This is a genomic window from Rhodococcus sp. ARP2 (assembly GCF_001029585.1).
GTDB classification, from domain to species: Bacteria; Actinomycetota; Actinomycetes; order Mycobacteriales; family Mycobacteriaceae; genus Rhodococcus_F; species Rhodococcus_F erythropolis.
Map to the genome: position 1 here is coordinate 57,672 of NZ_LEKE01000046.1, position 56,463 is coordinate 114,134.

The following is a 56,463-nucleotide window of genomic DNA, read 5'->3' on the forward strand; positions in this document are numbered from 1 at the left end:
GATCGACGCGGCAATCGAGGTGTTGGCCCGAGAGGGTGCTCGAGGCTTGACTTTTCGAGCCGTCGACACCCAGGCAGCCGTGCCGAACGGGACAGCGTCGAACTACTTCTCCAATCGCGACGACCTACTCACGCAGGCCGGTGGCCGGATCTACGAGCGACTGATTCCGGACGACCTCGAGGGATTGATCGATCCCGTCAACGGCACCGATCGTGAGCGACTGGTGACGCTCATGCTCGACGTGGTCGAGCGGGTCACCTCGTTTGGAACGGGTTTCCTCGCGCTCATGGAGTTGCGACTGGAGGCGATACGTCGTCCGGACCTGCGAGCGGTCCTGACCGTCCGCATCCGAGAAGACTTCGATCTGAACGTAGCCAATCATCTGGCGTCGGGCGTGCCGGGTGATGCGATGACCGTTCGCCTGCTCTATTTGTCGTTGAACTGGCTCGTACTGGATCGACTGACATTGCCGAACCTGTTCGGGGAGGAAGATATTCGTACGATCGTCGAGGCCGCGGTGGATCGAGCGCTACCCCGCGAATCGTAGAAGGGTCAGTGCCGCTCGGCAGGTTTGCGGCGGAACGAGAAGTATCGATGACCGAAGAAACTCACCCCGGCAACGATCAACATGACAACCGCCTGGGCGGGAAGCGGCGGGGCATGCAGAATCGACACCGCGATCGTTCCGAGTATCAGATTCAGCACGAGGCCACCGGAATTGACGACGATGAACGCGCCCAGGTCGCGTGCCACATGTCCGCGGACGCGGAAAACCAACGTCCGATGCAGAACGAAAGCGATGAGCACGCTGATGGAGTACGCACCGATCACAGCCACTTGATACAGATCCTTGTTGTCGAGGATCAGTGACCAGATCACGAAGAGCCCGTATCCGATCGCCGTATTGGCCACTCCGACAATGGCAAACGCGATGGGTTGATGCTTGACCACCCGCAGCAGTGGGCCGGGGTTCTCGGGTGATGCGATGTCTTCGGTCATGAAGACTCGGTTTTCACGATGTTGATCCGGTCCTTGCGTCGTGTCCGCAGATACATCCACTCGAGCACGCCGAGGCCGAGGATTCCGGCGACCATCGAAGCGCCGCCGACCTTCCATCCCGGGGGTCGCCACGTGAGGACAAGTTCAACGTCCTTCGTCCCGGCTGGGATGTCCACGGTGACAAAGGACTTCGCGACGACGTCGATCGGGACAGGCTGACCGTCGAGGCTAGCTCGATACCCGGGCCAGCCGAGCCGTGCGAACACAACCTTGCCGCCGGTCTCCGAACTGACACGAAGGGTGCTCGACATGTTCGATTCCGCGGTCGAAACAGCTTCGACGCCACGGGTATCGGCGATGCGGCCGTTTCGTGTCGAGACGGGGCCGTCGACGCGTTCGAGCACGGAGATGTAGTTCTCGTGTCCGGGGTAGTCGACCCATGTCCACCCGTCGGGGGCCGGGTTCTTACGTGCGTCGGGGTAGAGGGCGTTCTGCAGTACGACGCGGTCCACCTTCATCAGGTCGACGATGGTGCGGCCGGTGGTGGGTTCGACGGTGAATGCCCGTCGGAAGGCGTCGGGGCAGACGCTCATGTCCCAGCGCATGCAGAGCAGATCACCGAAGTAGAAGTGCCCGTTGGGGGTGTAGCCGCTGGTGTAGGTCAGTTCGAGGTCTTTGGGGTAGTTGCCGAAAGCCAGGGAACCGTACGCTCCGTCGAGGGTTTTGTCCCCGGGTGCGATGAGTGCACGGTCGCCCAGTTGCAGTGTCGTGCCTTCGAAGTCGGGGAAGGCCTCTTTCATCTCCGAGCGGGATTCGGGCAGGTCCCAGCTCATTGGGGTTGGTTGCGCGGCCCGAACCTGGGCGTAGGCGATGGGGGAGACCGCGGCGATTGCCAACAGGCATGCGAGCGCGGTGCCCTTGGTGCGGCCCAGCCACACCATCGCAGCGCCGAGTGCGGCAACGACCAGGGCTGAGATCACATGCCATTTCGCGAGCCCGGGAGCTGCCGAGGCAGACCTGATCAAAAGCAGGCCCACGAGAATTCCCGCTGCAACGCAGCGTCCGCGCAACTTGTCGGTCGTGGCGGAACGCCCGAGCAGGATGCACACCAGAAGCAGGAGTCCGATGGCCACCATCGGAAGCACGCGCGCGGGCCACCGCAGTGGGCCGATTGTGCTCGGCCCGGCAGTCCACATGAGGACGGCGACCGTGAAGATCCCGACGGCGGTCAATTCGCGTGCCGCGGCGCGCGCCTTGCCCCAGTCGATGAATGCCAGAGCCGGAATGAGGAACCACGCGACGTAGACCATGGGCATGGTCTGGATGTATCCCCACCACGAGGAGAACGCGGGCATCGTGCTCGGCAGGCTCGCGTTCAGCGATTCCGACCAGGGAACGGCAAGGAATGCGTCGTTCTTGACTTCGGATGCACCGCGCCAGGTGACGTCGGCGGTGAGCAGGCTCGGCAGATACGTCGCGAGACCGGCGAGGGCGGCACAGGCAGACACCGCCAGAAGCCGCAGCGACGGCAGCCAACGCCGCTGATAGACAACTTCGCCGATCGCGACTGCGACGATCATCAAGCCGGATTCGACTGCGGGGAAAACATATTGGACCGACATCGCGAGATACAAGAACACGAAGGTCGGGATCGGACCGCTCTTGCCTCTGGCGTAGCGGATTGCCGAGGCCCACGCCTGAACCATCCAGGCAGTGCCGGTGAAGGCTGTCATCCAACTGGCCGAGTCGAAGAACAGGAGGAAACCGGTGAACGGAATCGAGACTCCGGCGACCGCAGCCCACGTGGGCTTCGAGCCGTACTCCAGGCAGATCCGATAGACGCCCAGCGCAAGGATGATCGCGAAGATCAATTTCACGATCGTCGCGTAAAGCGCCAGGTTGTCGAAGGACGGTGCGATCAGGTCGATCAGAAGTTGTGGCGGATTGAGAAGGCCCGCTTCCTCGATCGCGTAGTTGCCCGCCATCCAGTTCTCGGGGACGAGTACCGGTAGGTGTCCTTCTCGCAGGCTACGGCCGAGCATGACCCACAGCGGCGCGTACTGGGACTCGGTGTCGTCGGTGTAGAAGTGACGAGCGTTCGCGAGCACCACGGCCAGGTAGCCGGCGATGACACCGACCGCCGTGACGGCGCCCCACTTGTACACGTCTGCCCGGGCGAGAGTGCGAGTTTCCACCACGAGTTCCAGACCTTAACAGGGCAGGTGGGGCGCGCGGAGACGCGAGCGCATCACGCGCCGTCGGCATCCGAAGTCCGGACATCTCTGCGTGTTAAAGTTCGCGACGGTGTGGGCCCGATCGTGCCTGTCTCTCGGCGCCAGTCGAGCCCCCTGAAGGGAGTGGAAGCGAGTGCACTCGATTTCCGTCGTAGTGCCCGTTTATCAGGGCGAAAAGACGATCACGGCGCTCGTCGAGGAGTTGGACGGCCTGTGCGCACCGAGTTCGACGCCCGGTGGAGCGCAGTTCACCGTCGACGAGATCGTGCTGGTTCACGACAACGGTCCGGACCGTTCCGACGTCGTGTTACTCGAATTGGAGCGCCGTTTCGATCAGGTGCGTGTCGTGTGGCTCAGTCGCAACTACGGCCAGGACGCGGCGACTATCGCCGGTATGGCCGTTGCACGTGGCCAGTGGATCGTGACGATGGACGAAGACGGCCAGCACGACCCGGTGCACATCGGGGCTTTCCTCGACACCGCGCTGACGGAGCGATCCGATCTCGTGTATTCCAAACCCACGAACACCCGCCCGCATGGATTCTTGCGGAACCTGACCTCGCGCGGCGCAAAGATCGTCTTGGCGACGGTATTCGCGTTCCCTGATTCGACGAGATTCGAAAGTTACCGCCTGATCCGAGGTGACATCGGCCGACAGTTGGCCGGCGTCGCCGCCAACGGCGTGTATCTGGACGTCGCGCTGACGTGGGTCGTCGGCAATACCGCCACGGCGCCGGTGACACTTCGAGCGGAAGGCCGCGAGGAATCGGGGTACAACTATCGCCGTTTGTTCTCGTTGTTCTGGAAGATGGTGTTGTGTAGCGGAACCCGCGGTCTGCGGCTGGTGAGTCTGCTCGGGGTCACCCTGGCGTCGGCCGGTGTGATCATGGCTGCGGTGATCTTCGTCCAAGCCATGACCGGTGACAACAACGACCCGGAAGGATGGGCGTCGATCATCATGGCGCTGCTGGTCTGTTCGGGTGCGATCCTGTTCTCGCTCGGTCTCATCGCCGAATACCTTGGCGTGGCACTGCACGTCCTTGTCGGAAAGCCGCTGTATCTGACTGTCGATTCACCGCGGCCCGGAACCTCGATCGATCGGCGCAGTCGTGAGCACTGATCGCATCATCTTCTCCCGCCCCTATCGGGCATCGAACGAATTGTCGAATCTGGCAACGGTTCTGGAGTCCGATCACATTCACGGTGACGGACGTTTCACCAAGTCCGCGACTGCAGCGCTCAAGGCGATCACCGGATCCACGCATGCTCTGCTGACGACCTCGTGCACGCACGCACTCGAATTGGGTGCGCTGCTACTCGAATTGGGCCCAGGTGACGAGGTGATCGTCCCGAGCTTCGCGTTCAGTTCGGCGGCAACTGCCGTCGCGTTGCGCGGTGCCACTGTTGTTTTCGTCGACATCGATCCGAGTACCGGCAATATCGATCCCGACTGCGTCGCAGCGGCGATCACGCAACGCACGAAAGCTGTACTGGTCATGCATTACGGCGGAGTCGCCGCCGACATGGAACCTCTCCTCGACCTCGCGGAACTCCACGGCGTCGCGTTGATCGAAGACAACGCTCACGGGCTCGGCGGAAAGTGGCGCGGGCGGGCGCTCGGCACCATCGGAACTATCGGTACGCAGAGTTTTCACGACACCAAGAACGTTCACTGCGGTGAGGGTGGCGCGCTGTTGCTCTCCGACGATCAGTTGATGACCCGCGCCGAAATCATCCGTGAGAAGGGGACCGACCGTGCGCGTTTCCTGCGCGGCCAGGTCGACAAGTATTCGTGGCAGGACATCGGGTCGAGTTATCTGCCCAGTGAACTCAATGCCGCTGTCCTCGACGCACAACTCTCGGAGTTCGACGCGATTCAGGCGGCCAGGCATCGCGTCTGGGATGCCTACAGCGTGAGTCTGGGCGAGTGGGCGTCCGAGAACGGTGTCGTTCCCATGGCGGTTCCCGAAGATCGCGAGCACACCGCGCACCTGTTCTATCTCAAGATGCCTACCGAAGAGAGCCGCGACGGCTTGATTCGGCATCTTGCCGCCGACGGAATCGTGGCGCCGTTCCACTACATTCCGCTCGATACGAGTGCGGCCGGTGTGCGCTACGGACGAACACCGGAGCCGTGTGTGCGTAGCGCCGAGTTCTCCGCGTCGATCCTTCGACTGCCGCTGTGGCCCATGCTCACGTCCGAACAACAGGAACGGGTCATCGGTTCGGTCCTCGAGTACAAGCAGGCTTGAGGACGAACACGACCGCGTGGATCGAATCAGGGCCCGGAAGCTTCGGGCATCACCGAATCCGCGGTCGTGGATGCCGCCGCCCAGTCGTCGATGCTTCCGCTCGGGAAGAGAATCTGTGTGACGCCGGTGACCGTGTCACGTGCGTGCAGTGCACTTTCGTCGTCGACGGCGTCGGTGAACGAGGTGTCGGGATAGAAGCTGTCCTCGTCCGTGTACTGGACGTCTTCTCGCGAACCGATCGCGATGATGTATCGGTTGTCGTCACCGACGATGCCGGTGGACAGATGGATCCACTTGTCCTCGACACAGCACATCCAGCCTTGCTTGACTCCGATGACCGACTCGCCGAACAAGGCCTCGGGCAATCCGAACCTCTGGTCGTAGCCGTCGGTTCCTTCGGGAGTGGATTGCCGCAGGTACTCGACGAATTGCTCGACCCGCTCAGGTCCGAGCTGGTCGGAGTCGTCGAGGACGCCGTTGTAGAAAGTGACCAGGTCGTGCGTCGTGGTCTCGGTGTTCCACCACATTCCGTCCCACGGCGGCGTCGTCGCGGTCAGTGCGTAACGCTCGGCAACCCGGGTGATCACCTCCTGACCGCCGACCTCGTCCCACAGAAGGTTGGCTGCGGTGTCGTCGGAGGATTCGAGCATTGCCGCCATGAGGGTGCGATCGTCGTCCGTGATGGGCCGCTCGCCGCGAGCGTCCTGATGGAGTAGATCCTCGGCGATGAAAAGTTTTGCCACCGAGGCAGTTTCGATTTGCTGGTCGCCGGCAACATCGAGGTACTTGTCCGAGGATCGATCGAGGACGGCGATGGAGACGTCCGCACCACGCCCGAGCGCCGCCACCTGAGCTTGAGCCAGTCGGCCGTCGAGAGTCTCCGCGACCGGAACATTGGTGTCGGGGAAGGCGGGGGTCTGCATCGAATCATCCGGGTTCTGTCCACCGCTGCACGAAGCCGCAAAAGTAACTGCGGCCGCCATTGCGGCAATCCGGACGTACCGCGTACTCATCTGTTTCCCCCGGTAGCCCTGACACGGCACTGTTGCCGATCTTCTTGTCTCAGGATAGCGGTAGGGTCGGATCTCGTGATTCTCAAGACCGTGAACCAGCGCATTGCCGAGGAACTCGACGTCCGCGAAGGCCAGGTTGCAGCAGCAGTCGACCTTCTCGACGGCGGAGCCACGGTGCCCTTCATCGCCCGGTACCGCAAGGAAGTCACCGGCACGCTCGACGACGCCCAGTTGCGACTTCTGGACGAGCGGCTGCGGTATCTCCGCGAGCTCGACGACCGTCGTGACGCCGTGCTCACGGAGATCGACTCTCAGGGCAAACTCGACGATCAACTGCGCGGTCAGATCATGCTGGCCGAGACAAAAGCGCGGCTGGAGGACATCTACCTCCCCTTCAAACCGAAGCGGCGCACCAAGGCGCAGATCGCCCGCGAGGCCGGCCACGAGCCTGTCGCGGACGCTCTCATCGGAGATCCCACCACCGATCCCGCGCAGTATTCGGACGAGCAACTCGACGGTGCCCGGTCGATCCTCGTGGAGCGCTTCGCCGAGGACGCCGATCTGGTCGGTGAATTGCGCGAGCTTATGTGGAGTCGCGGCCAGGTCGTCTCATCGGTCCGCAAGGGCAAGGAAACCGATGGCTCGAAGTTTGCTGACTACTTCGAGTTCTCGGAACCGTTCTCCAAATTGCCCTCGCACCGCATCCTCGCCGTCCTGCGCGGAGAGAAGGAAGAAGTGCTGTCGCTCAACATGGCGGCCGACACCGAAGAACTCGCGCCGGGGGAGCGCACGGTCTACGAAGGCCGCATCGCGTCGCGGTTCGAGATCGCCGACCGTGGTCGGGCCGCCGACGGGTGGCTTCTCGACACCGTCAAGTGGGCGTGGAAGACGAAGTTCGCCGTCACGCTCGGTATCGACACTCGAATGCGTCTGCGGCAGTCGGCCGAAAAGGACGCCGTCGACGTCTTCGCCACCAACCTCAAGGATCTACTCCTCGCGGCCCCCGCCGGCGCCCGACCCACCATGGGACTCGACCCCGGATTTCGCACCGGAACTAAGGTTGCCATCGTCGACGGAACCGGCAAAGTTGTTGCATACGAGACGATTTACCCGCACCAGCCGCAGAACAAGTGGGACGCGGCGCTTGCGACGCTTGCGGGGCTGGTCGCCAAGCACGGCGTCGAACTGATCGCCATCGGCAACGGCACGGCCTCACGCGAGACCGACACGCTCGCTACCGAACTGATCAAGAAGACCGGCGCGCCCAACCTGACCAAGATCGTCGTCTCCGAGGCAGGCGCATCGGTGTACTCGGCTTCGGCCTACGCGTCGCAGGAACTTCCCGACCTCGACGTCTCGATTCGCGGTGCGGTGTCCATTGCGCGTCGCCTGCAGGATCCGTTGGCGGAGTTGGTCAAGATCGATCCCAAGTCCATCGGCGTCGGTCAGTACCAGCACGACATCACTGAATCGCTGCTCTCACGTTCCCTCGACGCCGTCGTCGAGGATGCCGTCAACTCGGTCGGCGTCGACGTCAACACCGCGTCCGTGCCGCTGCTCGCTCGGGTGTCCGGAATCGCAGGTTCCCTAGCGGAGAGCATCGTCGCCCATCGGGACCAGAACGGTCCGTTCAAGTCCCGCAAGGGACTCAAGGACGTCTCCCGACTGGGACCCAAGGCTTTCGAGCAGTGCGCAGGCTTCTTGCGGATCACCGACGGCGACGACCCGCTCGACGCGTCGAGCGTCCACCCGGAGGCATATCCGGTGGTTCGCAAGATCGTTGCCAGTGCCGGCGGGGACGTGCGCACCGTGATCGGAAACTCGCAGGCACTTCGATCGGTCAAGGCGTCCGACTACGTCGACGAGCGATTCGGTCTACCGACCGTCACCGACATCATCTCCGAGTTGGAGAAGCCGGGACGAGATCCACGACCCGAATTCAAGACCGCGACCTTTGCCGCAGGCATCGAGAAAGTCGCGCATCTCAAGCCCGGTATGACTCTCGAAGGTGTGGTCACCAACGTCGCAGCCTTCGGTGCCTTCGTCGACATCGGAGTTCATCAGGACGGTCTGGTTCACGTCTCGGCGATGTCACACAACTTCGTCAAGGACCCACGCGAGGTCGTCAAGTCAGGTGACGTCGTCAAGGTGAAGGTCCTCGAAGTGGACGAGGCACGCCAACGCATCGGGCTGACGCTTCGTCTCGACGACGAGGTGGGCGCACCCCGCAAGTCCGAAGGCCCGCGAGGTGGGCAACCACAGCGTCAGGGCCAGCCACAGGGTCAGCGTCAGGGGCAGCAACGAGGTAGTGGCGGACGTCAGGGTGGACGCGAGTCGCGTCCGGACAACGGCGCGCCTGCTGCCGGGTCGATGGCTGAGGCTCTGCGCAAGGCGGGCTTCGGCAAGTAATTCCGTCCGCCGGGTTTTCGGAGTCCGTATCGTCTCATTCGAGTCGGTTGGCGGTATCAATCGGAAGAATGATCGGATCTGAAATTCGGTGAAGGGAGGACAGTGATGCGGGAGTGGCTCGAGCGCGAGATCATCGCCCATGGCCGATTGCCATTGCTGTTCTTCCTGCTCGGATTCCTCTCTGCCTTCCTCTTCATCCGTCTCAGCGTCCGGATGATCCGTGCGCAGGTGAAATGGTGGCCGGGCAACATCGCGCCCGGAGGTCAGCACGTGCATCACGTCGTGTTCGGTGTGATCGCCATGATGATCTCCGGTGGTGCACTGATCGCGGTCTACGTCGATGGTTCGCAGACCACCGGTGCCGTCCTGGCGGCGATCTTCGGTATGGGTGCGGCGTTGGTGCTCGACGAGTTCGCACTGATCTTCTATCTGAAGGATGTGTACTGGTCCGAGCAAGGTCGGACCTCGGTGGATGCGGTTTTCGTCGCAATCGCCGTGACCGGTCTGGTGCTGTTGGGTTTCCGCCCGCTCGAACTTCTCGACGTCGCCGGGTTCCGTGAAGAACGGGATCCGTGGATCAAGTTGGTCTTCGTTTTTGTCGCGTTGATCAACTTCGCCTTGGCAGCCATCGTGATTCTCAAGGGGAAGATCTGGACGGGGCTCGTCGGCCTGTTCGTTTTCCCGTTGCTGGTAATCGGTGCGGTTCGCCTGAGCCGGCCGGGTGCGCCGTGGGCTCGCTGGCGGTACACGCGTAAGCCGAAACGGATGAACCGCGCGCTCGAGCGTGAGCGGAAGTGGCGGCGACCGGTCATCAGGGCCAAGATCTACGTCCAGGATCTGATTGCCGGATCGCCGAGCGTCGAGCATGCGATGACGGCGGCCGAGCAGGAATTGGACCACACCATTCACGCGGCTCCGCCGCCACCGATTTCCCCGCTGGTATCCGCGTCTGGCACAATGGACGGGTTGCCTGGACCAGGCAGCAGCACTTGATCTGGGCACGAACCAGACGAGCGCCGTTTCGGGAGACCGAAACGCGTGCCGCTCGGTTCCTCTGCTCCTGCGAAATACAAGGATGACATATGAACACCCTGGACTTCCTGGACAAAAAGTCGCTCCGCGACGACATCCCCGAGTTCCGTCCCGGCGACACGCTCAACGTGAACGTCAAGGTTATCGAAGGCTCCAAGGAGCGCGTGCAGGTCTTCAAGGGCGTCGTTATTCGTCGCCAGGGCGGCGGCGTTCGCGAGACCTTCACCGTCCGTAAGGTCTCCTTCGGCGTCGGCGTCGAGCGCACCTTCCCGGTTCACAGCCCCACGCTGGCCTCCATCGAGGTTCTGACCCGCGGTGACGTCCGTCGCGCCAAGCTGTACTACCTCCGTGAGCTTCGTGGCAAGAAGGCGAAGATCAAGGAAAAGCGCTGATCTTTCCGATGAGCCCGGCACCGCGTACGCGCGGTGTCGGGCTAATCTGGTTTCTGTGGCAGATTCTTCGAAGGAGCAGGCATTGTCGTCCGGACCCGAGAATCACGAGGGATCAAGCGGTTCCGCGGAACCGACCTCACATCGGCCGCAGAAGAAACAGCGATCGTTCCTGCGAGAACTCCCTGTTCTGATCGGCGTAGCGCTGGTACTCAGCATCGTCCTTCAGGCATTTGTCTTCAGAGTTTTTCTCATCCCATCCGAGTCGATGGAACCGACACTGCACGGCTGTGCAGGATGTACCGGTGACCGCATCGTGGTGGAGAAGATCGGATACCGCTTCGGCGATCCGGAACCCGGCGACGTCGTAGTCTTCAAGGGGCCCGATTCGTGGAACACGAAATATGTGTCCAATCGGTCCGACAATGTTGTCGTCCGCGGCATTCAAGAGGTCGGTTCGTGGGTCGGCCTCGTTCCGCCGGACGAGAACGACTTGGTCAAGCGAGTGATCGCCACCGGCGGCCAAACCGTCGAATGCTGCGACGATCAGGGCCGAGTCCTGGTCGACGGCAAACCACTCGACGAGCCGTACATCAAGATGGATTTCCCGTTCACTCCGGGAACGCAAACGTGTGACACCGAATTGAAGTCGGGCCGCTGCTTCGGACCGATCACCGTTCCCGAGGGCCACGTGTGGGTCATGGGTGACAACCGCAGCAATTCCGCCGACTCGCGCTACCACGTCGACGACGAGTTCCAGGGAACCGTCCCGATCGACAACATCATCGGTCAAGCTCGATTCATCGTTCTTCCCCCGTCGCGAATGGGCGGCATCGATGCGCCTGATATTCAGGGCAATTGAGTTGTCGTACCGCACACATGGATTCGCGTAGTTTCGAGTAGGCAGAGACAGTGAGTAGTTGGCCCCCTCGCGTTGTCATTCGCAGATCGGCAGGTCTGCGGACGATGGAGTCTGCGTTGGCGCGAACCGGACTCGGTCCGGTCGCCGGCGTCGACGAAGCCGGGCGCGGAGCGTGCGCTGGTCCACTCGTCATTGCCGCGTGTGTCCTGGCGCCGAAACCGCAAGCGCCACTGGCGCGGCTCGACGATTCGAAGAAGTTGACCGAACGCGCGCGCGAGGAGCTTTTCCCGGCCATCAAGCGTTTGGCGTTGGCGTGGAGTGTTATTTCGGTACCCGCTGCGGAAGTCGATCAGATCGGTATCCACGTTGCCAACATCGAGGGGATGCGACGAGCAGTTGCGGGCCTCGACCTCGAACCGGGCTATGTCCTCACCGACGGGTTCCGGGTTCCGGGTCTGACGGCTCCGTCGCTACCAGTTATCGGCGGTGACGGCGCCGCTGCATGCATCGCCGCGGCGAGCGTTCTCGCGAAGGTGACCCGAGATCGTGTGATGACCGAGATGGACAACACTCATCCCGGATACGGCTTCGCGATTCACAAGGGATACAGCACGCCACTGCACATGGACGCTCTCGACGAGCTGGGGCCGTGCCCCGAGCATCGCATGACGTACGCAAACGTGGTGGCTGCGGGAGTCCGGTTGGAACAACGCGCGGGCCGTACGGGATGATGGACGTTCAGACGAACTGGGAGGACTGGCTAAACCGATGAGTGCCGAGGATCTCGAGAAGTACGAAACCGAGATGGAGCTGTCGCTCTACCGTGAATACCGGGACATCGTCGGACAGTTCTCCTACGTCGTGGAGACCGAACGACGTTTCTACCTGGCCAACACGGTCGAGTTGCTGCCCCACAATTCAGACGGGGAGATCTACTTCGAGTTGCGGATGTCCGACGCCTGGGTGTGGGACATGTACCGCCCGGCGCGATTCGTGAAGTACGTACGCGTCGTGACGTTCAAGGACGTCAACATCGAAGAGCTGGACAAGCCGGATCTGCGCCTTCCTGACTGATCTTGACAACGAAGTGCCCCGCCGATATCGGCGGGGCACTTCGCATTTCGCGGAGTTGCGCGGGGTCAGTTGCCCTTGACATTCACGATCTGACGCAGCGTGTGTCGAATCTCGACCAAGTCCTTCGCGTCGTCCATCACGACGTCGATGTCCTTGTACGCGCCCGGGATCTCGTCGAGGAACGCCGCGGAACGCTTGTATTCGATGCCGACCATCGCCTTGTCGAGATCTTCGATGGTGAAGGTCTTGCGTGCCTGGTTACGTCCGTACACCCGACCCGCGCCGTGGGGGCTGGACTTGAACGACGGCACGTTTCCCTTCCCGACGACGACGTAACTCGCCGTCCCCATCGAACCGGGGATGAGCCCGGGCGTGCCCTCGTCTGCCTTGATCGCACCCTTACGGCTCAGCCACACACCCCGGCCCATATGGAACTCCTTCTGGGTGAAGTTGTGGTGGCAGTTGATCCGCTCGACTTCGTCGATGATCGCGGGCTTGCCGTCACCCATGAAGTGCGCGAAGTCCTTCACCACGCGGTCCATCATCTCTTCGCGGTTGAGCAGAGCGAAGTGCTGAGCCCAGTTGAGATCGGTGATGTACGAGTCGAATTCGGGCGTCTTCTCGACCAGGTAGGCCAGATCCGGATCGGGAAGGTTGATGTACCACCGCTCGCACAAGTCCTTGGCGATCTTGATGTGATGCTGTGCGAGCTTGTTTCCGATACCGCGACTGCCCGAGTGCAGGAACAGCCAGACGCCGTCGCTCTCGTCGAGCGTCACCTCGATGAAGTGGTTGCCAGAACCCAGCGTTCCGAGCTGAAACCTCCAGTTGTTCTTGAACTTGTCGTAGAAGGCCAGGCGATCGCCCGCCATTGCCTCGAGTTCTGCGATGCGGATTTGCGCCGTGTCGCTCAGCGTCTTGTTGTAGACACCCGCCGAGAGCGGAACGGAGCGTTCGATGCTGTGGCGAAGAACGCTCAGGTCGCGGCCTTGAAGATCGCGTGCACTGAACTGGGTTTTGACCGCGATCATTCCGCAGCCGATATCGACTCCGACGGCGGCGGGCATGATTGCGCCTTCCGTCGGAATGACCGAACCCACCGTCGCTCCCGCACCGAGGTGCGCATCCGGCATAAGTGCCAGATGTGGACGGACAAAAGGCATCTGGGACGTACGCAGCGCTTGCTCGCGAGTGTTCTCGTCGAGTATCGATGCCCAGTTCCATAGCCTCTTGGTGATCTTCTCCATCAGATTTCTCCCACATAGTTCACAGCCGAACCGATCGGTCCGGTGTGTCGTGCAGGAATGACCATGCGCTCCGTCAGTGGTTGTGTGCAACCTCTTTTCAGGTGCGCAGACCGTCTGCGAGTTCGTAGATTCGTCCGACGTACTTCTCCTGGAAGGCTTTTCGAGCAGCATCTGCTTGTTGCCGTGCGCCCATCCTGGCGTAGAGGTACTCGAGTTGAACCAAGCTCTCGCCGATGTCGACGCGTCGCTGGTCGAGAACCGTCAACTCGTCGACCAGCCGAGCCAGATCGAGTCGTGCAAGATCTAGCGCTGTCTCCGGTACCTCGTCCATGGTGATCCTCGATGTCCGTGAGTGCTTCCTGGGTTTGAGGCTAGCATCATTCGAACATATTTTCGATACCTGGAATTGTTGGTTACTTCGACAATGTGGCGGTCAGTTGGTCGATGGCGTACGGAATGCTCAGGACGGTATTGCCGGACATCGCCGCGCCGACGGGTGGATCTGCGGTGTATCGCACGACTATCGCATTTCCGTTTTTCACAGCGGGTAGCCGCTGGTAGAGAGTGTTGCCGGGGAGGGCCTTCTCTCCCTCCGGATCGGCCATCACGATCAAACGATCAACGGGTTCGAGGATGTCGTATCGCTCGTTCGGCAGCCAGTCGCCGAACTGGTCGCCGACGAATGCGTCGACCGTCGGGGGGAGGGTGAATCCGAGTGACGAGAGGAAGATGCCGCGTGGGTCGTGCGACGAGAACACGTATCCCTCGGGAGTGTCGAGGTTGACGATCGTTGCGGTTTGCCCGGAAAACTCCGGGTGTGCAGCGCGAGCGGTGGCAAACGCGTTTTCGGTATCCGCGATCAGTTGCTGAGCTTGTGGTTCTTTGCCGAGGGCGCGCCCGGCGGTGAGTGTCATGTCGGTCCACGGCGTTGTGTATGCGTCGTAGTCCTTGCTCTGCGCGACAGTCGGCGCAATCGAGGTCAGCTTCTTGTAGGTCTCCGTGTCGATGTCGGCGTACAGCGCTAGGATCAGATCTGGTGCGAGGGAGGCGATTTGCTCGAAGTTGAAGTCTCCGCCGCTGTTGATGTAGGTCGGAGTTTTCCCCTTCCAGTAGTCCTTCGTCCACGGCCAGCTTTCATCCATGCCGGACCCCCACCATTCGGCCATGCCGACGGGTTCGACTCCCAAGGCGAGCAGTGGTTCGTGATCGGTGTATCCGAGTGTCACTACCCGCCGCGGTTCGGCATCGATGGTCGTCGAACCCTGTGCGTGCTCGATCGTCACGGGGAATGCGTCGTTGCTCTGGGTCGCTGATGCGGTGTCGACGCCTTGCGAGGTTCCACAGGCGGTCGAGAACCCGATGATCGCGGCCGTCGTGAATAAGGCGGCGAGGATTCGGGTGCTACGTGAGGGCACGTGCATGCTCCTTCGAAGTGGTGGGCGAAGTGATCTGAGTTCCGCGTGAAGTGCTGAACTGGTCGCGTCAGCAATAAAGTGAGGCTAACCTTTGCGGGATCGTCGGTCCATCCTTCAGGATGGACTCGGATACGCCCAGAGAGACGCAAAATGTCCACTATCGAGTACTCGACTCGCCCAAAGTCCTTGCTAGCGCTGCCCGATAGTCGCGGACGGACATTCAAAGATTTTCAGGTCTACACCAACGTCGTCGACGGAGTGACTGCGTATGGAGCTCATCGACACCCCGAGCATCAGATCGCCTGGATGAGTGAAGGGACGATGCAGATCGCTGCCGGAGGCAATGTGTGGCACCTGCACAGCGAGCACTTGGTCTGGTTGCCGGGCACCGTTCTCCACGACATGACACTTCTGACGGAGGGGTGCATGATTGCGGCCTATGCGCGTCCGGATCTACGCCCTGCCGGGCCGCGGTGGACTCAGCCACTTGTTCTCGAAGTCGATGCTCTGTCCGCTCAATTGCTGCGCCATCTCGCCGACCGGACCATCGACGATGCTCGGCGGTTGATGAGTCAGGAGTTGCTCTACGACATTCTTGCTGCCGCGCCCGAACGGCACGACGTCCTCGCGGTTCCTCGCAATGCTGCGGCGAGTTCGGTTTCTGCCTGCATCCTTGCCGATCCGGCAGACTCACGGACGCTGGGGGAGTGGGCGGGCGAACTCGGGGTCAGTTCCAAGACCTTGATGCGAGCCTTTGTCGCCGATACCGGGATTACCTTCGGGCAGTGGAGAACTCGAGCACGCATGTACGCATCACTCGAGATGCTCGCGCGGGGTGAGGGTGTCAATGACGTTGCCCCGCAGGTTGGTTACCGCACCAGCAGTGGGTTCATCGCCGCATTTCGGGAAACCTTCGGTACGACGCCGGCCCGGTACGGCGGAAAGCTGATGCGGTGATTTGCCGAATTTACAACCGACGCCGCCCGCTCGGAGGCGACAGTAGATAGATTTTGCTCTCGACGAAAGGCGGAGGGTGACACCTCCCATTACTCAGACTGGCTTTGTGGTGGCTGCGAGTCGCCGTGTGCATTGGATTTTATTCAAAGGCTGCTCGTAGACGCTCGATCAATCGCCTATGAGCAGCCTTTCGATGGCGATTAGACGATATTCAGACATGTACTCATCGCGAGCGCTTCCCGACGATCTGCGCAACAGTAGAAGAGGTAACACACAATGCTGCGCCGGACAGGAGGAGAACCCAAAGACCCCACCCGATCGATGGAGAAACGGTGGTGCGAAGAATGGTTGCTTCTGCGTCTGACACGTTCATGGCGTCGATTATTCCGATCACGACCGTGACTGCACCTGCCGCTGGCGCGACCCACCGGTCGCCAAACTTGGCCTTTCCTCCTCTAGACAGAATGGTGAACAGCGCGATTGCTGCCGCCGCGCCGAGAACGAGTGTTAGGACGCCGTCGCCGTCGACACCGGACTTTGAGAAATTGAGAAATGTCACCCATGGACCGAGGCTTCCGACAATTATCCCGAAACATGCAAGTAGAGCTGCCACGATATTTGGCATGTAGTTGGAAGGGAGGGGAGAGTCGGCCTGTACGAATCCAACTGGCGGTACACCTGCGAATCGCCACTCTGTCTCGGGTCCGGGATGGGGTTCGTAAGGTTGATCCGATTCTGGCGCCGGTGCTTGGTGCTGAGCGAGCCAGTATTCGGGTGGCGGGGGCTCTTGGTTAGGTTGACCAAATGGCGAGTTGGGTGGCTGCGTCATTCGAGCACCAACTTTCTCCTGTGGAAGCTGCTCCGGTTATGGGTGAGTTGAATTGCAACTGTAATCTGTCGGACAAACTATACAAGTGAATGTTTCGTGGAGTTCTTAAGTTGTCGGTACGGGAAAATTCGCGCCAGTTGACTGTCGTTTCAAGGTCGCACATGCTCGCCAATAGGCTGTCTGTCTACCTCGAACGAATTGTGAATAGATCTGGCGAGCGGAGCAGTGGATCTACGACGGTGACCGCCTGGACGGTTCGCCTAGAATAGGACTAGTGTTCGTTCGTCGGGGATTTAACCAGTGGGTAGTTCGATTTTTATGGAGATTAGTACCAATCTGTGGAGTCGCGGCCTTGTCTCGTCGGGCGATCCAGACCGCAGTTCGATGTCGTAAGCCTCTACATTCAGTGTCGGAACGCCGGAAGTGATTGTTGATTTCAAGGGCGGAAGATACTTCCAGAACATCGAAATGGGCCGAGCTACCAGCATCTGCTGGTAGCTCGGCCGATTTACTAATCTGAACTGAGTCAGCTCATGTTGCCGAGCACATTGCCCAAGACACCGCTGATGACATTGGTCATCGACCCCTGCGGGTCGGTCAGGGAGCCGAATACCTGGCCTGATCCGGAGTTGAGTGAGCCGAAGCCCATGTCCTCGAGGCTTCCGGCGCCCGCCTCGACGGGGTTCGGCTGCCGGATGGTGACGCAGACGCCCATCGGATTGATGTTCCAGTCGCCCGCCGCCAGCACAATGTTGGTGCCGGCGCCGCTGTCGAGCTGCGTGCCTACAACTGCGTTATCGGGAACTTTGTAGGTGGTTTCCAAAGCGATGACGCCGCCGCCCGCAGTGGTCCATCCGCCGCCCTTTGCCACCACGGAGTTGTTGCCGACAACGACGGTCTTGGTGACGTCGTCCCACTTCTGGTCGCCGATAAGCCATTTGACGTTCAGGCGAGCCTTGACCAGCTGGAATCCTGCCGGGTGGAAATCGCGGATCTGATTGACGAGGGCTCCGGAACCGGAAACCTTGGTGATGTAGGTGACCGTCTGACCCGCGGCGACCTTGCCATCGCCGACAACCTCCTTGCTGACGGTGTACGGCGTCCCGAGGGAACCGGCCCAACTGTCGGTGACCGACTGGTTGAGCGCGCATGCCGGTGCTGCTTGCGCCACCGAGGCTCCAAGTCCAACAGTGACGCCGGCGGCGATGAGAACGAGGGATGTAGTGGTTGCTACTGCGTGGCGAAGTGAGCGGCGGGCCATGTAGAACTCCATTCAGCGGGGTGCGTGACGGTTTGAGCAAAACTGTAACTAGTTCTACTGGACTTTCGTCCAAATTGTGGGGATTTCAGAAAATTGTCAGGGTTCGGGTCGCCGTTGGTGTGTCGCGCTGCCGAATTCCACAGGTTCTGAGTTGTCAACAGGTTGTTTTCGGATGGCTTGGTTTTGTGGTGGTGGGTCGAGGGTGGTGGTTGGGACGCGTTTCGTATGGGGCGGGCGCGGGGTGTGAGTGGTGGGGGCTGTGATGGCGAGGAATATGGCGTTGGGTGCTCGGGGCGAGGACGTGGCTGTCGAGTTCCTGGTTGATGCGGGTTTGGAGATTGTCGAGCGTAATTGGCGTTGTCGGTACGGCGAGTTGGATGTTGTTGCGACGTCCGGTGATCGGATTGTGTTCGTGGAGGTGAAGACTCGGTCGGGTGTCGGGTACGGGAGTCCGGCGGAGTCGGTGACGTTCGCGAAGCAGCGTCGGATTCGGGTGTTGGCGATGCAGTGGCTCACTGATTCGGGTCGGTCGTGGTCGAGGGTGCGTTTCGATGTGGTGGCCGTGTTGATCGGCCGCGACGGCGTGCCTTCGGTCGAGCATTTTGTGGATGCGTTCTGATGGCGTTGGGTCGGGCGCATTCTGTTGCGGTCAGTGGCGTGGACGGGCAGATCGTGGAGATCGAGGCGGATATCGGGCGCGGGTTGCCTGCGGTGCATTTGGTGGGGCTGCCTGATACTGCGTTGCACGAGTCGCGTGATCGGATTCGAGCCGCGGTGACCAATTCTGGTGAGGAGTGGCCGGACAGCAAGGTGATTTTGGCGTTGTCGCCGGCGACGTTGCCGAAGGTGGGCAGCGTTTACGATTTGGCTCTGTCGTTGTCGGTTCTCGATGCGGCGAAGAAATTGCCGCGGAAGTTGTTGCGGGAGACTGTCTTTTTGGGGGAGTTGGCGCTCGACGGTCGTCTGCGGACGGTGCGTGGTGTGTTGCCTGCGGTGCTTGCGGCGAAGCGGGCGGGGTGGGGGACTGTGGTGGTTCCAGCTCGGGCGTTGGCTGAGGCCGGCCTGGTGAAGGGGATCGAAGTGCTGGGAGCTGACGATCTGTCTGCGGTGATCGGGTGGTTGCGTGGTGAGTTGGCGCTGGCTGTTCCTGATGTTTTCGAGCGTGCTGATGCGGTGACGGTGCGGGATCTGAGTGAGGTTGTCGGGCAGACGGATGCTCGGTGGGCGATCGAGGTTGCTGCGGCGGGTGCGCATCATTTGATGTTGACGGGTCCGCCGGGGATCGGGAAAACGATGTTGGCGCAGAGGCTTCCGGGGATTCTTCCGCCGTTGACGGAGGGGGAGTCGTTGGAGGTGACGGCGATTCATTCGGTGGCGGGGGTGTTGCCGGAGGATCGGCCGTTGATCGATATGCCGCCTTTCATTGCGCCGCATCACAGTTCGTCGGTCAGTTCGCTGGTGGGTGGTGGTAGTGGGATGGCTCGTCCTGGTGCGGTCAGCCGCGCCCATCGCGGCGTGCTGTTTCTCGACGAATGTGCCGAGATCGGGGTGAAGGTGCTCGAAGCGCTACGCACGCCACTCGAAGACGGGGAAGTACGAATCGCCCGGCGGGACGGAGTTGCGCGGTACCCGGCGCGGTTCCAGCTGATCCTGGCCGCCAATCCCTGCCCATGCGCGCCGCCGCGAGACGCGGATTGTGTATGTGCACCCGCGGCGCGTCGCCGTTACCTGGGGAAATTGTCCGGCCCGCTCTTGGACCGAGTCGACATCAGGGTCCGGATGCAGGCCGTTGCAACCGGAGCGCTGATCGACGAAGTAGGGGAAAGTACCGGCGATGTTCGTGCGCGCGTGGCGGCGGCTCGAGACACTGCAGCCCAGCGGTGGAGTGAGTACGGGTGGCGGACCAACGCGGAAGTACCAGGGCCGGCGTTGAGACAGAAGTTCAGACTCTCGCGTGCGGCGCTGGCGCCGGTGGAACGGGCGCTGCGCAAAGGTGTCATCACTGCTCGTGGGGCGGACCGAGCGTTGCGGGTTGCCTGGAGTGTCGCCGATCTGGCAGGTGAGGCGATGCCCGGACCAGACCAAGTTGTCACCGCACTCGACTTCCGAGACAGGGGATTCCAATGACTGCGCACGATCCGCGACTACTCGCTTGGGCATATCTGTCCCGCGTCGTGCAGGGCCCAAGCGCGTATATGTCCATGTTGATCGACGAGCTCGGGGTCGAAGAAACTGCGAGGGCGGTCCGCAACGGCGATCTGCCCCCCGCGATCGAGGAGAAGACGCGAGCCCGCGCTCACATCGACACAGCCCAACGAGACCTCGACCTGATGGAGGCGATGGGTGGCAGGCTCGTAACACCGAACTGCGCCGATTGGCCGGCGTGGCGAATGCTTTCCTTCGACGGACTCGATGCCTCCGGGGGTGAGACGGCGCCATTTGTGTTGTGGGTGTTGGGGTCCGGGGATTTGGTTGATCTGACCGAGAGATCGGTTGGGATTGTCGGCACGCGAGCATCTACTGCGTACGGCGAACACGTGACGGCAGAGATTGCCGGTGACCTCGCTGTCGACGGATGGACCGTGATTTCCGGGGCGGCCTTCGGTATCGACGGGGCCGCGCACCGCGCTGCATTGGGCGTAGGTGGAAACACACTGGCTGTCTTGGCCTGTGGGGTCGATCGAGCGTATCCGTCAGGGCATGCGCGACTACTCAAACAGATAGCGAGTTCGGGTGCAGTGATAAGTGAATATCCACCGGGCACAACACCTGCAAAGTTCCGGTTTCTGGCAAGGAATCGACTGGTAGCTGCGTTGTCGGACGGAGTAGTGGTGGTCGAGGCGGGTTGGCGCAGTGGTGCACGCAATACCGCCAATTGGGCCCGGAAATTGGGCCGCCCGGTAATGGCGGTGCCCGGGCCGGTTACTTCGGCATCGTCGACCGGATGTCACCGGATGATCCGCGAAGGTGAAGCGCAACTCGTTTCCAATGCCGTGGATGTAGTCGAAGCGTCAGGTCCATTTGGTGTCGGGGATTCCGCGGAGGATGCAGCCGCTACACGTGACATCGACGCATTGCGGGGCAATTCTCGATTGGTATACGAAGCATTGCCGGGAACAGGTTCACGTAGTACGCGTGAGCTGTCCGAGGAATCGGGATTGCTCATAACGCAGGTTCGTGCAACTCTTCCTCTGCTCGAACTCGAGGGGTTTGCGAGTTCGGATTCGAGTGGATGGTTTCGGACGCGGTAGCGCGTGAACTTGATTGTGCTCGTCCGGTGGGCGGGTGGCGATGCCCACTAACCGTTCCGGCGAGAACGAAACTCGAATACCCTCGCGATGCTGGTAATTGCACGTCAGGACTGCTTTTCGTGAACTCGATCGGCCTGTGTGCAGCGTTATTCTCGACCCAGCTTTGCAGACTTGGCCGTGAATTTAACGGGCCTCAGGAAAGTCTCAGGTCAATGTGCTTTGAAGTCTGATTAGTCTGGTTCCCCTGAGTGCGGGTATTGATTGGTTCGTCGTTAACCCGCTGCTAATTCGGACCATTGAGTCTGTTCGGAAATGGCACAGGTTTCCGGACTTCTTTTGTTCATCAACGCTCTATCTGTGTATTGTGAAGGAGAATTGAATCGATCATTGAAAGAGGAGTGCAATGGCTGAGAAGCTGATTCGGCAACTCATCGACGACCTTGACGGTAAGCCGATTGACGATGGATTCGGTGATCGAATTGAGTTCTCTTACCAGGGAACGGATTACGTGATCGATCTGCGCGCCACCAATGCAGAGAAGTTCGACGCTGCGGTGAAGCCGTTCGTCGAGGCGGCGGCGAAGGTGAGCGGGAAGCGTGGCAAGAAGGCGCAGGCTGCATCTCCGCAGGCCACGTCGGGTTCTGGCCGCTCCAAGGAGACGCTCCAGGCCATTCGTGATTGGGCGGGTAAGAACGGTTACGAAGTTGCTCCGCGCGGGCGTATCAAAGCGGAAATCATCGATGCTTTCGACGCTGCACACTAGGTTGAATTAATACCTCCTCTGGCCCCTGGCGAACCTCGCCGGGGGCCAGAGGCGTATTTTACTATTGCTTTGCTGAATTTCTCCGATAGCGATGTGCTGCCTGATCATGCACGAGTCCTGATTCGGAAGTTTGGCGGCCACCGACGAATTTACCCGGCAGAGTGGTCGGTTTATTTCGTTGCGCACCGTGGTCTGTCGCGCGCGGGCGGATGTACCGGGGGAGGCATTTTGTCCATGCGCTGCAATTGTCGTGTACCTTAGTTAGGTAACGCTAACTTTTGGAAGGATCTTTCTGTGGCCAAGCCGACAACTGCATTGACGGTTCTGCGGACCGAACAATTGACTCCCCATATGGTGCGAGTGTTTCTCGGGGGACCGGGCTTCGAGTCCTTCACTCCCAGCGAATACAGCGATTCCTATGTAAAGATCGAATTCGGCACTCCTGATCAGCCGATACTGCGCACCTACACGATTCGTTCGTACGATCTTGATGCCAAAGAGATTGCAATCGATTTTGTCGTCCACGGCGACATGGGAGTTGCAGGTCCGTGGGCCGCGTCCGTTCAGCCGGGCGCTGAGATTACCCTGCGTGGACCGGGTGGCGCGTTTTCGCCGTCACCATCCGCTGATTGGTATCTCTTCGTCGGAGACGAGACCGCAATACCTGCTATTACTGCTTCGATAGCGAGATTGGCGCCGGATGCGGTCGGCTACGCCGTCGTCGAAGTCGGGGGGCCGGAAGACGAAATTGCGCTCGATGCCCCAGAAGGTATTGCCGTGACCTGGCTGCATCGCGGAGCATCGTCCGATGCGGTCGGCGAAGAATTAGCTGGCGACAACGCTCCGGTTGTCGCCGCGGTCAAGGCACTCGAATGGTTACCGGGCGAACCGCACGTGTTCATTCACGGTGAAGCACAAGCCGTCATGCACAACCTCCGGCCGTACATTCGCAAGGAACGAAATGTCCCGGCGGCGGCTGCTTCTATTTCCGGCTATTGGCGTCGTGGTCGCACCGAAGAAGGCTTCCGGGTCTGGAAGTCCGAACTCGCCGCGGCCGAAAACTAACTCGCGGTGGCCTTGCCGCGAGTCAGCAACACGAGCGCAACGGCCGCGAGAACTCCGAAGGTGGGAATTGCGATTGCCATCGGCACGGCAGTGTCTTCTCCCGCAATTCCCACCAACGGCGAAACCAGCGCTGCCAAGCCGAACTGGCCCGCTCCCATCAGGGCTGAACCAGTTCCGGCCGCGTTGGTGACCTCTCCTTGGGCGAGAGCGGTTGCATTGCCCATGATGAACCCGATGCTCGAAATCGCCACGAACAGCGGGACCAAGATCAGCCAGGTATTCGTGGAACTGAAAACCGCGCTGGTACAGAACAATACGGCGCCGCCAATGAGGAGCAGGCACACCCCGAAACGCAGCAGCGTGCGAGCTCCGACGCGACCGAGCAGGCGAGTGGTGATCATCGCTGCCGTGACCATTCCGGTGGCGTTCACTGCGAACACGATCGAGAATTGTGACGGACTCAGCCCGAGAACATTCTGAACGACGAACGGTGACGCGGAGATGTACGCGAACAAGGCGCCGAATCCGAAGACGAATGCGAGCGCATATCCGAGGTAGTGCCGGTTTCGGACCACGTACTGCAGATTCGAGATCAGGGCCTTCAAACCACCGCCATGGCGTCGCTCGGGTGGAAGTGTCTCGGGAACGAGCAAAACCACACCAGCCACCATCACGGCGCCCGCGACAGCCAGGACCCAGAAGATTCCGCGCCATCCGACGGGGCCGAGAAGTGCGCCGCCGATCAGTGGTGCGACCACGGGAGCGATACCGCCGATGATCATCATGATGCTGAAGAGCTTCGCTGCGTCGTCGCCGCGCGCTCGGTCGGCAATACAAGCGCGGGCAAGAACGATGGCAGCGCCTCCACTCAAGCCCTGGACGAGTCGTGCACCGATGAGAAACTCGATGTTCGGCGCCACAGCGCATGCCGCGCCGCTCAGTGCCGTGATGATTGTCGCGGCCAGCAGTATTCGTCGCCTGCCAAGTCCGTCGGAGATCGGACCGATGATCAGCTGGCCGATTCCGAGGCCTGCCATGAAGGTGGTCAGCGTGAGCTGAACGCTGGCCGCAGTAGTGTCGAGTGCATCCGCCATCAAAGGTAGGCCGGGCAGGTACATGTCGATGGACAGTGGAGCGATTGCGGAAATCAGTGCCAGTACACACAACATCTTCAGAGGAATTGCTCGATTCACCGATCAACCCTATCGGCGAGGCAGCTTGCGGTTTCAATCGCGGCGAGCGAGCGTGTGTTCATGACTGACGCATTGCCGGCGAGCTTGAGCGTTCACCTCGATGCGTATGCCGAGCACCTCCGACTGAGCCGAGGCCGGTCGGAACACACGATCCGCGCCTACGTCGGTGACGCGCGGGCGTTGCTGACCCATTTCTCCGCGGGTTCGGAGAATGCAGATCTCGACCGCCTCGACCTAAGTGTCATGCGTTCGTGGTTGGCCGCCCAGAATGCCGTAGGAACAGCCCGTACGACGGTAGCTCGACGGGCTTCTTCGGCGCGTGGTTTCACTGCGTGGCTCGCGCAGACCGGACGTATTTCCGTCGACCCGGGCACACGTCTGGCGGCTCCACCTGCTCGTCGCACGCTGCCGACGGTGCTGCGTCAGAGCCAGGCCCTCGACGCAATGGATGCAGCGGAAAGCGGTGCGCAGCAACAAGAGCCGCTCGCCCTGCGAGACCGACTCATCGTGGAATTGTTGTACTCCACCGGAATTCGCGTCGGCGAGTTGTGTGGACTGGACGTCGAGTCCTTCGATGCTGATCGACGTTTGCTTCGTGTCCTCGGCAAGGGGAACAAGGAGCGATCAGTGCCATACGGCCTGCCCGCAGAATCGGCACTGAACGGCTGGCTGGAGCACGGACGACCCGCGCTGAGTTCGGATAGGTCCGGGCGAGCATTGCTCCTCGGAGTTCGAGGCGGCCGGCTCGATCAGCGTCAGGCGCGTTCGGTGGTCCACGAAACCATGGCTGCAATTCCAGGGGCTCCCGACATGGGTCCGCACGGGCTTCGGCACTCGGCTGCGACACATTTGCTGGAGGGTGGTGCAGACCTTCGTGTGGTCCAAGAACTCCTCGGACATGCGAGTTTGGCGACCACTCAGCTGTACACGCACGTGTCGGTCGAACGCCTTCGATCCGTCCACGATCAGGCCCATCCACGCGCCTAGATTGTGAAGCGACGCGAGTTCTCGGCCGGTATTTGGTAGCGTCGCAGCTCAGAAGAGTGAACAATCGGCAAGTTCGATCGTCGTGTCGAGACACTCGATGACATGCGAAATCCGGGGGATTCGTGAACCGCCAAGATGTGAAGCACCTGCCGAACAGCGGCCAACCGGCCTGGCTGTCCGAAGCGCCGCAACCGGCTCCCGAGCCGGCGCCGACGCCGGAGCCTGTGGCACGACTGCAAGAGGTCTGGACCACGCCACCGCCACCGTCGAGCCAACAGCAGGTGACAAACCAGGATCTGGTTGCCGAAGCTTTACTGAAACGCCCTAAACGGACGCCGCGTGGCGGATGGCGTAGAGGATTACATCGTGCGACCGGAGGTGTGGTCAATCTGGGGGATTCGACCAACGAACAGCGCAACCGTGCACTGGCCGCCCGAATCGAGCAGCCGATCCGTAACGACTACCGAGTCGCTTTGCTCTCGCTCAAAGGGGGCGTGGGCAAGACGACGGTCACGGTCGGACTCGGTGCGACATTTGCTTCGCTTCGTGGTGACTGCGTCGTGGCGGTTGACGCCAATCCCGATTTCGGAACTTTGGCGCAACGTGTTCCGCTGCAGACCAATTCGACGGTGCGCGATCTGATTGCTGCTAGACCGGACATAAAGAGCTATTCGGACGTTCGAGTGCACACATCCCAGTCGTCGAGTCGTCTCGAGGTCCTGGCGAGTGAGCAGGATCCGGCGATTTCGGAGGCATTCAGCGAGGCGGACTATCGCCAGGTCATCGACATCTTGCAGGTCTACTACAACATCATCCTCACTGATTGCGGTACCGGGATCATGCACTCGGCGATGAACGGCGTTCTCGATCTTGCCAATTCGTTGGTTCTCGTCAGTTCGCCGGCAATCGACGGAGCGCGCAGCGCAGCGGCAACGCTCGATTGGCTTCAGTTGCACGGATACGGCCATCTGGTCGAACGGACCGTCGTCGTCATCAGCGCCGCCCGACCAGGGTCGAGCGTGATCGACATGGACGCTTTGGTGGACTATTTCATGCGTCGATGCCGCGCCGTCGAGGTCATTCCTTTCGACGAGCATCTCGCGGAGGGGTCGGTGATGGACCTCGAGTTGATGCGACCGGCCACCAGACGAGCGTTCATGGAACTGGCAGCGATGGTGGCCGACGACTTCGCGGACGCTGTGGGTCGGCACGCCGTTTCCGAGTGGCACTGATTCTGCGACCGATTTCTGCGACCGATCAGCCTCCTTTCAATGGCTTGAGCCTGAGCGGTTGCGTCCGAACGAGTCCGAGTGGATCGAGATATTCGCGTCCACGGCGCAAGCCCCAGTGCAGACATGCTTCGACAGCACACCCTTCGTGCCCGGTTTCGAGGGTTCCGATCACGGACCTGGCGGCGACGCGTTCACCTGCGCGAACGACTGCCACGACGGGTTCGTAGGTCGTGCGTAGGCCGCCGGAATGATCTATCGACACCGTCGGCTTTCCGGCGACCACTCCCGCGAACACCACAATGCCGTCGCCGGCCGCGAGGACGGATTGGCCGGCACTGCCGCCGAGATCGACCCCGCGATGACCCGGCAGCCAATTCTTGGCCGGTTTGTCGAAAGCGCGTTCCACGTGCGGCCGGGGAGCGAGCGGCCAGTCGAAACGCGTGTCTGCCGACGCCGTGCCTACGGCGACACAGCAGGAGATCACGGCAACGACCACTCCTCGTCGAGTTCCGCGAAACATCGTCATTCCTTGATCTTGCGTGGAGTCGCACGCGCTTCAATGCAGATCAGACGGGTAATCCACAAGATGATCGCCGATCCACAACCGCCGGTTCGGTCTGTTGCTTCCGGGGTGGTTATGGCATCGGCGGACGAGGACGTACACTTGTCGAGCGGTCTGTGCTCGCACAGTCCGACTTCGCGCGCCCGCGCACGTTTTCCGGCCTCGGCTGGTCCTGGTTCTCACGAAACAGGTCCGACGGCCGTGCGGGTGCCAGGGCAGGGATCACCCGATCGCCTGCATCAACCGGATTGAAAGTTTGAGGTACACAGCCATGGCTGTCGTAACCATGAAGCAGATGCTCGATAGTGGAACCCACTTCGGACATCAGACCCGTCGCTGGAACCCGAAGATGAAGCGATTCATCTTGACCGACCGCAACGGCATCTACATCATCGACCTCCAGCAGACGCTGACGTACATCGACAAGGCGTACGAGTTCGTCAAGGAGACCGTTGCCCACGGCGGCACCGTCCTCTTCGTCGGCACCAAGAAGCAGGCGCAGGAGTCCATCGCTTCCGAAGCGACTCGCGTCGGAATGCCCTACGTCAACCAGCGTTGGCTCGGCGGCATGCTCACCAACTTCACCACCGTTCACAAGCGTCTGCTTCGCCTCAAGGAGCTCGAGGCAATGGAGCAGACCGGTGGATTCGAAGGTCGCACCAAGAAGGAAATCCTCATGCTCACGCGTGAGATGACCAAGCTGGATCGCACCCTCGGTGGTATCCGCGACATGGCCAAGGTTCCTTCCGCGGTGTGGATCGTCGACACCAACAAGGAGCACCTGGCAGTTGCCGAGGCTCGCAAGCTGAACATCCCGGTCATCGCGATCCTGGACACCAACTGCGACCCCGACCTCGTCGACTACCCGATCCCGGGCAACGACGACGCCATCCGTTCCGCAGCACTGCTGACCAAGGTTGTCGCTTCCGCGGTTGCCGAAGGTGTGCAGGCACGTGCAGGACTGAGCGCCGACAAGGACGCGAAGCCCGAAGCCGGCGCAGGCGAGCCCCTCGCCGAGTGGGAGCAGGAACTGCTCTCGCAGGCAGCTCCGGCTGCAGAGGCTGAGGCAGCTCCGGCTGCAGAGGCTGAGGCAGCCCCCGCCGCAGAGGCACCGGCCACCGAGGCCTGATTCGTTGAAACCGGCCCTGACCAAGAGTTCTTTTGGTCAGGGCCGTTTCACCGTTAGGCCCGAGCACCACCGTCAGGCCGTGCTTCACCGCTAGGCCGTGCTTCACCGTTAGTCCTAGGTCCGAAACAGACACATGAGGAGGCTCGCTAATCATGGCGAACTACACCGCCGCTGACGTCAAGCGGCTCCGTGAGCTCACCGGCTCCGGAATGATGGCATGTAAGAACGCACTCGCAGATGCAGACGGCGATTTCGACAAGGCCGTCGAGCAGCTGCGCATCAAGGGCGCGAAGGATGTCGGAAAGCGCGCAGAGCGCACCACCGCTGAGGGTCTCGTCGTCGCCAAGGACGGCGTCATGATCGAGATCAACTGCGAGACCGACTTCGTCGCCAAGAACGACGAGTTCATCAAGCTGGCCGACGAGATCGTGACCGTCGCTGCTGCTGGCAAGCCTGCGGACCTCGACGCTCTCAAGGCGCTCGAGCTCGACGGCAAGACCATCGACACCGTCATTGCGGAGCAGTCCGCGAAGATCGGCGAGAAGCTCGAACTGAGCCGCGTCGCTTCCTTCGACGGCCCCGTTGCCGTGTACCTGCACAAGCGCAGCTCCGACTTGCCGCCCGCTGTCGGCGTTCTCATCGAGTACACCGGCGAAGGCGATGCTGCTGCTGAGGCCGCTCGCGGCGCTGCAATGCAGGTCGCAGCACTCAAGGCAAAGTACGTCACGCGTGACGAGGTTCCCGCTGAAATCGTCGCTTCCGAGCGTCACATCGCCGAGGAGACCGCCCGCGCAGAAGGCAAGCCCGAGCAGGCTCTGCCGAAGATCATCGAAGGCCGCGTCAACGGTTTCTTCAAGGACGTCGTTCTGACCGAGCAGTCTTCGGTCACGGACTCCAAGAAGACCGTCAAGGCGATCCTCGACGAGGCAGGCGTGACCATCAAGCGCTTCGTGCGTTTCGAGGTCGGCGCCTCCGCTTAATTCGGAGCCCGTACACATGGACCCCGCCTGAAGAGCATTTGCTCTACCGGCGGGGTCTACGTGTACCTGGGGCCTCCGATGAGGCAGGATAAGAGTGCTTCGGGACGAGTCCCGGGGGCTTTCCTATGTCGCGGTGTCCGATTCAGCGGCAGAAGAAGAATGAAGGACCTACAAGGTCTTGTATCGAACTGAGGAGAACAATGTCCGAACCAGCCAACGAACGTCCAGGATTCAAGCGGGTCCTGCTCAAACTCGGCGGCGAAATGTTCGGAGGCGGCAAAGTCGGTCTCGATCCCGACGTGGTCACCAAGGTGGCTGAGCAGATCGCAGAGGTCGTTCGATCGGGCGTGCAGGTTGCAGTCGTCATCGGCGGCGGAAACTTCTTCCGCGGAGCGGAACTGCAGCAGCGTGGCCTCGATCGCGCGCGCTCCGACTACATGGGCATGCTCGGCACCGTCATGAACTGCCTCGCACTGCAGGATTTCCTGGAGAAGGCCGGCGTCGATTCTCGAGTGCAGACGGCAATCACCATGGGACAGGTCGCCGAGCCGTACCTTCCGCTTCGCGCACGTAGGCACCTCGAGAAGGGGCGCGTAGTCATCTTCGGTGCCGGGATGGGTATGCCCTACTTCTCCACCGACACCACTGCTGCGCAGCGCGCGCTGGAGATCGGTGCCGAGGTAGTGCTGATGGCCAAGGCCGTCGACGGCGTCTACTCGGCCGACCCGCGTATCGACCCGGACGCGACGATGTACGAACAGATCACGCACCGCGAGGTCATCGAACGTGAGCTCAAGGTCGCGGACGCGACGGCGTTCAGCCTGTGCATGGACAACTCGATGCCGATGATGGTGTTCAACCTCCTCACCGAAGGAAACATCGCTCGCGCGGTGTCCGGTGAGAAGATCGGCACCCTGATCAAGTCGTGAGTGACACCCAAAAAATGATGCAGAACAACATGGAGGAACAGCCGTGATCGATGAAGCGCTCTTCGAGGCAGAAGAGAAGATGGAAAAGGCTGTCACGGTAGCCAAGGACGATCTCGGCTCGGTTCGCACCGGACGCGCGAACCCCGGTATGTTCTCGCGCATCGTGATCGACTACTACGGTTCGATCACGCCGATCACGCAACTCGCGAGCATCAACGTCCCCGAGGCCCGCATGGTCATCGTCAAGCCGTACGAGGCTTCGCAGCTCAACGCGATCGAGACGGCGATCCGCAACTCGGATCTCGGTGTGAACCCGTCCAACGACGGCAGCATCATCCGCATCTCGGTTCCGCAGCTCACTGAAGAGCGTCGTCGTGAACTGGTGAAGCAGGCCAAGTCCAAGGGCGAGGATTCGAAGGTCACGCTGCGCAACATCCGCCGCAAGGCGATGGACGAACTCGGCCGGATCCAGAAGGACGGTGAAGCCGGCGAGGACGAGGTCGGTCGCGCAGAGAAAGAACTCGACAAGACCACGGCGAAGTACGTGCACACGGTCGAGGAACTCGTCAAGCACAAGGAAGCAGAGTTGATGGAGGTATAGCCTCCTCATTTGCAGTGTTTGTCGTCGGGAGTAGATCAGGGAGTTTGGGTGCACGCACAAGAGGGAACCGCCGGTGGTCCCGTCACGGACGGGCCTACGGGCGGCGCTGAGGGCGCGCAACCGCCGAAGTCGAAGGCGGGCAGGAACCTACCTGCCGCCATCGGCGTCGGAGCTGGTCTCGGAGCCTTGGTCATCGGCACTTTGATCTTCCTGCCCCCGGGATGGATCGCTGTCGTCGCGATCGCGATGTTCATCGCGACGTGGGAGGTCACAACGCGGCTTCGTGAAGCCGACATCGAGGTGCCGCGAATTCCCCTTCTCGTCGGAGGGCAAGCCACGATCTGGCTCGGCTGGCCGTGGGGACCGGTCGGGGTGCTCAGCGGATTCACCGCAACCGTCCTGGTGTGCATGGTGTGGCGGTTGTTCGACCACGGGCTCAAGGCGACCCCGAAGAACTTCCTGAGAGACACCTCCATCACGGTGTTCGTTCTGGCGTGGATCCCGCTGTTGGCGTCATTCGGTGCGTTGATGGTGCTCGAAGACGACGGCCCGGGTCGCGTTTTCGTCCTGATGATCGGTGTCGTGTGCTCCGACATCGGCGGTTACGCGGCCGGAGTGCTGTTCGGGAAGCACCCGATGGTGCCGGCTGTGAGCCCGAAGAAGTCCTGGGAAGGATTTGTCGGCTCTCTCATTTTCTGCGTCATCGGCAGCCTGCTTTCGGTGACGTTGATCCTCGACGCGAACTCGATGATCGGCGTCCTGCTCGGTGTCGTCCTGGTGGTAGTCGCGACGGTCGGAGACCTGATCGAATCGCAGATCAAGCGTGAACTCGGCATCAAGGACATGGGAACCCTGCTTCCCGGCCACGGCGGAATCATGGATCGCCTGGATTCACTCCTGCCGTCGGCATTTGTCACCTGGCTGATTCTGTACGCACTCGTCTGATTTCGCGTGCGTGATTTCTTCTCCGGCCGTTCCAAGCCGATCCCCAGCCCGAACATCTGGCATTGGCCGGACGTGTACGAAATCGAGAACCGCGCGCAGGACGTCGACGGTTCCATCTGGGCCGCGATGCGAGCCCAGGTCGACTGGTCTGGACGCGACGTCGTCGACGTCGGCTGTGGGGCGGGGTTCCATCTACCGGAGTTCGCTCGTACTGCCCGTCGTGTTGTCGGAGTGGAGCCGCACGCGCCGCTGGTGAAGGCCGCGCGGGAACGAACCCGCGATTCGGCGTCGATCGACGTAGTCCAGGGTTCAGCAGAGTCCACGGGTCTGGTGGATGCTTCAGTCGATCTCGTTCATGCCCGTACGGCGTACTTTTTCGGCAAAGGCTGCGGCCCGGGAATTCGTGAAGCCATGCGCATCCTGAGGCCCGGGGGAGCCCTGCTGATCGTGGATCTCGATGTGAGCGCCGGCCCGTACGGAGAGTGGATGAGGGCGGATCTGCCCAAATACGATCCCGCGGCGGTCGAAGGATTCTTCGAGGCTCAAGGTTTCTCGCTTACCCGTGTCGACGCCCGGTGGGAGTTCGAGAATCGAGACGACTTGCGGCGGGTACTCGGGATCGAGTTCACCGAGAAGACTGCCGAGCGTGCGTTCTCGCAAGTAACGGGATTGGGCTTCACGGTGCGATACCGGATCCATGTTCGGTCCAAACCACGATCACTCGAACTTGCGTGAAGGCGGGCTCAAAAGACGAACGTCAGGCGCTCCGACTTGAGCGCCTGACGTTTTCTGCACCGATTCAGTAGTAAAAAAATCAGTGATCGGTGGGGATGTGGAACAGGGTGGCGAGCTTGTGAATCTTCTTCGCCTTGGCGAGCTTGGGCAGGTCGCTGCCATCGCGCACGCGTGAGCCGTCTTCGCCGAGATCGTCGATGACATTCTGAGCCCAGATCGCGTCGGCCACGGAGGGACTCAGTCCCGCGTTGACGGGGGCAGTCTGCGCGGTGGTCATGCAGAGTTTGCCGGCCATACCGAGTGACAAGGTGATCGCACAGTCTCGGGCGAGCAGATCCAGATCGGGGCCGAGCGTGGGACCGTCGATCGGCGGAGCGATGCGTGCCGCGCGGCTGGCGATGGTGAGCCGCGAACGCGGGTACGACATCGACGTGGGGGAGTCGTCCATCCCAGTGTCGCGCCGGAAGTCGCCGCTGCCGAATGCGAGACGGAAGATGCCGTCTGTGCGTGCGATCTCGGGCGCAGCCTCGAGTCCTACCGCGGATTCGACGAGAGCAAGAATCTTGGTGCCTTCGGGAAGTCGCTCGGCCGTGGCGTCGGCCTGCTGACCGCTTTCGGTCTTTGCGAGCATGACACCCTCAAGTCCGGGGAGGCCCGCGAGTGCGGCCAGATCCTCTTCCCAGAACGGTGTCGTGGCATCGTTGATCCGAACCCAGGCGTGATTGTGTTCGCTCAGGAATGCGGCGACGTCGCGGCGGGCCGCCGGTTTGTTGGGTGCGGTGACGGCATCCTCGAGGTCGAGAATGACGGCGTCGGCCGCACTCGCGAGTGCGGCGTCGAAGGTGTCCGGTTTGGACGCGGGGACGAGGAGCCAGGATCTTGCCTGCTGTGGGGCAATTCGCGAGGTCACAGGTCTCTCCATGTGAGTAGTCACATCAGGGCCTTTCCGGTGATTTCCACGACATCAATGATGCCTGCTGGCCCATCGATCGACCCAATTGCGTAACTAGATTTCAGTCACATCTGCCGCTTCGCTGCGCGCCGGATCTGAATGATGCGAACCCCGCCTGCCAACGCCATGATCAATGCGCCCGCGATCGCGGAGAGCAGGATCGTGATTCCGAGCGGAAAGTCGATCTGCCAGGCGAGGATCTTGACGGAGACGCTCTCGAGGTTCTGCAGGATGAACACCAGCAGTAAGATCAGCACAATTGCGCCTATGACCAGGCCAACCCAGGTCGTCGCAGCTCTGGTTCGGTCGGTGACCGACGTTCCGGTCGGCACCGGTTCAGGCGTCGGTGTCGGTTCCGGATCGTGTTTTTCCACTGCCTTGTCCTCGCCCACCTTCGGAAGTTCCGGATCGGGACCGAAACCGTCGGCGGGGCCGTACACGGGGGAGTTCGACGGATCCTCTGGTGTGGTTGACATGACATGATCATCACGCAACCTGCGCAAAGTTGCACGGGTAATCCGGCCACAATCGGGTGGCAGTGGGGTAGCACCCCAAAACAATGGGACAATGGTGTAACTATGGCTGCCTCTCTTCCCCTCGTTTTCACTGCACCCAAGCGCGGAATGCCTCCACGGCACCTCGCCGATCTCGATTCCGCCGAGCGCAAAGAAGCGGTGAAAGAGCTCGGCCTTCCGGCTTTCCGGGCCGATCAGCTCGCGCGTCAGTACTACGCGCGGCTCGAAGCCGATCCGGAGAAGATGACCGATCTCCCCGCATCGGTGCGCGAGAAGGTGGGGGAGTCGCTATTCCCGACCTTGTTGACCCCGATCAAGCACCTCGCGTGCGATTCGGGCGACACTCGCAAGACCCTGTGGAAGGCGCATGACGGAACGCTGCTCGAAAGCGTCCTGATGCGCTATCCCGATCGGGCGACGCTCTGTATCTCGAGTCAGGCAGGCTGCGGAATGGCCTGCCCGTTCTGTGCGACGGGTCAGGGCGGCCTCGACCGCAACCTTTCGACCGCCGAGATCGTCGATCAGGTTCGCGAGGCAGCGGCCGCAATGCGCGACGGTGATGTTGCCGGCGGACCCGGACGCCTCTCGAACGTCGTGTTCATGGGTATGGGCGAGCCTTTGGCGAACTACAAGCGCGTGGTGGCAGCGGTACGACGCATCACTTCGCCCGCACCCGACGGGCTCGGTCTCTCTCAGCGGTCCGTGACGGTCTCGACTGTCGGCCTCGCCCCCGCTATCCGCAAGCTCGCTGACGAAGGCCTGAGCGTCACGCTGGCGGTATCGCTGCACACACCGGACGACGAACTGCGCGACACACTTGTGCCGGTCAACAATCGCTGGTCGGTGTCGGAGGTACTTCAGGCTGCCCGGTACTACGCAGACAAGACCGGTCGGCGTGTGTCCATCGAGTACGCGATGATCAAGAACGTCAACGATCAGCCGTGGCGCGCGGACATGCTGGGCAAGAAGCTGAAGAAAGCACTCGGCGGGTTGGTGCACGTCAACCTGATTCCGCTCAACCCGACTCCGGGTAGCGAGTGGGACGCGAGCCCCAAGGACGTCGAGCGTGAGTTCGTGCGTCGGGTCATCGCCCAGGGTGTCTCGTGCACCGTGCGCGATACGCGCGGTCAGGAAATCGCCGCAGCCTGTGGCCAGCTGGCAGCCGAGAACTGAAACCCTCCAGGCCTGAAAAACACATAAAGAGAAGGCCTCCACGAACTTTCGTTCGTGGAGGCCTTCTCTTTATCAGGTCTCTAGCGCGGGCGGCGACGGATGACGATGTCGCGGACCAGAACGAAGATCATCAATCCGGCGGTGCCGATGAGCCACAGATCCTCGACCTTGCCGTGATGGTTTCCGATCATCATCAGAAGCAGGAATATTGCGAAGAACCATCCGAGGAAACGGAAAAACTTGAGTCCTTCACCACTCCACCCCCATGCGGCAGAGGGGACCTCGGCCTCATCGACGTGCGAGACCACGACGGGGGCGCTGTACTTGACGTCCAACTGGGTATCGGCCACGGTCGATCCTCCTGCTCATTCGGTTGCACTACTGCCCAATATGGTGACATACGACTGCCTGTCGTACGTAGTTGGGCGTCGATAAGGTTGTTCTCAGGTGTTATCAGGAACAATGGGCGAGTGCAGGAAACCACACGTACCCGCGTCCTCCTCCTCGGCAGTACCGGTTCGATCGGTACCCAAGCGCTGGAGGTCATCGCAGCCAACCCCGATCGTTTCGAAGTAGTCGGTCTCGCAGCGGGCGGCAACAACGTCGAGTTGTTGGGCGAACAGATTCGTGCAACCGGCGTCACGGACGTCGCCGTCGCCGATCCTGCTGCGGCATCGGCGCTGGAATCGGTAACCGCCCGTTCGGGACCGAGCGCCGTGACGGAACTGGTTCGGGACAGCGGTGCCGATGTTGTCCTCAATGCACTCGTCGGTTCGTTGGGACTCGAACCGACTCTGGCGGCGCTGAACTCGGGAGCGCGCCTGGCGCTGGCGAACAAGGAATCGCTTGTCGCCGGCGGAGCGCTGGTGACCAAAGCCGCCGCACCCGGTCAGATCGTGCCGGTCGACTCGGAGCATTCGGCGCTTGCCCAGTGTCTACGTGGTGGAACAGGCGACGAAGTGGCTCGGTTGGTTCTCACCGCTTCGGGTGGGCCGTTCCGTGGCTGGAGCGCCGAGGATCTCGAAAGTGTGAATCCAGCTCAGGCAAAAGCGCACCCCACCTGGTCGATGGGGCCCATGAACACCCTCAATTCGGCAACTCTGGTCAACAAGGGCCTCGAGCTGATCGAGACGAACCTGCTGTTCGGGATCGACTACGACCGCATCGACGTCACCGTGCATCCGCAGTCGATCGTGCATTCCATGGTCACCTTCTTCGACGGGTCGACGCTGGCACAGGCAAGCCCGCCGGACATGAAGCTCCCGATCGCTCTCGCTCTCGGCTGGCCGGACCGCATCGAAGGTGCTGCGTCGGCATGCGACTTCACCACCGCCTCCACCTGGGAATTCGAGCCGCTCGATTCGTCGGTGTTCCCCGCCGTCGATCTGGCGCGAAGCGCGGGTAAATCCGGCGGTTGCTTCACGGCGATCTACAACGCGGCCAACGAAGTGGCGGCTCAGGCATTCCTCGACGGTGTCATTTCCTTCCCGGCGATCGTCCGCACAGTGGCCGCTGTTCTCGACGATGCAGGTCAATGGTCCGCGGAACCAGTTACCGTGGACGACGTTCTGGCCGCAGACGGCTGGGCACGAACACGAGCGCGTCAGCTCGTGAAGCAGGAGGGCTAGAGCTTTCATGGTTTTCGCACTGGGCGTAGTGCTGTTTGCCCTCGGCATCGGCGTGTCCATCGCCCTGCACGAAGCCGGCCACATGTGGACGGCCAAGGCTTTGGGAATGAAGGTTCGCCGCTACTACATCGGCTTCGGACCGAAGATCTTCTCGTTCCGTCGAGGTGAGACCGAGTACGGCCTCAAGGCGCTGCCGCTCGGTGGATTCTGCGACATCGCCGGCATGACGGCTCTAGACGAGATGACACCCGAAGAAGAGCCGCACGCGATGTACAAGAAGGCGGCGTGGAAGCGCGTCGTCGTCATGTCCGGCGGTATCGCGATGAACTTCATTCTCGGCTTTGCGCTGCTCTACGGGCTGGCTCTCGGCTGGGGCCTGCCGGATCGCAGCGGCGATACGTTGGCAAAGGTGGGAAGTCTGTCGTGCGTCGCACCGACGCAGACCGAAGACGGAACTCTGGCGACGTGCTCCGGTGACGGTCCGGCGCAACGGGCTGGGTTGGAGCCGTCGGATGTCATCACAGCCGTTGATGGGCAACCGGTGTCGACATCGGCCGATGTGGTGGCCAAATTGCAGCCTGTCACCGGTACTGCAGTGCTCAGCGTCGAACGCGACGGGCAGGATCTAACGATTCCAGTCGTCGTAGAACAGGCACAGCGGTGGGTGACGGATCCGGCAACAGGTGATTTGCGTTCGGCGACAGTGGGCGCGGTCGGAATGAGCCTGGGTACCGTGTCTCCACCCCTGCTCCAGTTCAACGCTTTCAGCGCAGTTCCGGGCACCCTGAGTTTCACCGGCTTCACTCTGGTCGAATCGGTCAAGGCCATGGCTGATCTGCCGGCAAAGGTCGGTGCGTTGTGGGAATCGGTGACAGGCGGCGAACGCGCCCAGGACACACCTATCAGCGTGGTTGGTGCCAGCGTTATCGGCGGTGAAGCGGCGGACCGTGCACAGTGGGCGACGTTCGTCGGACTGCTCGCATCGATCAACTTCTTCCTCGGTGTTTTCAACATCCTGCCGCTGTTGCCGCTCGACGGCGGTCACATCGCGGTGGTCTTCTACGAGAAGATCCGCGATTGGTTCCGCGCTCGCCGCGGCTTGATTCCCGGCGGCCCGGTCGACTACACGAGACTCCTTCCGATTACTTACGTATTCATCGTGATCGGTGGCGCGTTCATGTTGCTGACACTCACGGCTGACATCGTCAATCCGATCAAGATCTTCTGACCGTGTGAGCATGGCGACGGTTGCCGCGCGGTAGTGCGGCGATCGCCCGGCTAAACTTGCAGTGAAGCTATGAAAGAAGGCACAGACGTGACCATCCCTATCGGACTGGGAATGCCCTCGGCACCCGCAGCGATTCTTGCTCCTCGACGCAAGACACGGCAGCTGCAGGTCGGCACGGTAGGTGTGGGCAGCGATTTCCCCATCTCGGTGCAGTCCATGTGCACCACGAAGACGCACGACGTCAATGCAACGCTCCAGCAGATCGCGGAACTGACCGCGTCCGGTTGCGACATCGTCCGTGTCGCCTGCCCGCGTCAGGAAGACGCGGACGCGTTGTCGATCATTGCGAAGAAGAGCCAGATTCCGGTTATCGCCGACATCCACTTCCAGCCGCGCTACATCTTCGCGGCAATCGATGCGGGATGCGCTGCGGTGCGCGTCAATCCGGGCAACATCAAGGAATTCGACGGCCGTGTCAAAGAGGTGGCCAAGGCTGCCGGTGATGCAGGCATTCCGATCCGTATCGGTGTCAACGCGGGATCGCTCGATCCTCGGTTGATGGAGAAGTACGGCAAGGCGACGCCCGAAGCGTTGGTCGAGTCCGCGCTGTGGGAGGCCGGGTTGTTCGAAGAGCACGGCTTCGGTGACATCAAGATCTCCGTCAAGCACAACGATCCGGTGATCATGGTCGAGGCTTACCGCCAACTCGCCGCCAAGTGCGACTACCCGTTGCACCTCGGCGTCACGGAGGCAGGGCCGGCGTTTCAGGGCACGATCAAGTCCGCGGTCGCCTTCGGTGCGCTGCTCGCGGAGGGTATCGGCGACACCATCCGGGTTTCGCTCTCGGCCCCGCCGGCCGAAGAAATCAAGGTCGGTAACCAGATTCTGCAGTCTCTGAACCTGCGTCCCCGCAAGCTCGAGATCGTGTCATGCCCCTCGTGTGGCCGTGCACAGGTCGATGTCTACACACTTGCCGACGAGGTCTCTGCCGGCCTCGAAGGCATGGAGATCCCGCTGCGCGTGGCAGTCATGGGTTGCGTCGTGAACGGACCGGGTGAAGCACGTGAGGCTGACCTCGGTGTGGCGTCCGGCAACGGCAAGGGCCAGATCTTCGTCAAGGGCAAGGTCATCAAGACGGTGCCCGAGGCGCAGATCGTCGAGACTTTGATCGAAGAAGCGATGAAAATCGCCGAAAGCATGGAGGGTGACGCTTCGGAGGGTGCGCCGGTCGTCACCGTGAGTTGAGTGATTGCCGGATGAATCTTCCCCGTCGGTGTCAGGTTCGTGGCAATCTGAGTGCATCATGATCGGGTAGTGATATTCGTGGACGCGCAGTCGAGTCGAGGGGGTTGACGGATGCTCAAACTCCTCGGAGCCAAGCAGGTCGGAAGTCGAGATCTCGAAGACGTCCGACGGGTACTCGACGCCGATCCGGTGGCCGCCTGCATGATTGCCGCGCGCGTCGAAGAATGCGGTGTCGACCCACGAATGATTCACGGCGAGCTGTGGAGTCGAGGCGGGCCGTTGTCCTCGCTGTGCTTTGCCGGGGCAAATCTGGTTCCACTTCGAGGCGATCCGGATGACATTCGGGCATTCGCTGACCGCGCCTGTCGGATTCCGCGCATGTGCTCGTCGGTGGTCGGTCGCGCCGAATTGGCGTTGCCGCTGTGGGAGATGCTCGAGCTCGATTGGGGAACTGCGCGGGAGGTTCGCCCCGAACAGCCGTTGCTCGCGGTATCCGAGCCGCTGGCATGCCCGTCGGACCCACTGGTGCGGCAGGTTCGCTCGGACGAACTCGAGATCTATCTGCCTGCCGCGATCGCGATGTTCATCGAAGAGGTTGGCGTCGATCCGCGTGCAAACGACGGTGGGCGCGGATATCGACATCGTGTGGCAAGCCTGATCGCCGCTGGTCGAGCGTGGGCGCATATCGAGGACGGCCAGGTCGTCTTCAAGGCGGAGGTCGGTTCGATGTCTGCTCGCTGTGGCCAGATTCAGGGCGTGTGGGTCAACCCGGAATTTCGTGGGCAGGGCTTCGGCGTGACCGGTACAGCGGCTGTAGCGGAGTCGATCATGGCGACCGGTCGCATTGCGAGCCTGTACGTCAACAGCTTCAATACGATTGCGCGGTCGACCTATTCGCGGGTGGGGTTCCGGCAGGTCGCGACCTTCTCGACGGTGCTGCTCGACTGAGCGTCCAAGCTGCGTGCAATGGTCGCGCCTACGCTGGGTGGAGCATTTGTCGCCCTACTATGGGGCTCGATGAACACTCGGCATTTCTCTCGTAGTCGCTCGGCCCAACTGTTGGCCTCCTGCACCGTGATCTTTTTGGCGGTGGGGATCAGTTCGTGTACTCCGAAACCCGCTGGCCCCGAGCCCGTCGCGCAGCAGTTCCTGAGTGCGTTCGGTGACAGGGACATCGACGAGGCAGCAAAAATGACGGACCGGCCTGATTCCGCGGGTCCTGTATTGAGTGACACCTGGGATGCGCTTCAGGCGGAGTCGATGACTGCCGAGACCACGTCGGTGAAGATGAACGGTGACACTGCGACGGTCGGCTACACCTACGAGTGGCACCTGCCGAAAGACCGCGTCTGGACGTACGACGGCGAGCTGCAGATGGGACGCAAGGACGGCGACTGGTCCGTCCGTTGGAGTTCGACGGACGTTCATCCGCGCCTCGGTGACAAGCAGACGATGTCGTTGCGGGCAACCGCGGCGCCGCGAGCGCGGGTCAACGAGCATTCGGGGACCGACGTCCTGGTGCCGGGAATCGTCTACCGAGTGAAGTTCGATCGCTCCAAGAGCAACGACATCATCGGTTCCGCGAACAGTCTCGCAAGTGTTCTCGGGCGGTTCGATGCGTCGCTGACCGGTCAGTCGATCGCCGAATCCTCGACGGCCGTCAAGGGTGACTATCTGGTGACGCGGCTGCGCAGTGACGACTACGACCAAGTTTCGGCGCAGTTGGGTGCGATATCGGGAGTATCGGTATCGGACGAATCGGATCTCGTGTCGACCGACCCGGAGTTCGCGCCTGACCTTCTCGGGCAGATCAAGAAGACGATCATCGACGAGGTCGACGGCAAAGCCGGCTGGAGTGTCGTCACGGTCAACCAGAACGGCGTCGACACCGACGTGTTGACCGAGACTGCGCCACAACCGGTTCCGTCGTTCAGTATCAGTCTGGACCGCAACATCCAGATCGCTGCTCAGCGCGCGGTGAACGTGAACAAGGATCAGGCGATGATGGTGGTGATCGAACCGTCGAGTGGCGCGATCCTGGCCGTCGCGCAGAACAAGGCAGCTGACCGCGACGGGCCGGTCGCGACGATGGGTCAGTACCCGCCTGGTTCGACCTTCAAGATCATCACGGCAGGTGCGGCAATTTCGACCGGTCAGGCGACCCCCGACACGATGGTGCCATGCCCGGGCCGAATCGAGATCGGCGAGCGCAGCGTCCCCAACTACAACGAGTTCGCACTCGGCACGGTGCCGATGGCAACGGCCTTCGCGCGTTCGTGCAACACGTCCTTCGCCAAGTTGGCCAGCGAGATGCAGGCAGACACGTTGACCACTGCCGCAGCGCAGTTCGGCATCGGCCAGGACTACAACGTGGTGGGATTGCCGATCGATTCCGGTTCGGTGCCGCCGGCGTCGGACCTCGTCCAGCGGACCGAAGACGGGTTCGGTCAGGGCAAGGTCGTGGTCAGTCCGTTCGGAATGGCGATGGCAGCTGCGACGGTCGCGAACGGTTCGACTCCGGTGCCGCAACTGATTTCGGGGCGCGAAACCACCATCGACGGTGAGCGTCCGGCGATCACGCCGGCCATGGTCGACGGTCTGCGCGGCATGATGCGACTCGTGGTCACGAGCGGTACCGCAGAACGCGTCGAAGATCAGGGTGAGGTGTACGGCAAGACCGGTGAAGCCGAGGTCGACGGGGGATCGCATGCGTGGTTCGTCGGCTATCGCGGCAACCTGGCCTTCGCCACTCTGGTTGTGCGGGGCGGAAGTTCGGACAACGCCGTCGCAGTCACCCGCGACATGCTCACCGCCCTGCCGGAAGGCTACTGACCCCTCAGGGGAGCAGTCCCAACCTGCGGGCGGTCACCACGGCTTCGTGGCGTGAGCTCGCGTCCAGCTTTCCCATCGCGCTTCGCAGATAGCTCTTGACTGTTTCAGGTCGAAGAGAAAGCCGTTGGCCGGCTTCGATGTTGGTGCAGCCGAGTGCGACTTGCGAGAGAACGTCCACTTCACGCGGGGTGAGCGCGACGTCGGATTCGGCGTCGGCGGTAGGGCGCAGCAGGTTGGCCAAACGCTGGGAAAGTCCGCGGAGCTTGGTCTGCAAGTCGGTGTCGGTCACGGTCTGGGCGACACTGCGTAGTTCGGCGTGGACTCCGCGGATCTCTTCCGAAGACATACCGTCGGCGGTGGTCGCGGCGGCGGCCTGAAGTAGTTGCAGGCGACGATCGACCTCGTCGCGGATGGCGAACTCCATCCCGAGACGCCGGGATGCGCTGACCATGACGTCTGCTGTGCGATCGCCGAGGGGAGCGGAATCACGGATCGCGGCGTAGAGGACAGCGCGCGATTTGCCGGACACCATGACCGGAACGGCGATGATCGAATGCAGGCCCTCGCTGAGAACAGGCCGGTCGAAATGATGAGTGATGGACTGCGAATTGCCGTAATCGTTGACGGTGATCGGTGAACCCTGGGCGACGACGCGTCCGCCCATGCCCGAGCGTGGCGGGATGGCCAAGCCCTTGAGATTGTTGGTGCGGGTGCCGACGAATTCGCTCAGGTGCAGGGTTCCGTCCTGGACCTCGCCTCCGAACAGCACGGGAACAACGCCCTGAGCTGCAATTGTTCGGAGTTCACCTCGCATAGCGTCCCCGTCGCGGGGACGCAGAAGTGACGAAGCATGTCGATTCACGCAGGTACCCCTTTCTGGGGGTAGTGAAGTTCTCTTGTGAGCTAGATCATAGGGGGTGAACAGTACGTATGACGAGCCGCCAACGTAACCGGTCGGGCCAACCATACGACGATCGATAAGGAGCAAGTTGATGAGCACCGATCCCACCGCACGGGTGCGCGAGCTGCTGGACCAGTACGACACCCCGCATGCCAGCGCCGCAGAATTGCTCTGCGATCGGCATCCCGCGGATGGCGTTGCATTCACCGTCGTCGAGGCAGACCTTAGCTCGGTGGATCTCACTTACGGTCATCTACGTGAGCAGTCCGCGCGTTTCGCGGCAGCTCTGGCCGACCTCGGAGTCGAGCCGGGTGACAACGTCGCGACCTTGATGGGCAAGTCTGCGGACCTCGTGGTCGCACTCCTCGGAATCTGGCGCCGCGGCGCGGTCCACGTGCCCTTGTTCACGGCGTTCGCTTCGCCGGCCATCGCTTTTCGCTTGACTGCCAGTGGCGCGAAGGTGGTCATTTCCGACGCCAATCAGCTCGACAAGCTCGCGCCGGGTGAGGACATCCCCGCCGACGCAGCGTGGCAGGTCATCGTCGCGGGCGGCGCGGCCGGTGACGAGTTGGACTTCGATGCACTTGTCGCAGCTCAGGATGCCGAAGATCCGAGGGGCGCTGCGCAGGCAGTCGGCGGCAACGCACCGATGGTGCAGTTGTTCACCAGTGGCACCACGGGAACACCCAAGGGCGTGCCGGTTCCGGTGCGCGCGCTCGCGTCGTTCCACGCCTACCAGGAGTTCGGCCTCGACGTCCGTCAGGACGACGTGTTCTGGAACGCCGCAGACCCGGGCTGGGCGTACGGGCTGTACTACGCGTTGCTCGGTCCGCTTGCCGCCGGCACGCGAAGCATTCTGCTGCACGCCGGATTCTCCGCGCCGCTGACGTGGCAGATCATCGAGAAGTTCGGTGTCACCAATTTTGCCGCTGCTCCGACCGTGTACCGCAGTCTGCGTGCCGACAAGGCGCCCGTTCCGGAAGGCATCTCGCTGCGCCGCGCGTCCTCGGCCGGTGAGCCCTTGACTCCGGATGTTGTTGCGTGGTCGAAGAACTCGTTGGGCGTCGAGGTTCGTGATCACTACGGCCAGACCGAGCACGGCATGTTCATCGTCAACGCCTGGGCCGACGGACTCCGCGAGGACGTCCGTCCCGGATCCATGGGTCGTCCGTTGCCGGGCTGGTCTGCCGCTGTGCTGGAGGACAATTCGGATGACATCGCACCGGCTCGCACTCAGGGACGCGTGGCGATCGATACTCACAACAGCCCGTTGATGTGGTTCACCGGATACGTCGATGCGCCGGAGAAGACGAAGCAGCGATTCAGCGAAGACGGTCGCTGGTACATCACCGGTGACGCCGGAATGACGGACGAGGACGGATTCTTCTTCTTCTCCTCGCGCGACGACGACGTCATCATCATGGCGGGCTACCGCATCGGTCCCTTCGACGTCGAGAGCGTGCTGGTCATGCACGAGCACGTCATCGAGGCGGCAGTGGTGGGCATGCCCGACGAGTTGCGCGGTGAGGTCCTCGAAGCGTTCGTCGTACTTCGCGAAGGTGTCGACGGTGACGACGAACTCGAGAAGGAACTGCAAACCCTGGTGAAGAAGAAGTTTGCAGCGCACGCGTACCCACGCACGGTGCACTTTGTTCCGAACCTGCCCAAGACCCCGAGTGGCAAGGTTCAGCGGTACATCCTGAGGAAGGGCTAAACCCCTTGCTGTGCGCCTTTATTAACCGCGGGCGGTTAATAAAGGCGCACAGCAAGGTCAGCGCCGACGGATTCTGCCAACCACCATGAGGGCGATCAGGGTAACTGCAAGCAGCAGTGTCGTATTTGCTGCGGCAAGAAATACCTGGCCGCGGTCGGTGAGTCCGAAGATACTGACCGGCAAGGTCTTCCATGTCGCCGGGTAGACCATGACCGTTGCGCCCAGCTCACCCATCGACAGTGCGATGGAAAGCCCGGCGGCCGCACCCAACGCTGGGAGCAGCAGCGGTAGCGTCACCCGCGTCAGCACCCGCACTGGGCCGGCGCCGAGTGATTCGGCAGCTTGACGGTAGGCGGGATCGAGCCGTTCGAGCGCGGCCGATACGGAACTGAAGGCAAAGGCAAGCACCAAAACCGTGTGAGCGAGGATCACGATCCATTTGGTGCCGCCGAGCAGTAGTGGGCGCTCGTTGAAAGTGATGAGCAGACCCAAGCCGATCGCGACCGACGGAACTGCAATCGGTAAATGGAATACGGCATCGGTGATGCGCCGCAGCCACATCGGTGCCTCACGAGAGGCCAGCGCTGCCCACGTTCCGACGATCAATGCCAGTGCTCCCGAGATGAACGCAGTCTGCAAACTGACGATCAGGCTGGCGAAGTTCTCGTCGGACAGCGCCGTGGAGAAGTTCTTGCCGCCGAGATTCGACGGAAGTGGACCGGTCCACGATCCGGCCAAAGCAGCCGCTACGACAGTGGCGATGGGCGCGACGAAAACCACCGCGACGACCAGGGTGAAGAATCCGAGTACGAGAGCCCTAGAGCTTCGTGTCCACAGCAGCACGGCTGCCTCCCATCAATCTGTTGAAGGTGAATCGGTAGAGGCAGTACAGGCCGAGTGAGAGTGCGACCTGGACCGTCGCGATCACTGCCGCGCCGGGCAAGTCGAAGGTGACAATGCCGCGGGTGTAGATGAGGACCGGAAGAGTTACGACGTCTTTTGCTCCGGTGAAGAGCACAATGCCGAATTCATTCAGTGTCATCAGAAGTACGAGTGATCCACCGGCCAGGAGGGCTGGCCACGCTTCCGGCATCACCACCTGCCGCAGAACTCGGACGGGTGACGCGCCGAGGCTGGCTGCAACGTCGAGCTGTTCACGCGGAATCTGGGTGAACGCGGCCAACAGTGGACGCACGACAAAGGGTGTGAAGAAGGTGATTTCGGCCGCGATGACTCCGAACGGAGTGTTCAGGAAGTTCAGCGGGCCGCTCGCGTCGCCGGTGATGCGGATGATCAAGGCGTTGACGGCGCCGGCCGTGCCGTACAGAAACGTGAACGCCAGCGTGATCAGGAATGACGGCAGGGCGAGCACCGTGTCGATCAATCGCCCCACCACCTTGGATCCGGCGAATGGAACGAAGGCAAGCACCAAGGCGAGGAAGGTTCCCAGGATCAGGCACCCCAGGGTCGACGCCACGGCGATCTGGATGGTCCGCCAGAGTGCGGTCCTGAACAGTTCCGAACCGAGCACGGAGGACCACGTGGACAACCCGGTGCCGCTTCCGGTGCTCAGCGATTCCGTGAGGACACGCGCAGTGGGGTAGACAGCAAACACGAGGACTAGAAGCAGTGGCGGTAGCGTCCACCCGATCCGGCGCCACGGGATCGGGTCTTTGTGCTGGGGCACAGCGGTTTCGGGGCGTTCCAAGGTTGTCGTCATGGGTGGCGATCCGCCGGAACCAGGACACTGCCGTCCGTGGGCAAGACGACGCCCACTTCGGTGTCGACCGGTCGTTCGTCGTGCCCTGGAACATCCGCGTCGACGCGGACGTCGTCGAGGCCACGGACAGCCAGCGTCAGACGCGTCGTGGAACCGCGCCAGACGCTCGAGACGATGCGCGCCGGGAATGATCCTCGTGCGCCGACGCCGGTTACGCCTACCGCGTGTGGACGAACACACAGGTAGGCGTCCATGTCGGACTCCCATTCGATGTGCCCGATCTCGGGCTGCGGGGCGTGAGCGGTGAACGGCGTGCCACCGATCGAGACCAGTGCGGAGGTGCCGATGACGCGTGTGACGGTGCAGGGCAGCAGGTTCGCACCCCCGAGGAAGGCCGCGGTGAAGCTGGACGGCGGGCGTTTCCACAAGGCCTCGGCGGTGTCGATGTCCGCGAGTCTGGCGTTGCGCATCACTGCGATTCGGTCTGCGAGCGCCAGGGCTTCACTCTGATCGTGCGTCACATAGAGCATGGCTGTGTCAGGTAGTGCGGCGCGCAGTCTCGCCAGTTCGCCGAGCATGCTCTCGCGAAGTTGCGCATCCAGGGCGGCCAGTGGTTCGTCGAGGAGGAGTACTCCAGGGCGAATTGCCAAGGCTCGGGCGATTGCGATTCGCTGCTGTTGACCGCCGGAAAGCTCACGGGGAAGGCGCTTTCCGTACGCCGACATCCCGACCATGTCGAGGGCTTCGGCTACGCGAGGGCCGATCTCCGAGCGCGGCACGCGATGGGCTCGGAGTCCGAAGGCTACGTTCTCGGAAACTCGCATGTGCGGGAAAAGAGCGTACGACTGAACGACGACGCCGATACCGCGTTGTGCGGGAGGCAGATTGGTGACGTCTCGGGTGCCGAGCTTGACGGAACCGGACGTGGGGCGGACAAATCCCGCGAGGGCCTTCAGGGCGGTCGACTTGCCGGATCCACTGGGCCCCAGCAGTGCCACAGTTTCACCCGGTGCCACTCGCAGATTGAAATCGACGAGTGCATGGGTTGCGGTCTTCCCGCGGCCGTAGGCGACGTTGACGCGATCGAAGGTGATGGCCGGAGCGGAATGTTCGATCGCTCCGTGAACACCGACGGTCTCGGGGAGCGTCCGCCCCAGTCTGGTTCTTGCCATGATCAGCTCCCGGTGGCTTTCTGGTAAGCGGCGATGTCGGCGTCGAGCGAGCTGAGGACGTCGTTCCAGTTCGGGGTCCACACGTTGACGCCCTGCAGAACTCCCGAAGGCGTGTTCTTGTCGGTCGATTCACCGGCACTGCTTCGGACGTCCTCGCGGACCGATACGCCGAGTGCATCGGTGGCGACGGTCTTCTGGGATTCTTCGGAGAGCAGGAACTCCATCAACTTCTTGGCTTGTTCGCTGCTCGGTGCGCTCTTGGCGAGGCCCATCACGTAGGGCAGTGCAATCGTGGTGCGAGTGCCGTCGGCTCCCGCGGGGAAGAAGATGTCGAACTTCGAGCCGTCGTCGGCGATGGAGGCGAGGTTCATCTGGACGTCACCGTTGGCGACCAGGAGTTCTCCGTTGCTGACCTTGGGCTGGAGCTTTCCGGTGGAGGACGAGGGACCGACGTTGTTGGCCTGGAGCTTTCCGAGGTAGTCGAGTGCGCCCTCCTTGCCCATCAGATGCTGGAGCAGCAACAACACCGCGGTACCGTCGCCGGCCTGGCCGGGCGTGGAGTACTGCAACTTGCCCTTGAACTGATCAGTGAGCAGATCGTCCCAAGATTGTGGGGCGGGTGACGCAGTCGGATTGGCGATGAACGAGAGGTAATTCTCGACGACGGGTACGTATTTGCCGGCGTCGTCCTTCTCGTCCGCGGGAACGGCGGAGGTGTCGATTCCGCTGGGCTCGAGCAGACCTTGGGCGTCGGCCTTCTGGATGAACGGCGGCAGCGTGATGATCACGTCCGCCTGTGGGTTGGACTGTTCTTTCTCGACCCGCGAGACGACCTCGCCGGATCCGGCTTCCACGAGGTTGACGGCGATACCGGTCTGCGCGGTGAAGGCGTCGAATCTTCCCTTGTACCAACCGGACAGACCGTCGGCGCTGTAGACGGTGACGGTCTCGGTATCTGATCCGGCAGCAGTGCCGGTGCCACCGCAGGCAGTGGTGAACGAAAGGACGGACACGGCGAGAGCGGCCGCAGCGATGCTCGGGCGTAGACGCATGACGATTCCTTTTTCGGAGGTGAGATCAGGAGTGGGTGAGGAGTTCGGCGAACTCCGTCACGGACGGGACGATGTGGGTGGCTCCGGCGTCGCGAAGCTGTTGCTCGTCGTGTGCGCCGGTCAGAGTTCCGGCGACGATGGATGCGCCGGAGCGAATGCCGCTGAGCACGTCGTTGGACGTGTCGCCGAGTACGGCGATCTGGTGGACGTCGTCGATCGAAAGTTTGAGCAGGGCAGTCAGAATCAGGTCCGGGTACGGTCGACCGCGACCGGCCTCGGCGGGGGAGAGGGTGAGATCGGCGAGGGTTTCCCAGCCGAGTGCGACGAGGAGTTTGTCCTGCGTCGATCGGCTGAAACCGGTGGTCAAGGCAACTTTGATGCCGGCCTCGCGCAGTGTGGTGATCGCCTTCTCCGCGCCAGGGATCGGCTCGGCCAGGCCCTGGTCGATGAGGGAATCGTAAGTGGTTTCGAAGGCGGCGTTCGCGGCCTGGGCGCGGTTCTCGTCACCGAAGATCGCCCGGAACACGACGATCTTCGACTGGCCCATGGTGTCGAGGACGTACTGGCGAGCGGCGTCGGCTTCCGGGCCTTCGGCAGGCAGTCCGCCGGCTTCGGCAGCGGCGGCGAACGCGCGAAGAACCAGTCCGTCGTCGGCGACGGTGGTGCCGGCCATGTCGAGAACGGCAAGGGTGATGGGAGACATGAGAAGTCTTTCTTGTCGGAAGGATTCAGAGACCGAGCTGGTCGGCGGTTTGTTCCGCCAATGCCGGGCCGAGCGTCATGCCGCGGCCACCGGGACCGGCAACCACCCAGACGTTGTCGGCGGCTTGTGCGCGGTGAACAAGTTGTGAGGGGTCGAGGCACTGGCTGTAGACGCCCGCCCATCGCTTGACGATGGGCGGAAGATCGCGTCCCAGAAGTGTTTCCACGACTCCGGACAGATGGCGATAGGGCGCCTCGTCGACGTCGAAGTCGAAGGGCTCCTCGTATTCGTGGGTGTCACCGATGGTCAGACCGCCGTGCAAGCGCTGCACGCACAGGAGCTGCATGCGGTGCTCCTCGGCAGTCGGTTCCTGTGGCTGCACCGTGCGAAGGTGATCGAGGGCAGATCCGGCGAAACCGGGGTAGTAGCGGAAGCTGTCACCGTCAGCGATTGCGGTGGTGAGCTTTTCGCCGAGTGGGGCGCTCTGCATCATCTGCAGGCGCACACGTCGCAACGGGAGATCGCCGGCGAGATCGCGGGCCAATCCGCCGAGTGTTGCTCCGGGGCAGACGATCACGAGATCGGCGTCGAAGTTGCGACCGTGGTCGTCGCGGACATGTACGCCGGAGGTTTTCGTCGTGATCTCGCGGGCTTCCGTTCCGGCGTGGAAGGTGTAACGGCCGGTGGATTCGAGGTAAGAACGGATGGCGGGGAGCGCTTGCCGTGACTCGACAGCGGCGTCCAGGGTGCAGTGCAGTCCGCCGAGAAACTTGCCCCGGAGCGCGGGGTTGACGACGCGAACGGCGTCGGGATCGAGAAGTGCGAACCCTCGGTTGTCGGCGTCCGGCCGAGCGAACGCTTCCTGCGCGACCGCGACCTCCTCCTCGGTGCGCATGAGGGTGATGGAGCCGGCCGGGCGGTATCCGACGCCGGGGACACGGGCGGCAAGGTCCGCCCACAGCTCGCGCGAACGCAGCGCGGCTTCGAGTTCGTGCGGAGCACGCCCGGATACCCAGACCAATCCGAAGTTCCGTACCGTTGCACCGCGGGCTTCGGGCTCGCGTTCGAGATGGATGACGTCGTGTCCCCGGCGGATTGCCTCGTCGGCGTGCGCCGTTCCGAGGATTCCTCCGCCCACAATCAAAATTCGCATGTAGAGATAGTGACGTTTGGTCTAGACCAATAGGGGGAATCGAGACGAACTCCAGGTTAACAATTGGTATAGACCGAATTCTTGTACGCTTGCGCCATGAATCAGCAGACGTCCACCGGGCCGGGGACCTCGAGCGTCGTGATCGAACCGGAGCTGAAGTACTACCGGGTGCGCACCGAGATCGAGACCATTCTCAGTGGGCTCGAGGAGGGCGACGCAGTCCCGTCCGAGCGGGAATTGGCGGCACGGTTCACTGTCGCTCGCGAGACGGTCCGTCAAGCGCTTCGTGATCTGCTTGTCGAAGGACGGATCGAGCGGAGGGGGCGGGGCACTGTCGTCGCGAGTCCGAAGTTGGTTCAGCCGCTCTCGATTCGTTCTTATACCGAAGGCGCACTGAGTGCTGGGCGAGTGCCCAGTCGTAAGGTTGTGACGTTCGAACGAATGTCGGCCGACGACGGTCTCGCCACGGAGTTGGGTATCGAGGTGGGCGACAGCGTCGTTCATCTCGAGCGTGTCCTCTTTGCCGACGGCGAGAAGATCGGACTCGAATCAACCTTCCTGCCGGACAGCAGGTTCGGTGAGATGCTCGACGCTTTCGACGCGACGACATCGCTCTACGCGGCCATTCGCTCGATCGGCGTGGTCTTCGCCTCCGCAACCGAACGGATCGAGACGGTACTTGCCTCACCGCGGGAGGCAACCCTCGTCGAGTCCACCACCTCGATGCCGATGCTTCTACTGCACCGCACGTCTGTCGACCCGGATGGTGTGCCGATCGAGCGGGTTCGCTCGCTTTACCGCGGCGACCGCATTGCCTTCTTGACGACTCTTCGCGAGTAGGAGGGGCGTCGAGGGGGTCTGCTGTTACCGGGAACGATAGGCACTCCCAGGCCCGTGGAATCTGTTCTGTACTGGACTCCATCAAACGGGAGGACAGTGAACATGGGTGACAAGAAGGTCTGGTTCGTAACCGGCGCAGGCCGGGGCATGGGAGTCGACATTGCGCAGGCGGCTCTTGCCGGCGGGCACGCGGTGGTGGCAACGGGGCGTGATGCGGACCGTGTTTCTGCAGCGATCGGTGAGCATGACGACCTGTTGGTGATTGCCTTGGACATCACCGACGAACAAGCCGCATATGCTGCGGTGGACACGGCAGTTGCACGATTCGGTGGAATCGATGTGCTGGTGAACAACGCCGGAAACTTCTACGCCGGGTTCTTCGAGGTTGTCAGTCCGGCGCAACTTCGCGCTCAGATGGAGACCAACTTTTTCGGGCCGATCAATGTGACACGGGCGGTGTTGCCGGTGATGCGTAGGCAACGGAGTGGACATGTCGTGACTGTCAGTTCGCTTGCGGGCCTGGTTGGTCAGGAGTTTTGCGCAGCCTACGCCGCGTCGAAATTTGCGCTGGAGGGCTGGATGGAATCATTGCGATTCGACGTCGAACCGTACGGGATCGGGACGACGATCGTGGAGCCGGGATTCTTCCGGACCGAACTGCTTGTCGAGGGTGCGTCGTCGATCTGGCCTGAATTGTCGATAGACGATTACGACGCCCGGACTGGCAAGACCGTCGAAGCGTGGAAGAGCATGAACGGTGCCCAGGGTGGGGATCCGGTGAAACTTGCCGCGGCACTTGTGGCACTTGTCGATTCGCCGCTACCCCCGCGTCGGTGGGTCGCCGGCGCCGATGCACTGTCCGTGGTCGAGCAGAAAGCCCACCAACTGCTCGATGAAGTCGAAGCCCACCGTGGTTTGTCTTCGTCGCTTGCCCTCGAGGCATGACGACCTGATCCGAATTCGTCAGGTCACGGTTGTGAGTTGAACATGTCCAGGAGCCCCTGGGGTGCGTTCTCGCCGAAGCACATGTCCAGACCGTCAGCCGACTGTTGTGCCGATGCGGCGCTGCGTGGGAAGAGTCGTTCTTCGTAGGCAGCAAGTCCTTCCTCCGTGCCGCTATGTGACGCGATCGCCTCGCCGAGTTCGGCGCCGTCGAGCATTGCCAGGTTCGCGCCCTCTCCGGCAAACGGCGACATGACATGCGCTGCGTCCCCGAGCAGAGTGACCCCGGGAGTACGGCTCCAACTGTGCCCGATGGGAAGAGCATGGATGGGGCGAGGGGTCAGCGAGCTGTCCGCTTCGACGATCAGTGACCGCAGCGACTCGTCCCAGTCCGAGAAGTGTTCCAGCAGAATCTTCTTCGCAATATGATCGTCGGAGAAGTCGACACTCGCTGACCAGTTCTCGGGAACTCGCAGGGCGGCATAGATGTGCAGACTGTTGTCGGTCTCACGGTGGGCAAGGAAGCCCTTGTCGGCACTGAGCGCGAACATCATTCCGCCGCCGACTGTTTCAGCGGCCTTCGCGTGCTGGTTGTCGGCGTCGTGAAGGTCGAACTCCACGAAAGATACTCCGGTATAGGCAGGAGTGGCGTTTGAAACCAGTGGGCGAATTTTCGACCACGCGCCGTCGGCGCCGACCAGGAGATCGGTGGTGAAGTGGGTGCCATCCACGAGGTGGACTTCATGCCGACCGTCCGGCAACGGATGGGCACTGCGGACCTTTGCTCCCCAGCGGATTGTTTCTTTCGGAATTGAGCTGAGCAGTAGGTCACGCAGCTGGCCGCGGTCGATTTCCGGGCGGTCGCCGTCTCCGGTGTCCTGCTCGCTCAGGTGCACGACGGCATTTCGATCGAGGACGCGTGTCTCTTCGCCGCCTTGATGAACGAGTGCGCGGAACTCGTCGTAGAGGCCTGCGGCACGAAGCGCGATCTGGCCCGAGTCTTCGTGGATGTCGAGCATCCCGCCTTGGGTCCGAGCTGTTGGTCCGGATTCGAAATCGAATACCGCCGAATCGATTCCGCGGAGATGGAGGACTCGGGCGAGGGTGAGGCCGCCGAGGCCGGCGCCGATGATTGCGATGGGGTAGTGGTTCATGGTGGGTTCCTAAGAAGTGAGTGGGGTGTTCTCGATGCCCGTGATGAGCGTGCGGAATCCCCAGGAGAGGCGCGCGGTGGGTTCACCGGCAAGTAGAGCTGTTGCATGGCCTGCGACGAGTGGGTGCGTCTGCGGGTTTGCGTTCCGGATTGCGTCGGTCAACGCGCTCCATTGGGCATCCGAGTCGGCGGAATTGTTCGGCGCCGAGTGTTCGGCAGCAGTGGACGTCGCGTACTGCAGCAGCAAGTCCACGCCCCACGCGGCTTGACCCGAAGGGACTTCGCCTTCGTCGAGCAATGCCAGCAGGCGCTCGAGCAGGCGTACGTAGTGAACTCCGCTGGGCCGGGAAACGAGAGCCGACTGGGCAAGGCCGGGATGATCGAACAGTATGGCCGTGTAGGACGTCAGCACCCGTTCGAGGCGCGCTTGCCAAGTGCCGGAGGAATTTTCGGCGAGGTCCACGACTCCGAGCAGTTCGTCCAGAACGGCGGCGTGCAATTCGGCGGTATTTTGAACGTACACGTACAGCGACGCCGGCCCGGTGTCGAGTTCGAGGGCGAGTCGACGCATGGTCAACTTCTGCAACCCCTCCGACCGCAAGATTTCCACCGCGGTACTGACGATGCCCTCGCGTGTCAGAGCGGGTTTGGCCGGACGATTGCGTCGGCTCGATGGACTTGCTGGCTGGTTCGGCATGTTTTCACCGTACACGAACATGTTCGTAACGAACATGTTTGTTGAGTCACGTGAAGATGTCATGAATCACATGCTGATGTGAATGGGCTACATGCCCGTACCGCCGGAGAGCATTGCGATCGTCAGCAGGATGCCGCCGACTATGCCCACGAGCGGGCTGTCGCTGTTGAGTAGCCAGTCGTTCAACGATCCCATGAGCGCCTCTTTCGGGTTTCGATCTGCCGACGGTCGAGCTTATCGACAGATCGAACCCGGTATGTCACTTTTGTCCGAATTGTGGATCGGACCTGAGGTGATCAGCCGTAGACGTTGTCGGGGCTGATCAACTTGGTGATCGGTACCATCAATGCGCTGGTCAGATCAGTCTCGCCGTCGATGTCGGTGTTGATGAAGACGACCAGGGTGGTGTCCTTCTCGGGCAAGTAGACCGAGACTGTCTTGTAGCCGGGCAGGCTTCCGTTGTGACCGATCCAACCACCGCTGTTGAATAATCCGAGTCCGTAGCCGGAGCTGTCGTCCCCTTCGCTCAAGTTCACGGTCTGCAGGCGCTGCTTCTGAGTGTCGTCGGTGAGGAGATCGCCCTTGGCCAGCGCCGGAACCCAGATGCGCATGTCGTCCAACGACGAGATCATTGCACCCGCGGCGCCGCCCCACGACGGATTCCAGTCCGTCGCCGCGGTCACGGATTCGTCGAGCGTTTGGTTGGTGTACCCCTGTGCATGTGGTGTCGGGAACGCGTTGGTCGTGGGAAAGCTTGTGTGCTCCATGCCGAGTGGTGTCGTGATCTTGGTGTCGATGACGTCCGACAGTTTTGAGCCGGAGACCTTTTCGATCACCATTCCCAGCAGAATAGTGTTGGTGTTCGAGTAGTCGACGGTGGTCCCTGGTCGAAGTTGGAGTGGGAGGTCCTTGACGTATCCGACGAGTTCCTCCGGTGTGAAAGTTCGGCGAGGATCCGAAAGATATTCCATCACAAACTGTTCAGACGTCGTGTAGTCCACGAGGCCGCTGCGCATCCCTGCCAGATGACGCAAGCTGATCGCATCACCTTCCATGACCCCGTCGACGTACTGGGAGATCGGATCGTCGAGACCGATCTTTCCCTCGTCGACCAATTGCAGCAGGGCGGTGACGGTAAATGTCTTGGTGACGCTACCGATCCGGTGGTAGAAGTCGGTCTCCATCGGTGCCTTGGTTGCAGTGTCGGCAACTCCTGCAACCTTCACATAGTTGCCGTCGGGTCCCCAAATGCCCACCATCGCACCGGGAATCCCCGTCGAATTCACCGCAGCGTCGATGATCGAATCGAGCTGGCCGGTGATGGCAGAGTCCATGACCTTGTCAGTGGTGGATGTGGGATTGTCTGCGGATTTGTCCGTGCTGCAGCTGATTACAGCGCCGGCAACCATGGCGCTGCACAGGCCGACAAGCATGATGCGTCTTGCTCCGGTTTTCATGAGTCGAACTCTGCCTGTCCGAGGGCACTCACACATCGACCCCGGGTACGGCAGACGCAGTCCCCAGGTACCTCCTCAACCGGTACCGGGGGACTACGGAACCCTGGCCTGAACCCTTGACTTGGGTCAGAGCCCGCCGTCGAAGAACGCCGCCAGCGCCGGTGCGGGGTCTGCCGCGGTGCCCATATTTGCTACGCCGACAACGATCAATCCCAGCGTGAACAGTGCAGTGAGAAGGCCTATCGACCCCGATATGAATCTCGTCCGCCTGTCGGATCGTGCCGTTCTCGCGAAGCGTGCCCACACGACCACAGTCACGGCCAGTGATATTGCTGCCGCGATCAGCGCGATCACCGCCATGGCCAAGTGATACCGCGTGAAGTCGCTGATCATCAGTTCGAGGGCGGGACTTTGCTGATTTCCGGTGGCCGTCGACTGAGCGAGCTGTTGTCGGACCTGCCCGACAGTTTCGGAGAGTGCCCCATCCGTCTGGGCCACGGGCAACATCGAGATCAGCGAAGAGAAGGGTGCGACAACACCTTGGACATTTGCCATCACGAGTACCGAAGAGAACAGCGCGAGGAGCGTGACCAGGCCTCCCGCCGAGACGAATGCGAGTTTCTTTACAACCGTCAGAGAGCCGGCGTTCACGAACGACGCCTTGACCATGCGGCCGAGTGCGAGCAGAACCGTCAGCAGGATTACCGCGATCACAGCCTTGGCCACGTGGTAACGCAGCCAGTAGTCGACAGCGGACTCCAAGCTCGGAGAGAAGGCTTGGACACCGGAACTCCAGTATTCGACGAACGCGGCGCGGACCGTCTCGACGAGTTCCCCCTCGCCTGCGTACCCATCGCCCGGCCTACTCGTCAGCATGCCCGGGGCGAGAACGAAGGCAGCGGAGAAACCGGCGACCAACGCGATCAACGCGGCGATCTTGCGACCGGAGGACTGCGTCGAGCGCGTCGGCCCCGCAGTGTTGTGCAGTGGAGAGTTGTGCAGTGGGATTCCTCCAGCGTGATGAGCGATCATCTGGTCACC

At 61.8% G+C, this 56,463-nt stretch carries 56 protein-coding genes (1 of these 56 cut by a window edge); 32 read left to right on the forward strand and 24 right to left on the reverse strand.

Features of this window, described 5'->3' with window-relative positions:
- Window positions 1–547 carry the 3' portion of a TetR/AcrR family transcriptional regulator gene (locus ABX74_RS10775; RefSeq protein WP_020969331.1) on the forward strand. Its footprint begins 32 nt before the window's first position, so the window shows 547 of its 579 coding nt (coding positions 33–579); the start codon falls outside the window, past its left edge; its stop codon occupies window positions 545–547.
- A 5-nt stretch (window positions 548–552) separates the two neighbouring features.
- Here the strand turns inward: ABX74_RS10775 and ABX74_RS10780 are convergent, their stop codons facing one another.
- Together ABX74_RS10780 and ABX74_RS10785 are read right to left on the reverse strand one after the other, a co-directional pair.
- Entirely contained in the window at window positions 553–999 is a 447-nt protein-coding gene (locus tag ABX74_RS10780) for a GtrA family protein (protein ID WP_020969332.1), read from the reverse strand.
- A complete protein-coding gene (locus ABX74_RS10785) occupies window positions 996–3,194 on the reverse strand; it encodes a membrane protein (RefSeq protein WP_047888822.1) in 2,199 nt (732 codons plus the stop codon). Before ABX74_RS10785 ends, ABX74_RS10780 begins: the two co-directional genes overlap by 4 nt.
- A gap of 172 nt (window positions 3,195–3,366) precedes the next feature.
- Here ABX74_RS10785 and ABX74_RS10790 point away from each other — a divergent pair, with 172 nt between their 5' ends.
- Window positions 3,367–4,353: a glycosyltransferase gene (locus ABX74_RS10790; protein WP_019747967.1), complete on the forward strand. Its 987-nt coding sequence runs from the start codon at window positions 3,367–3,369 to the stop codon at window positions 4,351–4,353.
- Window positions 4,343–5,485 (forward strand): dTDP-4-amino-4,6-dideoxygalactose transaminase, encoded by a 1,143-nt coding sequence (gene rffA, locus ABX74_RS10795; protein ID WP_019747968.1) that lies wholly within the window; start codon window positions 4,343–4,345, stop codon window positions 5,483–5,485. Before ABX74_RS10790 ends, rffA begins: the two co-directional genes overlap by 11 nt.
- 26 nt (window positions 5,486–5,511) lie before the next feature.
- Here rffA and ABX74_RS10800 read toward each other — a convergent pair whose 3' ends face one another.
- Window positions 5,512–6,498 (reverse strand): serine hydrolase, encoded by a 987-nt coding sequence (locus ABX74_RS10800; protein WP_029255127.1) that lies wholly within the window; start codon window positions 6,496–6,498, stop codon window positions 5,512–5,514.
- Window positions 6,499–6,573: 75 nt separating this feature from the next.
- On the opposite strand from ABX74_RS10800, the gene ABX74_RS10805 reads away from it, so the two are divergent.
- The 6 genes from ABX74_RS10805 to ABX74_RS10830 all read left to right on the forward strand — a co-directional run bounded on the left by ABX74_RS10805 (window position 6,574) and on the right by ABX74_RS10830 (window position 12,264).
- Window positions 6,574–8,907 (forward strand): Tex family protein, encoded by a 2,334-nt coding sequence (locus tag ABX74_RS10805; protein ID WP_047888823.1) that lies wholly within the window; start codon window positions 6,574–6,576, stop codon window positions 8,905–8,907.
- 105 nt (window positions 8,908–9,012) lie between these two features.
- Complete coding sequence (locus tag ABX74_RS10810; RefSeq protein ID WP_003942742.1) at window positions 9,013–9,900, forward strand: hypothetical protein; 888 nt, start codon at window positions 9,013–9,015, stop codon at window positions 9,898–9,900.
- An 89-nt stretch (window positions 9,901–9,989) separates the two neighbouring features.
- On the forward strand, window positions 9,990–10,331 hold the full coding sequence (gene rplS / locus ABX74_RS10815; protein WP_003942791.1) for a 50S ribosomal protein L19: 342 nt from the start codon (window positions 9,990–9,992) through the stop codon (window positions 10,329–10,331).
- Between the two features lie 55 nt (window positions 10,332–10,386).
- Window positions 10,387–11,190, forward strand: coding sequence for a signal peptidase I (lepB, locus tag ABX74_RS10820; RefSeq protein ID WP_003942787.1), 804 nt, complete (start codon window positions 10,387–10,389; stop codon window positions 11,188–11,190).
- Window positions 11,191–11,240: 50 nt separating this feature from the next.
- Window positions 11,241–11,921: a ribonuclease HII gene (locus ABX74_RS10825; protein ID WP_081328961.1), complete on the forward strand. Its 681-nt coding sequence runs from the start codon at window positions 11,241–11,243 to the stop codon at window positions 11,919–11,921.
- Window positions 11,922–11,958: 37 nt separating this feature from the next.
- Complete coding sequence (locus tag ABX74_RS10830; RefSeq protein ID WP_003942715.1) at window positions 11,959–12,264, forward strand: DUF2469 domain-containing protein; 306 nt, start codon at window positions 11,959–11,961, stop codon at window positions 12,262–12,264.
- A 65-nt stretch (window positions 12,265–12,329) separates the two neighbouring features.
- On the opposite strand, the gene ABX74_RS10835 is transcribed toward ABX74_RS10830, so the two are convergent.
- The 3 genes from ABX74_RS10835 to ABX74_RS10845 all read right to left on the reverse strand — a co-directional run bounded on the left by ABX74_RS10835 (window position 12,330) and on the right by ABX74_RS10845 (window position 14,932).
- A complete protein-coding gene (locus ABX74_RS10835; RefSeq protein WP_020969338.1) occupies window positions 12,330–13,511 on the reverse strand; it encodes an RtcB family protein in 1,182 nt (393 codons plus the stop codon).
- 97 nt (window positions 13,512–13,608) lie between these two features.
- A complete protein-coding gene (locus ABX74_RS10840; protein WP_019747974.1) occupies window positions 13,609–13,842 on the reverse strand; it encodes a hypothetical protein in 234 nt (77 codons plus the stop codon).
- Between the two features lie 82 nt (window positions 13,843–13,924).
- Window positions 13,925–14,932 (reverse strand): iron-siderophore ABC transporter substrate-binding protein, encoded by a 1,008-nt coding sequence (locus tag ABX74_RS10845; protein WP_223257882.1) that lies wholly within the window; start codon window positions 14,930–14,932, stop codon window positions 13,925–13,927.
- A gap of 144 nt (window positions 14,933–15,076) precedes the next feature.
- On the opposite strand from ABX74_RS10845, the gene ABX74_RS10850 reads away from it, so the two are divergent.
- Window positions 15,077–15,883 (forward strand): helix-turn-helix transcriptional regulator, encoded by an 807-nt coding sequence (locus ABX74_RS10850; RefSeq protein ID WP_020969340.1) that lies wholly within the window; start codon window positions 15,077–15,079, stop codon window positions 15,881–15,883.
- Between the two features lie 223 nt (window positions 15,884–16,106).
- Here the strand turns inward: ABX74_RS10850 and ABX74_RS10855 are convergent, their stop codons facing one another.
- Complete coding sequence (locus tag ABX74_RS10855; RefSeq protein ID WP_144419573.1) at window positions 16,107–16,496, reverse strand: hypothetical protein; 390 nt, start codon at window positions 16,494–16,496, stop codon at window positions 16,107–16,109.
- Between the two features lie 742 nt (window positions 16,497–17,238).
- A complete protein-coding gene (locus tag ABX74_RS10860) occupies window positions 17,239–17,973 on the reverse strand; it encodes a hypothetical protein (RefSeq protein WP_003942731.1) in 735 nt (244 codons plus the stop codon).
- 262 nt (window positions 17,974–18,235) lie between these two features.
- On the opposite strand from ABX74_RS10860, the gene ABX74_RS10865 reads away from it, so the two are divergent.
- The 5 genes from ABX74_RS10865 to ABX74_RS10885 all read left to right on the forward strand — a co-directional run bounded on the left by ABX74_RS10865 (window position 18,236) and on the right by ABX74_RS10885 (window position 23,052).
- The gene (locus ABX74_RS10865; RefSeq protein ID WP_041815868.1) at window positions 18,236–18,592 is read left to right on the forward strand and encodes a YraN family protein; all 357 of its coding nucleotides are present in this window, start codon (window positions 18,236–18,238) and stop codon (window positions 18,590–18,592) included.
- The gene (locus ABX74_RS10870; RefSeq protein ID WP_047888825.1) at window positions 18,592–20,100 is read left to right on the forward strand and encodes a YifB family Mg chelatase-like AAA ATPase; all 1,509 of its coding nucleotides are present in this window, start codon (window positions 18,592–18,594) and stop codon (window positions 20,098–20,100) included. The genes ABX74_RS10865 and ABX74_RS10870 overlap by 1 nt, the downstream gene beginning before the upstream one ends.
- Window positions 20,097–21,224, forward strand: coding sequence for a DNA-processing protein DprA (gene dprA, locus ABX74_RS10875; protein WP_020907367.1), 1,128 nt, complete (start codon window positions 20,097–20,099; stop codon window positions 21,222–21,224). The genes ABX74_RS10870 and dprA overlap by 4 nt, the downstream gene beginning before the upstream one ends.
- A 403-nt stretch (window positions 21,225–21,627) precedes the next feature.
- Window positions 21,628–21,987, forward strand: a complete 360-nt coding sequence (locus tag ABX74_RS10880; protein ID WP_003942721.1) for a histone-like nucleoid-structuring protein Lsr2 — start codon at window positions 21,628–21,630, stop codon at window positions 21,985–21,987.
- A gap of 294 nt (window positions 21,988–22,281) precedes the next feature.
- Complete coding sequence (locus ABX74_RS10885; RefSeq protein ID WP_019747982.1) at window positions 22,282–23,052, forward strand: siderophore-interacting protein; 771 nt, start codon at window positions 22,282–22,284, stop codon at window positions 23,050–23,052.
- Here ABX74_RS10885 and ABX74_RS10890 read toward each other — a convergent pair.
- A complete protein-coding gene (locus tag ABX74_RS10890) occupies window positions 23,049–24,221 on the reverse strand; it encodes a multidrug effflux MFS transporter (RefSeq protein WP_047888855.1) in 1,173 nt (390 codons plus the stop codon). The genes ABX74_RS10885 and ABX74_RS10890 overlap by 4 nt on opposite strands.
- An 84-nt stretch (window positions 24,222–24,305) precedes the next feature.
- Here ABX74_RS10890 and ABX74_RS10895 point away from each other — a divergent pair, with 84 nt between their 5' ends.
- Window positions 24,306–25,232 (forward strand): tyrosine recombinase XerC, encoded by a 927-nt coding sequence (locus tag ABX74_RS10895; RefSeq protein ID WP_047888856.1) that lies wholly within the window; start codon window positions 24,306–24,308, stop codon window positions 25,230–25,232.
- A gap of 122 nt (window positions 25,233–25,354) precedes the next feature.
- Window positions 25,355–26,464, forward strand: a complete 1,110-nt coding sequence (locus ABX74_RS10900) for a MinD/ParA family protein (RefSeq protein WP_019747985.1) — start codon at window positions 25,355–25,357, stop codon at window positions 26,462–26,464.
- Window positions 26,465–26,489: 25 nt separating this feature from the next.
- Here the strand turns inward: ABX74_RS10900 and ABX74_RS10905 are convergent, their stop codons facing one another.
- Window positions 26,490–26,990: a M23 family metallopeptidase gene (locus ABX74_RS10905; RefSeq protein WP_053062014.1), complete on the reverse strand. Its 501-nt coding sequence runs from the start codon at window positions 26,988–26,990 to the stop codon at window positions 26,490–26,492.
- Window positions 26,991–27,297: 307 nt separating this feature from the next.
- Here ABX74_RS10905 and rpsB point away from each other — a divergent pair, with 307 nt between their 5' ends.
- The 6 genes from rpsB (at window position 27,298) to ABX74_RS10935 (ending at window position 32,345) form a co-directional block, all read left to right on the forward strand.
- Window positions 27,298–28,155 (forward strand): 30S ribosomal protein S2, encoded by an 858-nt coding sequence (gene rpsB / locus ABX74_RS10910; protein WP_003942709.1) that lies wholly within the window; start codon window positions 27,298–27,300, stop codon window positions 28,153–28,155.
- A 152-nt stretch (window positions 28,156–28,307) separates the two neighbouring features.
- Window positions 28,308–29,135 (forward strand): translation elongation factor Ts, encoded by an 828-nt coding sequence (gene tsf / locus ABX74_RS10915; RefSeq protein WP_019747987.1) that lies wholly within the window; start codon window positions 28,308–28,310, stop codon window positions 29,133–29,135.
- A 200-nt stretch (window positions 29,136–29,335) separates the two neighbouring features.
- Window positions 29,336–30,064: a UMP kinase gene (gene pyrH, locus ABX74_RS10920; protein ID WP_019747988.1), complete on the forward strand. Its 729-nt coding sequence runs from the start codon at window positions 29,336–29,338 to the stop codon at window positions 30,062–30,064.
- Between the two features lie 43 nt (window positions 30,065–30,107).
- Window positions 30,108–30,665, forward strand: coding sequence for a ribosome recycling factor (gene frr, locus ABX74_RS10925; protein WP_003942777.1), 558 nt, complete (start codon window positions 30,108–30,110; stop codon window positions 30,663–30,665).
- 48 nt (window positions 30,666–30,713) lie between these two features.
- Complete coding sequence (locus tag ABX74_RS10930) at window positions 30,714–31,610, forward strand: phosphatidate cytidylyltransferase (protein WP_003942673.1); 897 nt, start codon at window positions 30,714–30,716, stop codon at window positions 31,608–31,610.
- A gap of 6 nt (window positions 31,611–31,616) precedes the next feature.
- On the forward strand, window positions 31,617–32,345 hold the full coding sequence (locus tag ABX74_RS10935; RefSeq protein WP_019747989.1) for a class I SAM-dependent methyltransferase: 729 nt from the start codon (window positions 31,617–31,619) through the stop codon (window positions 32,343–32,345).
- Window positions 32,346–32,424: 79 nt separating this feature from the next.
- On the opposite strand, the gene ABX74_RS10940 is transcribed toward ABX74_RS10935, so the two are convergent.
- Both ABX74_RS10940 and ABX74_RS10945 read right to left on the reverse strand, forming a co-directional pair.
- Window positions 32,425–33,267 carry an HpcH/HpaI aldolase/citrate lyase family protein gene (locus ABX74_RS10940; protein ID WP_030244636.1) on the reverse strand — a complete coding sequence of 281 codons (843 nt, stop codon included), beginning with the start codon at window positions 33,265–33,267 and terminating at the stop codon, window positions 32,425–32,427.
- Window positions 33,268–33,362: 95 nt separating this feature from the next.
- Window positions 33,363–33,773 (reverse strand): lipopolysaccharide assembly LapA domain-containing protein, encoded by a 411-nt coding sequence (locus ABX74_RS10945; RefSeq protein WP_020969349.1) that lies wholly within the window; start codon window positions 33,771–33,773, stop codon window positions 33,363–33,365.
- A 102-nt stretch (window positions 33,774–33,875) separates the two neighbouring features.
- Here ABX74_RS10945 and rlmN point away from each other — a divergent pair, with 102 nt between their 5' ends.
- Window positions 33,876–34,985 (forward strand): 23S rRNA (adenine(2503)-C(2))-methyltransferase RlmN, encoded by a 1,110-nt coding sequence (rlmN, locus tag ABX74_RS10950; protein WP_019747992.1) that lies wholly within the window; start codon window positions 33,876–33,878, stop codon window positions 34,983–34,985.
- A gap of 80 nt (window positions 34,986–35,065) precedes the next feature.
- On the opposite strand, the gene ABX74_RS10955 is transcribed toward rlmN, so the two are convergent.
- Window positions 35,066–35,335 (reverse strand): DUF2631 domain-containing protein, encoded by a 270-nt coding sequence (locus ABX74_RS10955; RefSeq protein ID WP_047888826.1) that lies wholly within the window; start codon window positions 35,333–35,335, stop codon window positions 35,066–35,068.
- 120 nt (window positions 35,336–35,455) lie between these two features.
- On the opposite strand from ABX74_RS10955, the gene dxr reads away from it, so the two are divergent.
- The 5 genes from dxr to ABX74_RS10980 all read left to right on the forward strand — a co-directional run bounded on the left by dxr (window position 35,456) and on the right by ABX74_RS10980 (window position 41,918).
- Entirely contained in the window at window positions 35,456–36,613 is a 1,158-nt protein-coding gene (dxr, locus tag ABX74_RS10960; protein WP_020969350.1) for a 1-deoxy-D-xylulose-5-phosphate reductoisomerase, read from the forward strand.
- A gap of 7 nt (window positions 36,614–36,620) precedes the next feature.
- Window positions 36,621–37,841, forward strand: coding sequence for a M50 family metallopeptidase (locus ABX74_RS10965; RefSeq protein WP_019747995.1), 1,221 nt, complete (start codon window positions 36,621–36,623; stop codon window positions 37,839–37,841).
- A gap of 87 nt (window positions 37,842–37,928) precedes the next feature.
- Window positions 37,929–39,086 carry a flavodoxin-dependent (E)-4-hydroxy-3-methylbut-2-enyl-diphosphate synthase gene (ispG, locus tag ABX74_RS10970; protein WP_007734888.1) on the forward strand — a complete coding sequence of 386 codons (1,158 nt, stop codon included), beginning with the start codon at window positions 37,929–37,931 and terminating at the stop codon, window positions 39,084–39,086.
- 111 nt (window positions 39,087–39,197) lie between these two features.
- Window positions 39,198–40,034: a GNAT family N-acetyltransferase gene (locus tag ABX74_RS10975; RefSeq protein ID WP_003942692.1), complete on the forward strand. Its 837-nt coding sequence runs from the start codon at window positions 39,198–39,200 to the stop codon at window positions 40,032–40,034.
- A gap of 69 nt (window positions 40,035–40,103) precedes the next feature.
- Window positions 40,104–41,918: a penicillin-binding transpeptidase domain-containing protein gene (locus ABX74_RS10980; protein ID WP_020907378.1), complete on the forward strand. Its 1,815-nt coding sequence runs from the start codon at window positions 40,104–40,106 to the stop codon at window positions 41,916–41,918.
- A 4-nt stretch (window positions 41,919–41,922) separates the two neighbouring features.
- On the opposite strand, the gene ABX74_RS10985 is transcribed toward ABX74_RS10980, so the two are convergent.
- Window positions 41,923–42,732 carry a LuxR C-terminal-related transcriptional regulator gene (locus tag ABX74_RS10985; RefSeq protein WP_046378400.1) on the reverse strand — a complete coding sequence of 270 codons (810 nt, stop codon included), beginning with the start codon at window positions 42,730–42,732 and terminating at the stop codon, window positions 41,923–41,925.
- 178 nt (window positions 42,733–42,910) lie between these two features.
- Here ABX74_RS10985 and ABX74_RS10990 point away from each other — a divergent pair, with 178 nt between their 5' ends.
- Window positions 42,911–44,533 (forward strand): AMP-binding protein, encoded by a 1,623-nt coding sequence (locus ABX74_RS10990; protein ID WP_046378401.1) that lies wholly within the window; start codon window positions 42,911–42,913, stop codon window positions 44,531–44,533.
- 57 nt (window positions 44,534–44,590) lie between these two features.
- On the opposite strand, the gene ABX74_RS10995 is transcribed toward ABX74_RS10990, so the two are convergent.
- The 6 genes from ABX74_RS10995 to ABX74_RS11020 are packed head-to-tail and all read right to left on the reverse strand — an operon-like array spanning window position 44,591 to window position 50,333.
- Window positions 44,591–45,376, reverse strand: a complete 786-nt coding sequence (locus tag ABX74_RS10995; RefSeq protein WP_019747999.1) for an ABC transporter permease — start codon at window positions 45,374–45,376, stop codon at window positions 44,591–44,593.
- Window positions 45,351–46,253 carry a 2-aminoethylphosphonate ABC transporter permease subunit gene (locus ABX74_RS11000; protein WP_020907381.1) on the reverse strand — a complete coding sequence of 301 codons (903 nt, stop codon included), beginning with the start codon at window positions 46,251–46,253 and terminating at the stop codon, window positions 45,351–45,353. Before ABX74_RS11000 ends, ABX74_RS10995 begins: the two co-directional genes overlap by 26 nt.
- Window positions 46,250–47,425, reverse strand: a complete 1,176-nt coding sequence (locus ABX74_RS11005; RefSeq protein WP_020907382.1) for an ABC transporter ATP-binding protein — start codon at window positions 47,423–47,425, stop codon at window positions 46,250–46,252. The genes ABX74_RS11000 and ABX74_RS11005 overlap by 4 nt, the downstream gene beginning before the upstream one ends.
- A gap of 2 nt (window positions 47,426–47,427) precedes the next feature.
- Entirely contained in the window at window positions 47,428–48,477 is a 1,050-nt protein-coding gene (locus ABX74_RS11010; protein WP_020969356.1) for a 2-aminoethylphosphonate ABC transporter substrate-binding protein, read from the reverse strand.
- A 25-nt stretch (window positions 48,478–48,502) separates the two neighbouring features.
- Window positions 48,503–49,180, reverse strand: coding sequence for a phosphonatase-like hydrolase (locus tag ABX74_RS11015; protein ID WP_019748003.1), 678 nt, complete (start codon window positions 49,178–49,180; stop codon window positions 48,503–48,505).
- Window positions 49,181–49,205: 25 nt separating this feature from the next.
- On the reverse strand, window positions 49,206–50,333 hold the full coding sequence (locus ABX74_RS11020) for a TIGR03364 family FAD-dependent oxidoreductase (RefSeq protein WP_047888827.1): 1,128 nt from the start codon (window positions 50,331–50,333) through the stop codon (window positions 49,206–49,208).
- Between the two features lie 96 nt (window positions 50,334–50,429).
- On the opposite strand from ABX74_RS11020, the gene ABX74_RS11025 reads away from it, so the two are divergent.
- Both ABX74_RS11025 and ABX74_RS11030 read left to right on the forward strand, forming a co-directional pair.
- Window positions 50,430–51,173, forward strand: a complete 744-nt coding sequence (locus ABX74_RS11025) for a GntR family transcriptional regulator (RefSeq protein WP_020907385.1) — start codon at window positions 50,430–50,432, stop codon at window positions 51,171–51,173.
- A 102-nt stretch (window positions 51,174–51,275) separates the two neighbouring features.
- Window positions 51,276–52,118: an SDR family NAD(P)-dependent oxidoreductase gene (locus ABX74_RS11030; RefSeq protein WP_020969358.1), complete on the forward strand. Its 843-nt coding sequence runs from the start codon at window positions 51,276–51,278 to the stop codon at window positions 52,116–52,118.
- A gap of 23 nt (window positions 52,119–52,141) precedes the next feature.
- Here the strand turns inward: ABX74_RS11030 and ABX74_RS11035 are convergent, their stop codons facing one another.
- The 4 genes from ABX74_RS11035 to ABX74_RS11050 form a co-directional block, all read right to left on the reverse strand.
- Window positions 52,142–53,269 carry an FAD-dependent oxidoreductase gene (locus tag ABX74_RS11035; protein WP_046378404.1) on the reverse strand — a complete coding sequence of 376 codons (1,128 nt, stop codon included), beginning with the start codon at window positions 53,267–53,269 and terminating at the stop codon, window positions 52,142–52,144.
- A gap of 9 nt (window positions 53,270–53,278) precedes the next feature.
- Window positions 53,279–53,965 carry a TetR/AcrR family transcriptional regulator C-terminal domain-containing protein gene (locus ABX74_RS11040; RefSeq protein ID WP_020969360.1) on the reverse strand — a complete coding sequence of 229 codons (687 nt, stop codon included), beginning with the start codon at window positions 53,963–53,965 and terminating at the stop codon, window positions 53,279–53,281.
- A gap of 296 nt (window positions 53,966–54,261) precedes the next feature.
- Complete coding sequence (locus tag ABX74_RS11045; RefSeq protein ID WP_047888828.1) at window positions 54,262–55,422, reverse strand: serine hydrolase domain-containing protein; 1,161 nt, start codon at window positions 55,420–55,422, stop codon at window positions 54,262–54,264.
- 126 nt (window positions 55,423–55,548) lie between these two features.
- Entirely contained in the window at window positions 55,549–56,454 is a 906-nt protein-coding gene (locus ABX74_RS11050) for a hypothetical protein (RefSeq protein WP_223257883.1), read from the reverse strand.
- Window positions 56,455–56,463 lie beyond the last annotated feature (9 nt).

Coding starts and splice junctions, on each gene's coding strand:
- ABX74_RS10845 (WP_223257882.1), bottom strand. CDS start 14,932: ATGCACGTGCCCTCACGTAGCACCCGAATCCTCGCCGCCTTATTCACG.
- ABX74_RS10865 (WP_041815868.1), top strand. CDS start 18,236: ATGGCGAGGAATATGGCGTTGGGTGCTCGGGGCGAGGACGTGGCTGTC.
- ABX74_RS11020 (WP_047888827.1), bottom strand. CDS start 50,333: ATGCGAATTTTGATTGTGGGCGGAGGAATCCTCGGAACGGCGCACGCC.
- ABX74_RS11005 (WP_020907382.1), bottom strand. CDS start 47,425: ATGGCAAGAACCAGACTGGGGCGGACGCTCCCCGAGACCGTCGGTGTT.
- ABX74_RS11050 (WP_223257883.1), bottom strand. CDS start 56,454: ATGATCGCTCATCACGCTGGAGGAATCCCACTGCACAACTCTCCACTG.
- rlmN (WP_019747992.1), top strand. CDS start 33,876: ATGGCTGCCTCTCTTCCCCTCGTTTTCACTGCACCCAAGCGCGGAATG.
- ABX74_RS10905 (WP_053062014.1), bottom strand. CDS start 26,990: ATGACGATGTTTCGCGGAACTCGACGAGGAGTGGTCGTTGCCGTGATC.
- ABX74_RS11045 (WP_047888828.1), bottom strand. CDS start 55,422: ATGAAAACCGGAGCAAGACGCATCATGCTTGTCGGCCTGTGCAGCGCC.
- ABX74_RS10850 (WP_020969340.1), top strand. CDS start 15,077: ATGTCCACTATCGAGTACTCGACTCGCCCAAAGTCCTTGCTAGCGCTG.
- rplS (WP_003942791.1), top strand. CDS start 9,990: ATGAACACCCTGGACTTCCTGGACAAAAAGTCGCTCCGCGACGACATC.
- ABX74_RS10830 (WP_003942715.1), top strand. CDS start 11,959: ATGAGTGCCGAGGATCTCGAGAAGTACGAAACCGAGATGGAGCTGTCG.
- rpsB (WP_003942709.1), top strand. CDS start 27,298: ATGGCTGTCGTAACCATGAAGCAGATGCTCGATAGTGGAACCCACTTC.
- ABX74_RS10840 (WP_019747974.1), bottom strand. CDS start 13,842: ATGGACGAGGTACCGGAGACAGCGCTAGATCTTGCACGACTCGATCTG.
- ABX74_RS11040 (WP_020969360.1), bottom strand. CDS start 53,965: ATGCCGAACCAGCCAGCAAGTCCATCGAGCCGACGCAATCGTCCGGCC.
- ABX74_RS10985 (WP_046378400.1), bottom strand. CDS start 42,732: ATGCGAGGTGAACTCCGAACAATTGCAGCTCAGGGCGTTGTTCCCGTG.
- ABX74_RS10975 (WP_003942692.1), top strand. CDS start 39,198: ATGCTCAAACTCCTCGGAGCCAAGCAGGTCGGAAGTCGAGATCTCGAA.
- ABX74_RS10870 (WP_047888825.1), top strand. CDS start 18,592: ATGGCGTTGGGTCGGGCGCATTCTGTTGCGGTCAGTGGCGTGGACGGG.
- ABX74_RS10980 (WP_020907378.1), top strand. CDS start 40,104: ATGAACACTCGGCATTTCTCTCGTAGTCGCTCGGCCCAACTGTTGGCC.
- ABX74_RS11015 (WP_019748003.1), bottom strand. CDS start 49,180: ATGTCTCCCATCACCCTTGCCGTTCTCGACATGGCCGGCACCACCGTC.
- ABX74_RS11035 (WP_046378404.1), bottom strand. CDS start 53,269: ATGAACCACTACCCCATCGCAATCATCGGCGCCGGCCTCGGCGGCCTC.
- ABX74_RS11025 (WP_020907385.1), top strand. CDS start 50,430: ATGAATCAGCAGACGTCCACCGGGCCGGGGACCTCGAGCGTCGTGATC.
- ABX74_RS10860 (WP_003942731.1), bottom strand. CDS start 17,973: ATGGCCCGCCGCTCACTTCGCCACGCAGTAGCAACCACTACATCCCTC.
- ABX74_RS11030 (WP_020969358.1), top strand. CDS start 51,276: ATGGGTGACAAGAAGGTCTGGTTCGTAACCGGCGCAGGCCGGGGCATG.
- ABX74_RS10945 (WP_020969349.1), bottom strand. CDS start 33,773: ATGTCAACCACACCAGAGGATCCGTCGAACTCCCCCGTGTACGGCCCC.
- ABX74_RS10990 (WP_046378401.1), top strand. CDS start 42,911: ATGAGCACCGATCCCACCGCACGGGTGCGCGAGCTGCTGGACCAGTAC.
- ABX74_RS10810 (WP_003942742.1), top strand. CDS start 9,013: ATGCGGGAGTGGCTCGAGCGCGAGATCATCGCCCATGGCCGATTGCCA.
- ABX74_RS10880 (WP_003942721.1), top strand. CDS start 21,628: ATGGCTGAGAAGCTGATTCGGCAACTCATCGACGACCTTGACGGTAAG.
- ABX74_RS10890 (WP_047888855.1), bottom strand. CDS start 24,221: ATGTTGTGTGTACTGGCACTGATTTCCGCAATCGCTCCACTGTCCATC.
- ABX74_RS10965 (WP_019747995.1), top strand. CDS start 36,621: ATGGTTTTCGCACTGGGCGTAGTGCTGTTTGCCCTCGGCATCGGCGTG.
- tsf (WP_019747987.1), top strand. CDS start 28,308: ATGGCGAACTACACCGCCGCTGACGTCAAGCGGCTCCGTGAGCTCACC.
- dprA (WP_020907367.1), top strand. CDS start 20,097: ATGACTGCGCACGATCCGCGACTACTCGCTTGGGCATATCTGTCCCGC.
- ABX74_RS10940 (WP_030244636.1), bottom strand. CDS start 33,267: ATGGAGAGACCTGTGACCTCGCGAATTGCCCCACAGCAGGCAAGATCC.
- ABX74_RS11000 (WP_020907381.1), bottom strand. CDS start 46,253: ATGACGACAACCTTGGAACGCCCCGAAACCGCTGTGCCCCAGCACAAA.
- ABX74_RS10780 (WP_020969332.1), bottom strand. CDS start 999: ATGACCGAAGACATCGCATCACCCGAGAACCCCGGCCCACTGCTGCGG.
- ABX74_RS11010 (WP_020969356.1), bottom strand. CDS start 48,477: ATGCGTCTACGCCCGAGCATCGCTGCGGCCGCTCTCGCCGTGTCCGTC.
- ABX74_RS10895 (WP_047888856.1), top strand. CDS start 24,306: ATGACTGACGCATTGCCGGCGAGCTTGAGCGTTCACCTCGATGCGTAT.
- ABX74_RS10800 (WP_029255127.1), bottom strand. CDS start 6,498: ATGAGTACGCGGTACGTCCGGATTGCCGCAATGGCGGCCGCAGTTACT.
- pyrH (WP_019747988.1), top strand. CDS start 29,336: ATGTCCGAACCAGCCAACGAACGTCCAGGATTCAAGCGGGTCCTGCTC.
- ABX74_RS10835 (WP_020969338.1), bottom strand. CDS start 13,511: ATGGAGAAGATCACCAAGAGGCTATGGAACTGGGCATCGATACTCGAC.